Source organism: Nocardia sp. NPDC127606, from assembly GCF_042671725.1.
In the GTDB taxonomy this organism is placed as follows: domain Bacteria; phylum Actinomycetota; class Actinomycetes; order Mycobacteriales; family Mycobacteriaceae; genus Nocardia.
The window spans coordinates 1023641-1073829 of the sequence record NZ_JBHXWQ010000002.1 but is presented as its reverse complement, the minus strand read 5'-3'; the positions used below and the strand labels follow the sequence as shown (position 1 = coordinate 1073829).

Annotated in this window: 46 protein-coding genes, 2 tRNA genes and 1 rRNA gene (1 of these 49 cut by a window edge); 19 read left to right on the top strand and 30 right to left on the bottom strand. The window is 67.3% G+C overall.

Annotated features, from left to right (window positions below; genetic code table 11):
- From ACFVJ5_RS15620 to argS, 24 genes are all read right to left on the bottom strand, one after another.
- A 16S ribosomal RNA gene (locus ACFVJ5_RS15620) occupies positions 1 to 716 on the bottom strand; the annotation flags it as partial.
- A gap of 444 nt (positions 717 to 1160) precedes the next feature.
- Positions 1161 to 2441, bottom strand: a complete 1281-nt coding sequence (gene murA, locus ACFVJ5_RS15615; protein ID WP_056819138.1) for a UDP-N-acetylglucosamine 1-carboxyvinyltransferase — start codon at positions 2439 to 2441, stop codon at positions 1161 to 1163.
- A gap of 91 nt (positions 2442 to 2532) precedes the next feature.
- Complete coding sequence (locus ACFVJ5_RS15610) at positions 2533 to 3111, bottom strand: cob(I)yrinic acid a,c-diamide adenosyltransferase (protein ID WP_379220599.1); 579 nt, start codon at positions 3109 to 3111, stop codon at positions 2533 to 2535.
- Entirely contained in the window at positions 3108 to 3536 is a 429-nt protein-coding gene (locus tag ACFVJ5_RS15605; RefSeq protein WP_211300329.1) for a DUF2550 domain-containing protein, read from the bottom strand. The genes ACFVJ5_RS15610 and ACFVJ5_RS15605 overlap by 4 nt, the downstream gene beginning before the upstream one ends.
- 186 nt (positions 3537 to 3722) lie before the next feature.
- Positions 3723 to 4100, bottom strand: coding sequence for a F0F1 ATP synthase subunit epsilon (locus ACFVJ5_RS15600; RefSeq protein ID WP_379220597.1), 378 nt, complete (start codon positions 4098 to 4100; stop codon positions 3723 to 3725).
- Positions 4101 to 4106: 6 nt separating this feature from the next.
- Complete coding sequence (atpD, locus tag ACFVJ5_RS15595; RefSeq protein WP_056817894.1) at positions 4107 to 5555, bottom strand: F0F1 ATP synthase subunit beta; 1449 nt, start codon at positions 5553 to 5555, stop codon at positions 4107 to 4109.
- A gap of 25 nt (positions 5556 to 5580) precedes the next feature.
- Entirely contained in the window at positions 5581 to 6552 is a 972-nt protein-coding gene (locus tag ACFVJ5_RS15590) for a F0F1 ATP synthase subunit gamma (RefSeq protein ID WP_379220595.1), read from the bottom strand.
- Positions 6553 to 6610: 58 nt separating this feature from the next.
- Positions 6611 to 8251 carry a F0F1 ATP synthase subunit alpha gene (atpA, locus tag ACFVJ5_RS15585; protein ID WP_379220593.1) on the bottom strand — a complete coding sequence of 547 codons (1641 nt, stop codon included), beginning with the start codon at positions 8249 to 8251 and terminating at the stop codon, positions 6611 to 6613.
- Positions 8252 to 8310: 59 nt separating this feature from the next.
- Complete coding sequence (locus ACFVJ5_RS15580) at positions 8311 to 9123, bottom strand: F0F1 ATP synthase subunit delta (RefSeq protein ID WP_379220591.1); 813 nt, start codon at positions 9121 to 9123, stop codon at positions 8311 to 8313.
- A gap of 19 nt (positions 9124 to 9142) precedes the next feature.
- Entirely contained in the window at positions 9143 to 9700 is a 558-nt protein-coding gene (locus tag ACFVJ5_RS15575; RefSeq protein WP_379220589.1) for a F0F1 ATP synthase subunit B, read from the bottom strand.
- A gap of 5 nt (positions 9701 to 9705) precedes the next feature.
- A complete protein-coding gene (locus ACFVJ5_RS15570) occupies positions 9706 to 9954 on the bottom strand; it encodes an ATP synthase F0 subunit C (RefSeq protein WP_056817903.1) in 249 nt (82 codons plus the stop codon).
- 72 nt (positions 9955 to 10026) lie between these two features.
- A complete protein-coding gene (atpB, locus tag ACFVJ5_RS15565) occupies positions 10027 to 10881 on the bottom strand; it encodes a F0F1 ATP synthase subunit A (protein ID WP_379220587.1) in 855 nt (284 codons plus the stop codon).
- A gap of 286 nt (positions 10882 to 11167) precedes the next feature.
- Positions 11168 to 11626: a hypothetical protein gene (locus ACFVJ5_RS15560; protein ID WP_378996170.1), complete on the bottom strand. Its 459-nt coding sequence runs from the start codon at positions 11624 to 11626 to the stop codon at positions 11168 to 11170.
- 28 nt (positions 11627 to 11654) lie between these two features.
- Complete coding sequence (locus ACFVJ5_RS15555) at positions 11655 to 12785, bottom strand: MraY family glycosyltransferase (RefSeq protein WP_379220585.1); 1131 nt, start codon at positions 12783 to 12785, stop codon at positions 11655 to 11657.
- 13 nt (positions 12786 to 12798) lie between these two features.
- Positions 12799 to 13464 (bottom strand): L-threonylcarbamoyladenylate synthase, encoded by a 666-nt coding sequence (locus tag ACFVJ5_RS15550; protein WP_379220583.1) that lies wholly within the window; start codon positions 13462 to 13464, stop codon positions 12799 to 12801.
- A 267-nt stretch (positions 13465 to 13731) separates the two neighbouring features.
- Positions 13732 to 14610: a peptide chain release factor N(5)-glutamine methyltransferase gene (gene prmC, locus ACFVJ5_RS15545; protein ID WP_379220581.1), complete on the bottom strand. Its 879-nt coding sequence runs from the start codon at positions 14608 to 14610 to the stop codon at positions 13732 to 13734.
- A gap of 70 nt (positions 14611 to 14680) precedes the next feature.
- Positions 14681 to 15751 (bottom strand): peptide chain release factor 1, encoded by a 1071-nt coding sequence (prfA, locus tag ACFVJ5_RS15540; RefSeq protein ID WP_062984459.1) that lies wholly within the window; start codon positions 15749 to 15751, stop codon positions 14681 to 14683.
- Between the two features lie 95 nt (positions 15752 to 15846).
- Entirely contained in the window at positions 15847 to 16083 is a 237-nt protein-coding gene (gene rpmE, locus ACFVJ5_RS15535) for a 50S ribosomal protein L31 (protein WP_101464201.1), read from the bottom strand.
- Positions 16084 to 16344: 261 nt separating this feature from the next.
- Entirely contained in the window at positions 16345 to 18486 is a 2142-nt protein-coding gene (gene rho, locus ACFVJ5_RS15530) for a transcription termination factor Rho (RefSeq protein ID WP_379220579.1), read from the bottom strand.
- Positions 18487 to 18754: 268 nt separating this feature from the next.
- Positions 18755 to 19681, bottom strand: coding sequence for a homoserine kinase (gene thrB / locus ACFVJ5_RS15525; protein WP_379220577.1), 927 nt, complete (start codon positions 19679 to 19681; stop codon positions 18755 to 18757).
- A gap of 25 nt (positions 19682 to 19706) precedes the next feature.
- Positions 19707 to 20798, bottom strand: a complete 1092-nt coding sequence (gene thrC / locus ACFVJ5_RS15520; RefSeq protein ID WP_378635756.1) for a threonine synthase — start codon at positions 20796 to 20798, stop codon at positions 19707 to 19709.
- Positions 20795 to 22135, bottom strand: coding sequence for a homoserine dehydrogenase (locus ACFVJ5_RS15515; protein ID WP_379220575.1), 1341 nt, complete (start codon positions 22133 to 22135; stop codon positions 20795 to 20797). Before ACFVJ5_RS15515 ends, thrC begins: the two co-directional genes overlap by 4 nt.
- A complete protein-coding gene (gene lysA / locus ACFVJ5_RS15510) occupies positions 22132 to 23553 on the bottom strand; it encodes a diaminopimelate decarboxylase (protein ID WP_379220573.1) in 1422 nt (473 codons plus the stop codon). Before lysA ends, ACFVJ5_RS15515 begins: the two co-directional genes overlap by 4 nt.
- Positions 23554 to 23587: 34 nt before the next feature.
- Positions 23588 to 25249: an arginine--tRNA ligase gene (argS, locus tag ACFVJ5_RS15505; protein WP_379220571.1), complete on the bottom strand. Its 1662-nt coding sequence runs from the start codon at positions 25247 to 25249 to the stop codon at positions 23588 to 23590.
- 89 nt (positions 25250 to 25338) lie between these two features.
- On the opposite strand from argS, the gene ACFVJ5_RS15500 reads away from it, so the two are divergent.
- From ACFVJ5_RS15500 to ACFVJ5_RS15450, 11 genes are all read left to right on the top strand, one after another.
- Positions 25339 to 26226: a DUF3105 domain-containing protein gene (locus tag ACFVJ5_RS15500; protein WP_379220569.1), complete on the top strand. Its 888-nt coding sequence runs from the start codon at positions 25339 to 25341 to the stop codon at positions 26224 to 26226.
- Entirely contained in the window at positions 26226 to 26948 is a 723-nt protein-coding gene (locus tag ACFVJ5_RS15495; RefSeq protein WP_379220567.1) for a DUF305 domain-containing protein, read from the top strand. Before ACFVJ5_RS15500 ends, ACFVJ5_RS15495 begins: the two co-directional genes overlap by 1 nt.
- 113 nt (positions 26949 to 27061) lie before the next feature.
- A tRNA-Arg gene (locus tag ACFVJ5_RS15490) sits at positions 27062 to 27134 on the top strand.
- A gap of 118 nt (positions 27135 to 27252) precedes the next feature.
- A complete protein-coding gene (locus ACFVJ5_RS15485) occupies positions 27253 to 27879 on the top strand; it encodes a hypothetical protein (protein ID WP_379220565.1) in 627 nt (208 codons plus the stop codon).
- A gap of 57 nt (positions 27880 to 27936) precedes the next feature.
- Entirely contained in the window at positions 27937 to 29292 is a 1356-nt protein-coding gene (locus ACFVJ5_RS15480; RefSeq protein ID WP_379220564.1) for a metallophosphoesterase, read from the top strand.
- 93 nt (positions 29293 to 29385) lie between these two features.
- The gene (locus ACFVJ5_RS15475; RefSeq protein WP_379220562.1) at positions 29386 to 30408 is read left to right on the top strand and encodes an iron ABC transporter substrate-binding protein; all 1023 of its coding nucleotides are present in this window, start codon (positions 29386 to 29388) and stop codon (positions 30406 to 30408) included.
- Positions 30409 to 30423: 15 nt separating this feature from the next.
- A complete protein-coding gene (locus ACFVJ5_RS15470) occupies positions 30424 to 31962 on the top strand; it encodes an ABC transporter permease (protein ID WP_379220560.1) in 1539 nt (512 codons plus the stop codon).
- The gene (locus ACFVJ5_RS15465; RefSeq protein WP_379220558.1) at positions 31959 to 33017 is read left to right on the top strand and encodes an ABC transporter ATP-binding protein; all 1059 of its coding nucleotides are present in this window, start codon (positions 31959 to 31961) and stop codon (positions 33015 to 33017) included. Before ACFVJ5_RS15470 ends, ACFVJ5_RS15465 begins: the two co-directional genes overlap by 4 nt.
- A gap of 65 nt (positions 33018 to 33082) precedes the next feature.
- A tRNA-Cys gene (locus tag ACFVJ5_RS15460) sits at positions 33083 to 33154 on the top strand.
- Between the two features lie 38 nt (positions 33155 to 33192).
- The gene (locus tag ACFVJ5_RS15455) at positions 33193 to 33780 is read left to right on the top strand and encodes a MarR family winged helix-turn-helix transcriptional regulator (RefSeq protein ID WP_379220556.1); all 588 of its coding nucleotides are present in this window, start codon (positions 33193 to 33195) and stop codon (positions 33778 to 33780) included.
- A 25-nt stretch (positions 33781 to 33805) separates the two neighbouring features.
- Positions 33806 to 34858, top strand: coding sequence for a hypothetical protein (locus ACFVJ5_RS15450; RefSeq protein ID WP_379220554.1), 1053 nt, complete (start codon positions 33806 to 33808; stop codon positions 34856 to 34858).
- Here ACFVJ5_RS15450 and ACFVJ5_RS15445 read toward each other — a convergent pair.
- Positions 34855 to 35649 (bottom strand): enoyl-CoA hydratase, encoded by a 795-nt coding sequence (locus ACFVJ5_RS15445; protein ID WP_378663168.1) that lies wholly within the window; start codon positions 35647 to 35649, stop codon positions 34855 to 34857. The two genes, ACFVJ5_RS15450 and ACFVJ5_RS15445, sit on opposite strands and share 4 nt — an antisense overlap.
- Positions 35650 to 35789: 140 nt before the next feature.
- Between ACFVJ5_RS15445 and ACFVJ5_RS15440 the strand changes: the two genes are divergently transcribed.
- A complete protein-coding gene (locus ACFVJ5_RS15440) occupies positions 35790 to 36341 on the top strand; it encodes a hypothetical protein (RefSeq protein ID WP_379220552.1) in 552 nt (183 codons plus the stop codon).
- A 52-nt stretch (positions 36342 to 36393) separates the two neighbouring features.
- Here the strand turns inward: ACFVJ5_RS15440 and ACFVJ5_RS15435 are convergent, their stop codons facing one another.
- The gene (locus tag ACFVJ5_RS15435) at positions 36394 to 37353 is read right to left on the bottom strand and encodes a DUF2157 domain-containing protein (RefSeq protein WP_379220550.1); all 960 of its coding nucleotides are present in this window, start codon (positions 37351 to 37353) and stop codon (positions 36394 to 36396) included.
- Positions 37354 to 37488: 135 nt separating this feature from the next.
- Here ACFVJ5_RS15435 and icmF point away from each other — a divergent pair, with 135 nt between their 5' ends.
- The 3 genes from icmF to ACFVJ5_RS15420 are packed head-to-tail and all read left to right on the top strand — an operon-like array spanning position 37489 to position 42308.
- Positions 37489 to 40698 carry a fused isobutyryl-CoA mutase/GTPase IcmF gene (gene icmF / locus ACFVJ5_RS15430; protein ID WP_379220549.1) on the top strand — a complete coding sequence of 1070 codons (3210 nt, stop codon included), beginning with the start codon at positions 37489 to 37491 and terminating at the stop codon, positions 40696 to 40698.
- Positions 40699 to 40743: 45 nt separating this feature from the next.
- Positions 40744 to 41847 carry an amidohydrolase family protein gene (locus tag ACFVJ5_RS15425; RefSeq protein WP_379220547.1) on the top strand — a complete coding sequence of 368 codons (1104 nt, stop codon included), beginning with the start codon at positions 40744 to 40746 and terminating at the stop codon, positions 41845 to 41847.
- Between the two features lie 53 nt (positions 41848 to 41900).
- Positions 41901 to 42308 carry a DUF3224 domain-containing protein gene (locus ACFVJ5_RS15420; protein ID WP_378663154.1) on the top strand — a complete coding sequence of 136 codons (408 nt, stop codon included), beginning with the start codon at positions 41901 to 41903 and terminating at the stop codon, positions 42306 to 42308.
- Positions 42309 to 42329: 21 nt separating this feature from the next.
- Here ACFVJ5_RS15420 and ACFVJ5_RS15415 read toward each other — a convergent pair whose 3' ends face one another.
- A complete protein-coding gene (locus ACFVJ5_RS15415) occupies positions 42330 to 43079 on the bottom strand; it encodes an SWIM zinc finger family protein (protein WP_379220545.1) in 750 nt (249 codons plus the stop codon).
- A complete protein-coding gene (locus ACFVJ5_RS15410) occupies positions 43080 to 45965 on the bottom strand; it encodes an SNF2-related protein (protein WP_379220543.1) in 2886 nt (961 codons plus the stop codon).
- A 199-nt stretch (positions 45966 to 46164) separates the two neighbouring features.
- Here ACFVJ5_RS15410 and ACFVJ5_RS15405 point away from each other — a divergent pair, with 199 nt between their 5' ends.
- The gene (locus ACFVJ5_RS15405) at positions 46165 to 46527 is read left to right on the top strand and encodes a hypothetical protein (RefSeq protein WP_379220541.1); all 363 of its coding nucleotides are present in this window, start codon (positions 46165 to 46167) and stop codon (positions 46525 to 46527) included.
- An 89-nt stretch (positions 46528 to 46616) separates the two neighbouring features.
- Positions 46617 to 47303 (top strand): HNH endonuclease family protein, encoded by a 687-nt coding sequence (locus ACFVJ5_RS15400; RefSeq protein ID WP_379220539.1) that lies wholly within the window; start codon positions 46617 to 46619, stop codon positions 47301 to 47303.
- 17 nt (positions 47304 to 47320) lie between these two features.
- Here ACFVJ5_RS15400 and ACFVJ5_RS15395 read toward each other — a convergent pair whose 3' ends face one another.
- Positions 47321 to 48040, bottom strand: coding sequence for a helix-turn-helix domain-containing protein (locus tag ACFVJ5_RS15395; RefSeq protein WP_379220537.1), 720 nt, complete (start codon positions 48038 to 48040; stop codon positions 47321 to 47323).
- Between the two features lie 133 nt (positions 48041 to 48173).
- Between ACFVJ5_RS15395 and ACFVJ5_RS15390 the strand changes: the two genes are divergently transcribed.
- A complete protein-coding gene (locus ACFVJ5_RS15390) occupies positions 48174 to 48323 on the top strand; it encodes a hypothetical protein (RefSeq protein ID WP_379220536.1) in 150 nt (49 codons plus the stop codon).
- A gap of 215 nt (positions 48324 to 48538) precedes the next feature.
- Here the strand turns inward: ACFVJ5_RS15390 and ACFVJ5_RS15385 are convergent, their stop codons facing one another.
- The gene (locus ACFVJ5_RS15385; RefSeq protein ID WP_379220662.1) at positions 48539 to 49345 is read right to left on the bottom strand and encodes a sulfurtransferase; all 807 of its coding nucleotides are present in this window, start codon (positions 49343 to 49345) and stop codon (positions 48539 to 48541) included.
- A gap of 203 nt (positions 49346 to 49548) precedes the next feature.
- Here ACFVJ5_RS15385 and ACFVJ5_RS15380 point away from each other — a divergent pair, with 203 nt between their 5' ends.
- On the top strand, positions 49549 to 50189 hold the 5' portion of the coding sequence (locus ACFVJ5_RS15380) for a benzoate/H(+) symporter BenE family transporter (RefSeq protein ID WP_379220534.1). The gene runs 562 nt beyond the window's last position; only the first 641 of its 1203 coding nucleotides appear in the window; the start codon lies at positions 49549 to 49551; its stop codon lies off the right edge, out of view.

Sequence of the window (50189 nt, the reverse complement as noted above, 5' to 3'; positions counted from 1 at the left end):
TCCCAGAGACCCGCCTTCGCCACCGGTGTTCCTCCTGATATCTGCGCATTTCACCGCTACACCAGGAATTCCAGTCTCCCCTGAAGTACTCTAGTCTGCCCGTATCCCCTGCAAGCTTAAGGTTGAGCCCCAAGTTTTCACAGAAGACGCGACGAACCGCCTACAAGCTCTTTACGCCCAGTAATTCCGGACAACGCTCGCACCCTACGTATTACCGCGGCTGCTGGCACGTAGTTGGCCGGTGCTTCTTCTACAGGTACCGTCACTTGCGCTTCGTCCCTGTCGAAAGGGGTTTACAACCCGAAGGCCGTCATCCCCCACGCGGCGTCGCTGCATCAGGCTTTCGCCCATTGTGCAATATTCCCCACTGCTGCCTCCCGTAGGAGTCTGGGCCGTGTCTCAGTCCCAGTGTGGCCGGTCACCCTCTCAGGTCGGCTACCCGTCGTCGCCTTGGTAGGCCGTTACCCCACCAACAAGCTGATAGGCCGCGGGCCCATCCTGTACCGATAAATCTTTCCACCCGAGAACATGCATTCTCGGGTCATATCCGGTATTAGACCCAGTTTCCCAGGCTTATCCCGAAGTACAGGGCAGATCACCCACGTGTTACTCACCCGTTCGCCGCTCGTGTACCCCGAAGGGCCTTACCGCTCGACTTGCATGTGTTAAGCACGCCGCCAGCGTTCGTCCTGAGCCAGGATCAAACTCTCCGTTGAAGACTCTTAACTCATGCCCGAAGACACAAATCAGAAATATCTAAACTAGAGTCCGAAAACCTAGCAAAGCCAAACACCAGCAAAAAGATTCGCTGTTGTTTTTCAATGTCCAACCTTCCACGACCGGGGGGTACGCGAAGGCTGGAACCAATATAAATATTGGCACTGACATTCATCGACACACTATTGAGTTCTCAAAGAACACACGCACACACTTCTACCCACAACTTCTCGTAGGGGTTTCGGTGAGGCAAGAGTTCAAACTTAGCTCATGGCCAACCCCGGAAGCAAGTTCCGAAGTATGTAACCCTGAACACATGATCAGTCAGGCGCTCAACATCCTACCTCGTGTCCCAGCCAGTGGCTGAGTCGGTGTCCGTGTCGCTCTGACTCGAATAAAGTTACGTGCCGACCAACGCGAAGTCAAATCGGCTGGTCAGCGGCCTATTTTGGCGCATCTACCCGTTCGACCTGTCCCCCGAGCGCCTGCATCTGCTCGACGAACCTCGGGTAGCCGCGATCGATGTGATAGACGTCGTGCACTTCGGTGACACCGTCGGCGACGAGGCCGGCGAGCACCAGACCCGCACCCGCGCGGATGTCGGAGGACCAGACCGGCGCACTCGACAGCCGCGGGATCCCACGCACCACCGCGTGGTGACCGTCGGTGCGGGCATCGGAGCCGAGCCGGATCATCTCCTCCACGAAACGGAACCGCGCCTCGAAGACGTTCTCGGTGATCATCGAAGTGCCGTCGGCGATGGCGGCCAGGCCGATCGCCATCGGCTGCAGGTCGGTCGGGAAACCGGGGAACGGAAGCGTCGCGAAGTTCACCGCACGCGGACGTTCGGCCTGCACCACCCGGAAGCCGTTGGGCTCGTAGGAGATTCGCGCACCGGCCGAGCGCAGCTTGTCCAGCACCAGGGCGAGGTGCTTGGGGTTGACCCCCGTGACACGGACGTCGCCCGTGGTCATCGCGGCGGCGATACCCCAGGTGGCGGCGACGATACGGTCACCGATCACCCGGTGCGTGGTGGGCGAGAGGCTCTTGACGCCCTGCACGGTGAGCACGGAGGAACCGGCACCGTCGATCTGCGCACCCATCTGGACGAGCATGGTGCACAGGTCGACGATGTCGGGCTCACGCGCCGCGTTGTCGATGACCGTCTCCCCCTCGGCCAGGACCGCGGCCATCAGGATGTTCTCGGTCGCGCCCACCGACGGGAAGTCGAGGCGGATCCGCGCGCCCTGCAGCTGTTCGGCCGACGCCACGACGCAACCGTGCTCGATCGCACTGGTCGCGCCGAGCAGACGTAGCCCCGCCTGGTGCATGTCGAGGGGGCGCGAACCGATCGCGTCACCACCGGGTAGCGCCACCACGGCACGTTTGCAGCGCGCCATCAGCGGACCGAGCACACACACCGAAGCGCGGAACTGGGTCACCGCGGGGAAATCCGCGTGGTACTTGGGTTCGGCGGGGGTATCGATGGTCACCACCGAGTTGTCACCGCCGACATCGTCGGAGATCGTCACGTCGCAACCGAGGCCGCGCAGCACCTCCGCCATCAAGGGGACATCGAGGATGTCCGGGCAGTTGGTGATGGTGGTCGTGCCCTCGGCCAGCAACGAGGCAGCCATCAGCTTCAGCACGCTGTTCTTCGCGCCGCCGACCGCGACCTCGCCGACGAGTCGATTGCCGCCGGAGACCAGAAACCGTTCGCTCACCACGCCAGCTTATCGACCGTCATGCGACGACACGCCCCCCTGCCACGAAAGAACAAGAAACCGACCGATTCTCCGCGCCGGAGAGTCGCTTTCAGCGTGGCAGCCCGCCGCCGGGCTGCCACAGGACATCGCCGGCGGGATTGGTCGCCCGGCTGAGGATGAACAGCAGGTCCGAGAGTCGGTTCAGGTATTTCGCGGGCAGCACACCGGTGTCGTCAGGGTGCGCTTCCACGGCCGCCCACGCCGATCGCTCGGCGCGGCGCACCACGGTGCGGGCTGTGTGCAACAACGCAGCCAACGGCGTGCCGCCGGGCAGGATGAACGAATTCAGCGGTGCCAGACCGTCGTTGAACTCGTCGCACCACTTCTCCAGCCGGTCGATATAGGGCTGGGTGATGCGCAGCGGCGGGTACTTCGGGTCGGCGACAACCGGGGTGGACAGATCGGCGCCCGCGTCGAACAGATCGTTCTGGATCTGGCGCAGCACCGCCAGCACAGCCGGCTCGGGCGCACCGAGCGCGACAGCGACACCGAGGGCCGCGTTCGCCTCGTCACAGTCGGCGTAGGCGATCAGCCGGGGATCGTTCTTGGCGACGCGGGAGAAATCGCTGAGACCGGTCGTACCGTCGTCACCCGTGCGGGTATAGATCCGGGTCAGGTGCACACTCACGACGGGCCTCCACGAGTACGGCGGGCGCGATCGGACGGTCGCGACTCCACCCAGGACAGAAAAGCCGCCATCGAACCGCGGTCGAGCGCGAGCTCGAAACTGCTGTGCGGATCGGTGACGGCTACCACCACGATGTCATCGCTCATGATGTCGAATTCGTCGCCCTGCGGCGCTCGGCGCTCGACGATCTCGAGGCCCTGCCGATGCACCGTGGAATCAGGTCCGAATTTCAGGCTGGTCAATTTGAAGAAGACGAGGCGATCCTCGTCGTAGCGAATGAGCCCGTGCCGCCAGCCTTGGCCGCCGCGCGCGGGCAGTGAACGTAGGAGTGCGGCCGTGCCCCCGCGGCGCAGCATCACCAGGCGATAGGTCGACGCACCGGCTACGAACACGAGCGTCAGCACCAGAATGATCAGGAGAACCATCCCGGTTTGCAATGCCGTACGCCCTTTCGCTCTAGCCGGTGTCAAAGACACCCCCGCCCAGACATTCAATCACGCCCACTACGCGGCGCTCCGGCCGGATCGTCTATCCCCACGAAAAGGCGGTGCAAACAACTCTGCCGGCGAGGAACCGAAGTTCCTCGCCGGCAGAGAGTCGTACTACTGCGATCAGTCGGTCACGGTCGCTTCGACCGCACGCACCTGGCCCTTGGCCGCGCGCAGCTCCACCTCGGTGGCGCTCGCGTCGGCCAGCACCTTGCGTGCCGCGTCGACGTCGACCTCGCCCGCGAGTTCCGCGGACTCGGCCAGCACACGCACGGTGTCGGCGGTGACCGAGAAGAAGCCGCCGTGCACCGCGGCGACGATCCGCTCGCCGTCGGTCGACACGATGGAAACCGTGCCGCCCTCGACGAGCTGACCGAGCAGCGGCTCGTGGCCTGCCATGATGCCGATCTGACCTTCGGTGGTCTGCGCGCTGACGAACGAAGCCTGGCCGGACCAGAGCTTGCGTTCGACAGCTACGAGATCAACTGTCATCTCCGCCATAGTGGACTACTTCCCGAGGATCTTCTTCGCGGCTGCCTCGACGTCGTCGAGACCACCGCAGGAGTTGAACGCCTGCTCCGGGTAGTGGTCGAACTCGCCCTTGCAGACACGGTCGAAGTCGTCGATGGTCTGTTCCAGCGGAACGACCGAGCCGACCTGGCCGGTGAACTTCTCCGCGACGATGAAGTTCTGACCGAGGAACTTCTCCAGGCGACGGGCGCGACCGACGAGGACCTTGTCCTCTTCGGAGAGCTCGTCCATGCCGAGGATGGCGATGATGTCCTGCAGTTCCTTGTACTTCTGCAGGATCCGCTTGACCTCGTTGGCAACCCGGAAGTGGCGCTCGCCGACGATCGAAGCCTCGAGGATACGAGAGGTCGAGGTCAGCGGGTCGACGGCCGGGTAGATGCCCTTCTGCGAGATCGGGCGCGAAAGCTCGGTCGTCGCATCCAGGTGGGCGAAGGTGGTCGCCGGCGCCGGGTCGGTGTAGTCGTCGGCGGGGACGTAGATCGCCTGCAGCGAGGTGATCGAGCGACCCTTGGTCGAGGTGATGCGCTCCTGGAGCTGACCCATCTCGTCCGCCAGCGTCGGCTGGTAACCCACGGCCGAAGGCATGCGACCCAGCAGGGTCGAGACCTCGGAACCGGCCTGGGTGAAACGGAAGATGTTGTCGATGAAGAGCAGCACGTCCTGGTGCTGGACATCGCGGAAGTACTCCGCCATGGTCAGCGCCGACAGGGCGACGCGCATACGCGTGCCCGGCGGCTCGTCCATCTGGCCGAAGACGAGGGCGGTGTCCGGAAGGACGCCCATCTCTTCCATTTCCAGACGGAGGTCGGTGCCCTCACGAGTACGCTCACCGACGCCCGCGAACACCGAGGTGCCCGAGAACTCGCGAGCGATACGGGTGATCATCTCCTGGATCAGCACGGTCTTGCCGACACCGGCACCACCGAACAGACCGATCTTGCCGCCCTTGACGTACGGGGTCAGCAGGTCGATGACCTTGACGCCGGTCTCGAGGATCTCGGTCTTGCCCTCGAGCTGGTCGAAGCTCGGCGGCTGACGGTGGATCCCCCACTGCTCGCCGTCCCGGCCGAGGCCGGGGGTGTCGAGGCAGTCACCGAGGGCGTTGAACACGTGGCCCTTGACGATGTCGCCGACGGGCACCGAGATCGGCTTGCCGGTGTCGGTGACAGTCGCGCCACGGACCAGGCCGTCGGTCGGCTGCATCGAGATGGTGCGCACGATGTTGTCGCCGAGGTGCTGAGCGACCTCGAGGGTGAGGGTCTTGGCCACCGACGGGAGTTCGATGTCGGAGTTCAGAGCATTGAAGAGCTCGGGGATGGCGCCACGCGGGAACTCGACGTCCACGACGGGGCCGATGACACGGACGACGCGACCAGCGGTTTCGCCCGCCTTCTTCGCGTTGTCCTGAGTGACAGCTGCGGTCATTAGATTGGTTCTCTTCCTGCGCTTCTTAGTCGCGGTCCGAGCTCGACGCCAGCGCATTGACGCCGCCGACGATTTCGCTGATTTCCTGCGTGATCTGGGCCTGACGCACCGAGTTCGCCTCGCGCTGGAGCACATTGGCCAGCTCGTTGGCGTTATCGGTCGCCGCCTTCATTGCGGTGCGCCGAGCCGCGGACTCGGATGCCGCTGCCTCGAGCAACGATGCGTAGATACGCGTGTTGATGTACTTGGGCAGCAGAGCCCCGAGCAGCACATCGGCGTCCGGCTCGAACTCGTACTGTGCCGTGGCCACCACGTTCGGCGAGTCCGACATGATGTCGTCGCCGAGCTCGTAGTTCTCGTCGACGTAGCTGACCTGGATCGGCGCCAGGCGGCGCACCTCCGGGTTCTGGGTCAGCATCGACACGAACTTGGTGTACACGATGTGCAGCTCGTCGACACCCTCGATGGTTCCGGTTTCGTCCAGCGAGGGGACCTCGCCGTCGGAGCCGGCCATGAAGGCCTCGACCAGGTGCTTGCACGCGGCCGACGCGTCGGTGTACTTGGGCTGCTGAGAGAAGCCGAACCACGACGCCTGGAACGGACGGTTGCGGAACTTGTAGTACGTGATGCCCTTGCTGCCCATCACGTACAGAACGGGTTCCTTGCCGTCGCCACGCAACGAGGTCATGAGCTCCTCGGCACGCTTGAGCACGTTCGAGTTGTAGCCACCACACATACCGCTGTCACTGGTGATCACCAGGACAGCAGCCCGACGAGCGTTGGGACGCTCGGTCAGCAGCGGGTGCGACAGGTTCTTCGAAGCGCTCGCCAGTTCGCCGAGGACCTTGGTGATCTCCTCGGCGTACGGCTTGGCAGCCGCAACCCTGGCCTGGGCCTTGGAAATTCGCGAGGTCGCGATCAGTTCCTGAGCCTTGGTGATCTTCTTGATCGAATTCACACCACGAATGCGGGAGCGCAATTCGCGCAAACTTGCCACTAGCGGTTCACACTCCCTTCATTCGCCAGATCGGAAATTGCCGACATCATGACCCGGCTTACTTGTCGACGTGCTTGCGGGTGACCGACAGCGACTCGACCTCTTCGTGGTCCAGCTCGCCCGCGGCAGCCTCGTTCACGATGCGATTGCCGTTCGAATCGAGGAAGCCCTGCTTGAACTTGTCGGTCTCGGCCTTGATCGCGTCGGCGGCCTCGCCGGCGAGCGGCTTCTTGCCACCCTCGAGCGCGTCGAACGAGCTCTGGGTCGCACCGTGCAGGTACTCGAGCAGCTCGGCGGTGAAGCGACGCACGTCTTCGACGGGCACCGACTCGTAGTAACCGGCGTCGACCAGGAAGATCGAGACGACCTGATCCTCGACCGAGACCGGGGAGTACTGGTCCTGCTTGAGCAGCTCCACCCAGCGGGCACCACGCTCGAGCTGCGCCAGCGACGCGGCGTCGAGGTCGGAGGCGAAGGCGGAGAACGCCTCCAGCTCGCGGTACTGCGCCATTTCCAGACGCAGCGAACCGGCGACCTTCTTCATGGCCTTGGTCTGGGCGGCGCCACCGACACGGGAGACCGAGGTACCGACGTTGATCGCCGGGCGGACGCCCTTGTTGAACAGGTCGGACTCGAGGAAGACCTGGCCGTCGGTGATGGAGATGACGTTGGTCGGGATGAACGCCGAGACGTCGTTGGCCTTGGTCTCGATGATCGGCAGACCGGTCATCGAGCCCGCGCCCATCTCGTCGGACAGCTTCGCGCAACGCTCCAGCAGACGGGAGTGCAGGTAGAAGACGTCACCGGGGTACGCCTCGCGGCCCGGCGGACGACGCAGCAGCAGCGAGATGGCGCGGTACGCCTCGGCCTGCTTGGTCAGGTCGTCGAACACGATGAGGACGTGCTTGCCCTGGTACATCCAGTGCTGGCCGATGGCCGAACCGGTGTACGGAGCCAGCCACTTGAAGCCGGCGGAATCGGAGGCCGGGGCCGCGACGATGGTGGTGTATTCCATCGCGCCGTGCTCCTCGAGCGCGGTCTTGACGCCCGCGATGGTGGAGCCCTTCTGGCCGATCGCGACGTAGATGCAGCGAACCTGCTTGTCGACGTCGCCGGTCTCCCAGTTCGCCTTCTGGTTCAGGATCGCGTCGATCGCGACGGCGGTCTTGCCCGTCTTGCGGTCGCCGATGATCAGCTGACGCTGGCCGCGGCCGATAGCGGTCAGCGCGTCGATCGCGGTGATACCGGTGGCGAGGGGCTCTTCGACCGGCTGACGTTCCAGCACGGACGCGGCCTGCAGCTCCAGCACGCGGCGCTCGTCGGACTCGATCTCGCCCAGGCCGTCGATCGGCTGGCCGAGCGGGTTGACGACGCGACCGAGGAACTTGTCACCCACGGGAACGGAGAGTACGTCGCCGGTGCGACGGACCTGCTGGCCCTCTTCCAGCGAGGCGTACTCGCCGAGGATGACGGCACCGATGTTGGTGTCCTCGAGGTTCAGCGCGACGCCGAGAACCCCGCCGGGGAACTCGAGCAGCTCGTTGGCCATCGCCGAAGGCAGGCCACTGACGTGCGCGATACCGTCGCCGGTATCGGTCACGACGCCGACTTCTTCGATGGAGGTTTCCGGGGTGTAGCTCTGGGTGTAGCTCTCGATCGCGCTACGGATCTCGTCGGAGGAGATCGTCAGCTCCGCCATGTTGTTCCTGCTCTCGCTGTGGTCTCGAATGTCGGGGGTTGGAGTCTGCGTGGTGTCCGTCAGGACAGTGCCCGACGCAGCTTCTCCAGTCGGCCGGTGGCGCTGCCGTCGATCACGTCGTCTCCGACGCGGACGACGACGCCGCTCAGCAGCGTCGGGTCGACCTGCACGTGCACGGTGACCGCCTTGCCGTAGATCCGCCGCAGGGAAGCCGACAGCTTCTCCTTCTGCTGATCGTTCAGCTCGACCGCCGAGTTCACGTGGGCGACGATCTGGTCACGACGGGCCGCCGCCAGATCGGACAGGGCGTCGAAGGCGACGCCGATGTTGTTGGTCCGCAGGCGGGTCACCGCCTGCTCGGCCAGCGCCAGGGTGACCGGCTCGACCTTGCCGTTGAGCAGCCGCTCGACCAGTTCGCGCCGCGCCGAGGCGGGCTTTCCCTGATCGGAGAGTGCCTGCTCCAGCTTCGGGTTGTCGGCGACGATGCGTCCGAGCCGGAACAGCTCGTCCTCCACCGCGTCCTGCCGACCGCCGACGGCGGCAGACTCCAGCAGAGCCTCCTGCCCGAGCAGCACCAGGGTGTCGACCAGGTCGCGGGTGCGTGACCAGTCCTGCGCCACCGCGGTGGTCAGCACTGCCTGCGTAGCAGCGCTGACCTTGCCGCCGAAGACCCGCTCACTGAGTTCAGCGCGCGCCGAACCCGGCACCGAGGCGTCCGCGAGCGCCACACGCAGCGAACGCTGGTCGTCCAGCACGGCGACAACGGCGAACAGTTCCGACCCCGTTGTGGCCGCAACAGTTTCGCTTCCGGTCAGAGCGACCCGAAGCGCCTCGCGAGACCGGGTACTGGCCTCGCGGCTCGCTGCGTACATGCTTCTCACTTTCGCGTCGCTACCTTCCGACCCCGATGGCGTCGGTGTCGTCGAGTTCGCTGAGGAACTTGTCGATCGACGCCGCCTGCTTTGCTTCGTCCGAAACAGACTGACCGATGATCTTCTCGGCCAGGTCGACGGCCGTACGGCCGACCTCGGAACGCAGCTCCGTCAGGATCTGCTGGCGCTGGGCTTCCAGCTGGGAGTGACCGGCGGCGACGATACGGTCGCTTTCGGCCTGGGCATCCGTGCGCATCTGCGCGAGGATCTGCTGACCCTGGGTGCGTGCTTCCTCACGGATGCGCGCGGCCTCGAGCCGGGCGTCGGCCAGCTGCTGCTGATACTGCTGCAGCGTCTGCTGGGCTTCGGCCTGGGCTGCTTCGGCCCTGGCGATACCGCCTTCGATCTTGTCCGTGCGCTCTTCGAGTGTCTTGGTCACACGTGGGATCACGTATTTCCAGAAGAGCACGCCGATGATGACGACGCAGACGATCGACCAGACGATGTCGTACGTTGCGGGAACGAGAGGATTCACATCCTCTCCACCCTCAGCTGCGAGCGTGATGAGTTCGCGCATCGGAATCAGAAGATGAAGCCGGCGACGAGGCCGATCAGCGCCAGGGCCTCGGTGAACGCGATACCGAGGAACATGGTGGTGCGGATCTGGCCGGACAGCTCGGGCTGACGAGCGATGCCCTCGATGGCCTTACCGACGACGATACCCACGCCGATGCCGGGGCCGATCGCGGCCAGACCGTAGCCGATGGCGCCGAAGCCCTTGAAGGTGCTCTCGGTGGTCGCGGCTTCCTGGGCCAGGTAAGCGAGGCTCATGAATCTTTCCCTTTCTGTTGCTCACCCGCCGGTCGGCGTGTGTAGCAGGTTTCCGGTCGTTGGTCAGTCAGGTCAGTGGTCGGCAGCGTGCTGCGACTGGCCGATGTACACGGCCGTCAGCAGCGCGAAAACGTAGGCCTGCAGGAAGATCACCAGCAGCTCGAAGAGCGTGAAGCCGATGCCGGCCAGCAGCGAGAACGGCGAGAAGATCTTCATCCACGCGGCGGCGTCGAACAGGAAGAACCAGGTCGCGCTGAAGAACAGCACCAGCATGATGTGGCCGGCCAGCATGTTGGCCAACAAACGCACGGTGAGCGTGAACGGACGCAGGATGAAGGTCGAGATGAACTCGATCGGGATCAGCAGCACGTGCAGCGCGATCGGCACGTCGGGCACGATGATGCTGTGGCGGATGTAGGAGAAGAACCCGTACTTCCGGATGCCGACGTAGTTGTAGGCGATGTAGACGATCGCGGCCAGGACCAGCGGCATGCCGATGCGCGCATTGGACGAGATGTTCAACCCGGGAATCACGCCGGAGAAGTTCAGGAACAGAACCGTGAAGAAGATCGTCGCGATCAGCGGGAGGAACTTCTTGCCGGTTTCCTTACCGAGCACCTCGTCGGCGATCTGCTCCTTGACGAAAACCACACCGGCTTCCATCACGTTCTGCAGGCCGCGGGGCACGATCTTCGGTGACCGGAAAGCCAGCACGAAGACGGCCACCAGAACGGCGGTCATCAATAGGCGGACCAGCATCAGGCGATCGAGTTCGAACGGCGTCCCCGCGAACAGCACTGCTGGAGGGTAGAAGTCGGACAGCGATGGCGCGTGAAACTCGCCCGCCGCCAAAGTGATGACGCTCAGCGTTCTCTCCCGTGTTCGGGCCGCGGGTACGACGGTCATTCCCGCGGTTCGATCGGACATTGACGATCAATGGGGGTCGACTCTGGTCGGCTCGAAATTCGACAGCCGCTTGTACGGTGTAACCCGTACAGCTACTGATCGGGCGTCGGCGACATCGTCGACATGCTTCAACCGGATACATTTCACCCGGATCGGCAGTAAGCATAGCGGCACCGGGTGGGATCTCGATGATCCCCCCTGGTAACTCGAGGCAATGCCCCGAGTTTGTCGGGCCTAGCCTCTAGCTTGGGTGCTTGCTTACCAACACTTTACCAAGCTATCTACGACAGTGTGTAGCTGGGTGGGATTATTCCTGCTCGGAAGCCGTTTCGCTGTCTCCCGCGCGTGTCGTGACGTACGGAACCTTCTGGCTCACAACGCCGTACGTCTCGGCACCGAGGACGATCAGCAGGGCTCCTACCACCGTAAAGAACAGTGCGGGCCCGCTGTAGAAGTCGAACTGCTTGAGCACCACGATCACCAGCAGCGCCACCAGCAACTTGCCGACCCAGCTGACCAGCATCACCGCACCTGCCATGGTCGGCGGCAGCTTCGCGCCGAGCAGCACCGCGACGACCGTGGTGAGGATGAACCCACCACCGATCGCGGCACCGAGCAGCGCGCCCCACAGACCGGGCATCCCGGCCACCGCGGAGGCGATCGCCACCGAGACGACGACGAGCACGCCGAGGCCGATCAGGCCGTAGCGCAGCGCGGCGCGCAGAGGGGCGTCAGGGCCTGGCACGGTTTCGGGTGTAAAGCTCACGGCCCGAACTTTACCTTGCGGGCCGAACTCAGTGCTGCGTCGACTCCGACCTGCGCACGGATGGGATCGCGGTCACTACCAGCGCGAACACCAATCCGCCTGCCACCAGCAGGACAACAAGACGCCTATCCATCAGCGAAGTTCCCACCGCGCCGAACGCGAGTACGCCGACCCATAAATAGATCAGCAAGACCACGCGCCGGTGCGAATGCCCGATCTGGAGCAATCGGTGGTGCAGATGCATTTTGTCCGGTGTGGAGAAACTCACGCCGGCGCGCACCCGGCGCACGATCGCCAGCAACAGGTCGAGCACCGGAATGAACATCACCGCGCCGACCAGCAACAGCGGCGACAGCAAACCGACAATGTCGCGCGGACCGTAACCCTGCAGCGGAATTCGGCCGGAGGCGCCGGTGGATACCGCGGCCAAGATCAAACCGATCATCATCGAGCCGGTATCGCCCATGAATATTCGGGCGGGCGAGAAATTGTGCGGCAGAAATCCGAGGCAGGCGCCGGCCAGCGCGGCGGCCAGCAACGCGGGCGGATAGGTGTCGACCGAACCGCCCTGGTCGTAGAGCAAACCGATGGAGAACACGAAAACCGCGCTGGCGCAGATCAAACCGAGACCGGCGGCGAGGCCGTCCAAACCGTCGACGAAGTTCATCGCATTCACCAGGGTGACGGTGATGCCCACGGTGACCAGGCCGCCCTGCAACGCGTCGAGCACAACAGTGGTGTCGTTGAAGGGGTTGTAGATCACGTACCAGCTCAGGCCCATCACGGCCATCACGCCCGCCGCGGTGATCTGACCGACGAATTTGGTGAGCGCGTCCAAGCCCCACCGGTCGTCGACGATGCCGACCAGCACGATGATCGTCGCGGCGACCAGCACTGCCGGGATATCCGGGGCGTAGTCGAAACCTCTTCGCAGCGCGGGCAATTGGTGCGCGAACAACACCGCGGCCACGACGCCGACATACATGCCGACACCACCCATCCGCGGCACCGGCTTCACGTGCACATCACGCTCACGTGGCACCGCCACCGCGCCGAACGCGATGGCGAGCACCCGCACACCTCCGGTGGCCAGGAAAGTCACCGTGGCGGAGACGAGCAGCACGAGCAGTAGCTCGCGCAGGGGAACGACTGAACTCATCAGCGGCGTGCGATCACCGCTGTGCGGAACTGATCAGGGCTTCCGGCACCATCCCGAGCACCTCCGCGATATCGGCCACCGACACAGCACCCTCCCGCAACACCCGCGGCTGATCCGCGGTGAGATCGACGATCGTCGAGGCCACGGCATGTTCGGCCGGACCGCCGTCGAGATACACGCTCGCCAGCGACCCCAGCTGCTCGCGCGCCTGCTCGGCAGTGGTCGCGGGCGGCTGCCCCGACACATTGGCGCTCGACACCGCCAGCGGCCCGACCTCACGCAACAACTCCAGCGCCACCGGATGCAACGGCATCCGCAGCATCACGGTGCCACGGGTATCGCCGAGATCCCACGCGAGCGAAGGCGCGGCCTGCACAACAAGACTCAGCGCACCGGGCCAGAACGCGCGGATCAGCTCCCGCGCCTGCGGCCGCACCGAGAAAACCAGCCCGTCGATCGTGTGCCACGACCCGACGAGTACCGGCACCGGCATATCGCGCCCACGCCGCTTGGCGGCCAGCAGATCACTCACCGCGGCGGAATCGAACGCGTCGGCGGCGAGGCCGTAGAGCGTGTCGGTCGGCATCACGACAAGACGACCGGACTTCAACGCGCTGGTAGCCGCCGTAATACCCGCGGCCCGCGAGTCGCTCTCGGCACAGTCATAGACGGTACTCACGCTGTTCCGCCTCTCCGAATATTTAGCCGGTCTTAGGTGCGGCAAGAGTGTAGCTCTCGAGCCGACGGCCGGATGTAGGGGGACTTTTTGGCCGTACCCGGCGAGCTACCCCTGCGCGTGTGAGATCGGCCGTCGTCTCCGATGCTCGGAGTGTGCTGGGTCGTACGGGTGCTCGTTCGACCATGCGATTCGACGGCGTTCGGTGTTTGCCGGTCACCACCGGCAGCCGCGACGGACAGCAGGCGCCACCGTCGCACTCGGTCGCGGTCAGGGGGTGGCGGTGCGGGCGACGACGAAGCGGGGCTTGTCGGCGAGATCGGCGTGTTCGACGATGTCGGTGAAGTCGGCTGCCGCGAGCAGAGCCGCCACTCCCCCGCCGTTGGTGTCGTCGTGCTCGATGGCGGTCGCACCACCGGGGCGTAGCAGGCGGGCGATGGAGGGGACCATCCCTCGAATGACGTCGAGGCCGTCCCGACCGCCGAAGAGGGCGCGGTGGGGGTCGTGGTCGGCGACCTCGGGATCGAGGATCGCGGCTTCGGGGATGTAGGGCGGGTTGGCGACCACCAGGTCGACACGGCCCGTCAGCGACGCGAGCAGGGCCGGGTCGGTGACGTCGTCGGCATAGAGGGTGATCGGGGTGTCACCCTCGGCGATGCGGGCATCGGCGTTGCGGCGGGCCCAGACGAGGGCGTCGGGGTCGAGCTCGACGGCGTGGACGTCGGCGTCGGGGCGGGCGTGGGCGATGGCCAAGGCCAGTGCGCCCGAGCCTGTGCACAGGTCGACGACGATCGGCGCGTGGTCGTGCGGCAGGGTCGCGAGGTAGGCCAGCGCCCACGCGAACAGCAGCTCCGTCTCCGGGCGCGGAACGAACACACCGGGGCCGACGGCGAGGTCGATCTCGCCCATCGCCGCCGTTCCGGTCAAGTGCTGCAAGGGAATTCGCGCTGCCCGCTGCTCGATCAGCGCGCGGTACCGGTCGGCGACGTCGGGCTCGACCATCGGGATCAGCGCCAGCCGCATGCGCTCGGTGCCGAGCACATAGGCGGCCAGGTTCTCCGCGTCGGGCATCGGCGAACCGACACCCGCCTCGGCCAGCCGGGCGGCGGCTTCGACGATCAGCGGACGCAATCGGAGCCGCTCGGTCACCGTGTCGGCCCTCGGCTGCCCCGCGTGGTCACGCGAGCCGCGTCGTCAGCGCGCTGACGGCTCATGCCGATTACTCGGCAGCCATTCGCGCGTCGCGGTCGGCCTTGCCGAGCGCGTCGAGCAGCGGGTCGAGGTCACCGTCGAGAACGGCGTCCAGATTGTGTGACTTGAACCCGATGCGATGGTCGGCGATCCGGTTCTCCGGGAAGTTGTAGGTGCGGATCCGCTCGGAGCGGTCGACCGTACGGATCTGGCTGGCGCGACCGGCCGCGGCTTCCTGGTCGGCCTGCTCCTCGGCGAGTGCTTGCAGCCGGGCGGCGAGCACCTGCATGGCGCGCGCCTTGTTCTGCAGCTGGGAGCGTTCGTTCTGGCAGGTCACCACGATGCCCGAGGGCAGGTGGGTGATGCGGACCGCGGAGTCGGTGGTGTTGACGCCCTGGCCGCCCTTGCCGGAGGACCGGTAGACGTCGATGCGCAGGTCGGTCTCGTCGATCTGCACCTGCTCGACCTCGTCGGGCTCGGGGTAGATCAGTACGCCCGCGGCCGAGGTGTGAATGCGGCCCTGCGATTCGGTCACCGGCACACGCTGCACCCGGTGCACCCCGCCCTCGAACTTGAATCGCGACCACACTCCGTCGCGCGCGGCGTCCTTGCTCTTGATCGACAGCGTCGCGTCCTTGTATCCGCCCAGGTCGGAATAGGTGACGTCGAGCGTCTCCACCTTCCAGCCGTGCCGCTCGGCGTACCGGATGTACATGCGCGCCAGATCGGCGGCGAACAGCGCGGATTCCTCGCCGCCCTCGCCGGACTTCACCTCGAGCACCACGTCGTCCCCGTCGTGCGGGTCGCGAGGGGCGAGCAGGTCGGCAAGAGCCTGCTCCAGCTCCACCAGCTGGGTCTCCAGCCCGGGCACCTCCGCGGCGAACGAGGCGTCGTCGGAGGCCAGCTCGCGGGCGGCTTCGAGGTCGTCACGCACGGTCTCGAGCTTGCGATAGGTGCTCATCACCGGCGCCAGCTCGGCGAACCGCTTGCCCACCCGTCGCGCCGCACCCGCGTCGTTGTGCAACGACGGATCGGCGAGCTGCATCTCCAGGCCCGCGTACTCGGCCAGGATGTCGTCGATAGCGGACGGCTGCGTCACAGAGAGTTCCTTATGGTGTGGAAAGCGATTACCTCGGGCAGAGAAACCACCGACGCCCGGCCTGCGTGAGCAGTACCGGGCGTCGGGAGAGGTAACTAGGAGGCGTCTTCGGCCTGCTTGGCACCTGCGCGCTTGCCGTAGCGAGCCTCGAAGCGAGCCACCCGGCCGCCGGTGTCGAGGATCTTCTGCTTGCCCGTGTAGAACGGGTGGCACTGCGAGCAGACCTCGACCGAGATCTGGCCGGACTCCTTGGTGGAGCGAGTCTGGAAGGTGTTGCCGCAACCACACACAACGGTGGTCTCGACATACGTGGGGTGGATTCCTGCCTTCATGGGCGTCCTCTCGATAATGGTCGCCGGGTCGTAGCCCCATGGAGTGGAGTACGTGAACCGGAACCGACTAGGCGGGATGTCTGCGAACTCGCAGACACACAGTTGTCCAGTATGCCAGAGCAGACCGCACCCTCCCAGAACACCCCCCACCTCCGCTTTGTTCCCTGTGATATTGCGGCTGGCGCCGCGCGTTCTCGGCCTGTTCCCGAGAACGAACAAGGGCCCCGCCGAAGCGAGGCCCTTGCCGGTGGTTCTAGACGATCACTCGTCGAGAGCGCTCGGTGCGGTCTTGGAGACCGTCATCAAGAACTCGAGGTTGTTCTTGGACTTGCGCAGACGATCCATCAGCAGATCGATCGCCTGGTGCGAGTCCAGACCCGACAGCACGCGCCGCAGCTTGTGCACCACAGCCATCTCGTCGGGCGAGAGCAGCAGCTCGTCGTGGCGGGTGCTCGACGGGTTGATGTCCACCGCGGGGAACACGCGCCGCTCGGCGATCTTGCGGTCGAGCTTGAGCTCGGCGTTGCCGGTGCCCTTGAACTCTTCGAAGATCACCGTGTCGCCGGTGGAACCGGTCTCCACCATCGCCGTGGCGATGATGGTGAGCGAGCCACCGTTCTCGATGTTGCGGGCCGCGCCGAGGAAACGCTTCGGCGGGTACAGCGCGGTCGAGTCGACACCACCGGAGAGGATACGGCCCGAGGCAGGCGAGGAGTTGTTGTACGCGCGACCCAATCGGGTGATCGAATCGAGCAGCACCACAACGTCTTTGCCCATTTCCACCAGACGCTTGGCACGCTCGATGGCGAGCTCGGCGACGGAGGTGTGGTCACCCGGCGGGCGGTCGAAGGTGGAGGCGATGACCTCACCCTTCACCGAACGCTGCATATCGGTGACCTCTTCGGGACGTTCGTCGACCAGGACAACCATGAGGTAGCACTCGGGGTTGTTGATCGCGATCGCGTTCGCGATGTCCTGCATGATCGTGGTCTTACCCGCCTTGGGCGGGGACACGATCAGCGCACGCTGGCCCTTACCGATCGGCATGATCAGGTCGATCACACGCGTGGTGAGCTTGTTCTGCGCGGTTTCCAGGCGCAGGCGCTCGTTCGGGTACAGCGGGGTGAGCTTCTGGAAGTCCGGCCGACGACGCGCCGCTTCGAGCTCGCCACCGTTCACGGTGTCCAGGCGAACCAGCGGGTCGAACTTCTGTCGCTGGTTGTTCTGCTCGCCGTCGCGCGGAGCGCGCACCGCACCGGTGATCGCGTCACCGCGGCGCAGGCCGTTCTTGCGCACCAGGTTCATCGACACGTACACGTCGTTGGGGCCGGCGAGGTAGCCGGAGGTCCGCACGAACGCGTAGTTGTCGAGGACATCGAGGATGCCCGCGACCGGCTGGAGCACATCGTCTTCGCGAATGTCGTAATCGCGGGCCTCGGACTGGCCGCCGCCGGCGGGACCACCATCGCGGTCACGACCACGACGACGCTCGCGGAATCGACGACCCCGGCGGCCGCGGCCGCCTTCCTCGTCGTCACCACCGCGGTCGTCGCGGGGTCCGCGATTGCCGCCGCTGTTGCCGTTCTGGCTCTGGTTCTGGTTGCGCTCGTTCTGATTACGGTCGCCACCGGTGCGCTCGCCACGGTCGTTGCCGTTGCGGTCGTTGCCGGTGCGCTCGCCGCGCTCAGCGCCGTTGCGGTCGCCACGCTCGCGGCGACGCTCGCCCTGGTCGCCACCCTCGGCCTTGTCGGCCTGCTTGGGCTCCTCGGCGCGGTTCTCGGCCGGGGCGCGGTTCTCGGCGGGGGCATTGTCGCCACCACCGGAACGGGCCTGGTCACGGCCACGACGCTGCCGACCACGACCACGCTGACCGCCGTCGCGACCGGAATCCTCGCCTGCGTCGGCGGGGGCGTCGGTCTTCACCTGCTCGGTCGCGGCCTGCTCGGCCGGAGCCTCGACGGTCTTGGCCTCGGGGGCCTTGACCTCGACGGGAGCCTGCTTCTCGGCGGGCGCGGCCTGCTTGTCGGCCCTGGCGGACTTCTCCACCTTCGCGGGCGCTTCGTTCTTGACGGGCGCGTCGTTCTTGGCAGGCGCTTCGTTCTTCGCGGGCGCGTCGTTCGCGACGGGCGCGGCGGCGGGCTTGTCACCCTTGGCGGGCGCTCCGGATTGATTTTCCTTGATAGCGGCGATGAGATCGCCCTTACGCATTCCGGAGGTACCTCGGATACCGAGCTCCCCCGCCAGTGCGCGCAACTGCGGCAACAGCATTCCAGTCAGCCCCGATCGTGCGACGTCGGTTTGTTCGCTCATTTTCGAAATCTGTCCGGATTCACTTTCGCGGCTGCCCGAGTTCGTAGGGTTGGAATCCACCCCGGGTGTCGCGAGCAGGTCCGTTTCTGTCACGGAAGTCCTTTCCTTCCCTCGAATGCCGTGTGCTGATTCGAGGGTTCCGTTCCGTAGACCCGGCAACATATGCCGAGCTCGGATTATGCGTCCATGTTCGACGCCTGTGCCGTACTACCCGCCGCGGGAGGACCGGAGGCCTTCGCCACCAGAAGACAGTGGTGAGGGGAGCGATTGCCCTGATGAAGCACCGGCGTCTGATGCGCACGATGTACGGACTTGCTCAGAATAGCTGCCTATTGCGAACAACGGCAAGGCAGGCACGCCGTCAGTCGATCGATACCCCGTCGGCAATGCCGGGCTCGACCACGCGCAGACCGTCCGATTCGGCCTGTTTGCGCAGGTCATCGGGGAATTCTTCGGTGGTCAAGGCAAGAACGGTCGGGCCGGCGCCCGAGACGGTCGCCGCGATACCCGCGGCGCGCAACAGCTCGATCCACTTCGTGGTGAGCGGTAGCGCGGGGGCACGCTGGGTCTGGTGCAACCGGTCGGCGGTGGCCGACATCAGCAGATCGGGGCGTTCGGTCAGCGCGACGACGGCCAGCGCCGCCCGGCTGACGTTGAACGCCGCGTCACCGTGGGGCACCTGCTCGGGCAGCAGCCCCCGGGTGTGCGCCGTGGACGAGCGTTCCTGGGGGATCAGCACCACCGGGCGCAGCGCCGACGCCGGGGTGAGTCGCACCGCCCGGTAGGCGCGCGACTGCGCGGCATCGGTTTCGGTCCACGACACCACGATTGCACCGAGCACGCTGGCCGCGGCGTTGTCGGGATGGCCTTCGAACTCCGAGGCGAGCTGCACCAGCCGGTCGTCGTCCATGCGCAGCTCGGGGTCGAACTTCGCGGCCAGCCCGGCGCCGGCGGCGAGCCCGCCGACCACGGCCGACGCGCTGGAGCCAAGGCCACGCGAGTGCGGAATCACATTGCGGCACACCACGTCGAGACCGTCGGCCCACACACCCAGCGATTCCAGTCCACGCTCGATCGCGCGAACCACCAGATGTGTTGGGCCCCAAGGCACGTCATCGGCGCCTTCACCCTCGACACGGATGTCGAGACCCGATTCGGTGGTGCGCACCACGATTTCGTCGTAGATGCCCAATGCCATTCCCAGACAATCGAATCCGGGACCGAGATTGGCCGTGGAGGCGGGAACGCGCACGGTCACTTCGAGACCGGCGGGCAGCGTCGCTGTCATCAGTGTGGGCTCGGGTGCGGCCAACTCAGGCCAGCTCGAGTTCACGGGCGATGGCGACCGGGTCGACGGCGATCGGCTTCACCTCGGGCATTCCGGCCAGCGCGTTGTCGGGGTCCTTGAGACCGTTGCCGGTCACGGTGCACACGACGGTCAGGCCCGAATCCAGCCAGCCTTCCTTGCGCGCGGCCAGCAGACCGGCCACGCTCGCGGCCGACGCGGGCTCCACGAAGACGCCCTCTTTCGCGGCGACGAGGCGGTACGCGGCCAGGATCTCGTCGTCGGTGGCCGCGCGGAACGCGCCACCGGACTGCTCCTTGGCCTCCATCGCACCGTTCCACGACGCCGGGGCGCCGATCCGGATGGCGGTCGCGATGGTTTCCGGGTCCTTCACCGGCGCGCCGTTGACCAGCGGCGCGGCACCGGCGGCCTGCACGCCGAGCATGCGCGGCAGCACCGAGGTGATGCCGTCGGCGTAGTACTCGCGGTAACCACGCCAGTAGGCGGTGATGTTGCCCGCATTACCGACCGGAAGCACGTGGACATCGGGCGCCTTGCCCAGCACGTCGCAGATCTCGAACGAGGCGGTCTTCTGGCCTTCGATACGCGCCGGGTTCACCGAGTTCACGAGGCCGACCTGCGGGAACTCCGCGGTGACCTTGCGCGCCAGCTCGAGACAGTCGTCGAAGTTGCCCTCGACCTGGATGATCTTGGCGCCGAGCATCACGGCCTGGGCCAGCTTGCCCATCGCGATCTTGCCCTGCGGGATCAGCACCGCGCATTCCATGCCGGCGCGGGTGGCGTACGCCGCGGCCGAGGCCGAGGTGTTGCCGGTCGACGCGCACAGCACGGCCTTCTGGCCGCGGTACTTGGCGTCGGTCATCGCCATGGTCATGCCGCGGTCCTTGAACGAACCGGTCGGGTTGGCACCCTCGACCTTGAGATATACCTCGCACCCGGTGAGCGCGGACAGGTGCGGCGCGGGGACCAGCGGGGTACCGCCCTCGAACAGGGTCACCGGCTCCCAATCGGCCGCACCGGCCAGGCGGTCGCGGTAGGCAGCGATCAGACCGGGCCAGCGCGAGTGCACGCCGGTCTGGGGGGCGATGCCGTTCGTCATTCTTCGGTGCCTTCCAATCTGAGAACGCTGGTCACAGCGGTGACGGATTCCATGTCCGCCAATACGGCGACAGTATCTGCCAGCGACGACTCCACCGCATGGTGGGTGACGACCACGAGCCGGGCGCCGTCGCCATGGCCCTGCTGACGCACGGTCGAGATGCTCACCCCGTGCTGGGCGAAGGTGTCGGCGACCGCGGCGAGCACGCCGGGACGGTCCTCCACCTGCAGGTTCACGTGGTAGCGGGTGGGGGTGTCACCGATCGGCGCGATCGGCAGCTCAGCATAAACCGATTCGCCGGGCGCGCGACCACCGTAGAACTTGTTACGCGCGGCCATCACCAGGTCACCGAGCACGGCCGACGCGGTGGGGGCGCCACCGGCGCCCTGCCCGTAGAACATCAGGCGACCGGCGTTGTCGGCTTCCACGACGACCGCGTTGAACGCGCCGTTCACCGAGGCCAGCGGGTGCTTGCGCGGGATGAGCGCCGGGTAGACGCGCACCGAGACGCGATCCTTGCCGCCCTCCTCCAGCGTCGGCTCGCCCGGACCGGCCGAGACGCGCTCACAGATGGCGAGCAGCTTGACCGTGCAGCCGACCGCCGACGCGGTCTCCAGGTCTTCGGCGGTGATCTTGGAGATCCCCTCGCGATAGACATCGGCCGCGGTCACGCGGGTGTGGAACGCCAGCGAGGCCAGGATCGCGGCCTTGGCGGCGGCGTCGTAGCCCTCGACGTCGGCGGTGGGATCGGCTTCGGCGTAGCCGAGCGCGGTGGCTTCGGCGAGCACGTCGTCGTAGGCGGCGCCGGTCTCGTCCATCGCGGAGAGGATGAAGTTGGTGGTGCCGTTGACGATGCCGACGACCTTGTTCACCCGGTCACCCGAGAGCGACTGGATCAACGGCCGGACCACGGGGATCGCACCGGCGACGGCGGCCTCGAAGTACAGGTCGGCCCGGCTGCCCTCGGCGGCGGCGGCGAGTTCGCCGGTGTAGTCGGCCAGCAGCGCCTTGTTGGCGGTGACGACGGACTTGCCCGCGTTGAGCGCGTCGCCGATCAGCTTGCGGGCGGGGTCGATGCCGCCCATGACCTCGACGACCAGGTCGACATCGTCGCGGGCGACGAGCGCGGCGGCGTCGGTGGTGAGCAGCTCGGCGGGCAGACCGCGGTCCTTGCTGATGTCGCGCACCGCGACACCGCGCAGCACGAGCGGCGCTCCGACCCGCGAACGCAGGTCATCGGCGTGATCGCGGAGCACGCGAACCACCTCGGTGCCGACAGTGCCCATCCCGAGCACGGCTACGCCGAGCGGACGTCCCGCGTCATTGGTGCCGTTCATTCTTCCACCTCCAGGCTGAGCAGGTCCGCCACCGTTTCCCGGCGCAGAATCAGTCGCGCCGCACCGTCACGCACCGCGACCACGGCGGGCCGGGTGAGCAGGTTGTAGCGGCTCGACATCGAGTAGCAGTACGCACCGGTCGCCGCCACGGCCACCAGGTCACCGGGGGCCGCGTCGGCGGGCATCCATGTGTCACGAATGACGATATCGCCACTCTCGCAATGCTTTCCGACCACGCGCGCGACGACCGCATGGGCGTCCGAGGAGCGCGAGACCAGACGGCAATCGTAGTCGGCCTGATACAGCGCGGGGCGGATATTGTCGCTCATCCCGCCGTCCACGCTGACGTAGCGACGGCGCGCGCCACCGTCGAGTTCGACATCCTTGATGGTGCCGACCTCGTACAGGGTGACGGTGCCGGGACCCGCGATGGCGCGACCCGGTTCCACGGCGATGGTCGGCTCGGGCAGCCCGGCACGGGCGGCCTCGGCCGCGACCAGAGCGCGCAGATTGGTGGCGAATTCGCCCAGCGGCGGCGGGTTGTCGCTCGGCAGGTACGAAATGCCGAGGCCACCACCGAGATCCAGGGTCGAGATCTGCGCGGTGCGGTCGATGCCGAACTTGTCGATGGCCTCGCGCAGCAGGCCGAGCATGCGGCGCGCGGCGATCTCGAAGCCGTCGAGTTCGAAGATCTGCGAGCCGATGTGGCTGTGCAGACCGACCAGGCGCAGGTTGTCGGCCTCGAAGACACGCGCGAGAGCTTCCATGGCGTCGCCGCCCGCGATCGAGAAGCCGAACTTCTGGTCCTCGTGCGCGGTGGAGATGTACTCGTGGGTGTGCGCCTCGACGCCGACGGTCACGCGGACCAGTACGTCCTGCACCACGCCCGCCGCACCGGCGACGGCTTCGAGCCGCTCGATCTCGTAGAGCGAGTCGACGACCACGTGACCGACACCGGCCGTGACGGCCGCTTCGAGCTCGGGCACCGACTTGTTGTTGCCGTGCAGCGCGATGCGCTCGGCCGGGAAACCGGCGTTCAGCGCGACCGCGAGCTCGCCGCCGGAGCACACGTCGAGGGAAAGGCCCTCGTCACGGATCCAGCGCGCGATCTCGCCGCACAGGAACGCCTTGGACGCGTAGTGCACGCGGGCGTTCGGCCCGAACGCGGCGACCATGTCGCGGCAGCGCGAGCGGAAGTCGTCCTCGTCGATCACGAACAGCGGCGTGCCGTACTGCTCGGCGAGCTCGGTGACGGGCACGCCCGCCAGCCGGACCACACCGTCGTCACCGCGCGCGGCGTTGCGCGGCCAGACGTTCTCGGGGAGGTCGATCATCTCCCTCGGGTCGGTCGGGCGCTCGGCCAGACTCGGCGCGTGCGGGATCTCTGCGTGCCGGGGGCCGGCCGGGTGTGCACTCATTGCGGTGCGTCCTTCCTGAAAAGCTTGCCGGTGTTCACATGCGCTCCGGTGCGCTCACGCCGAGCAGGGCAAGGCCGTTGGCCAGTACCTGACGGGTCGCCTTGACCAGTTCGAGCCGGGCCGCGTTGAGCGGAGTGACGGCGTCGTCACCCTTGGGGAGTACGCGCATGTCGTCGTCGGACTGGAACGGGTGGTACACACCGGCCAGTTCTTCGAGGTAGCGGGCGATGCGATGGGGTTCCCGGGTATCGGCGGCGGTGGCGACCACGCGCGGGAAATCGCCGAGGGTACGGATCAGATCACCTTCGCGACCGGACGTCATCAGCGCGAAATCCGGTTCGACAGAAGCGAATTCGGGGTACTTCGCGGCATTGCCGATGATGCTGTTGGTCCGCGAGTGCGCGTACTGGACGTAGTAGACCGGGTTCTCGCTGCTCGCCTTGGTCCACAGGTCCAGGTCGATGTCGATGCTCGAGTTCACCGAGGACCGCACCAGCGAGTAGCGGGAGGCGTCGACGCCGATCTGCTCGACCAGGTCGTTGAGGGTCACCACGGTGCCCGCGCGCTTGCTCATCTTCACGGCGACGCCGTCGCGCACCAGGTTCACCATCTGCCCGATCAGCACCTCGACGGTGTCGGGGTTGTCGCCGAACGCGGCCGCGGCGGCCTTCAACCGGCCGATGTAGCCGTGGTGGTCGGCGCCGAGCATGTAGATGGCCAGGTCGAAGCCGCGGCCACGCTTGTTCTGGAAGTAGGCGATGTCACCGGCGATATAGGCGGCGTTGCCGTCGCTCTTGAGGACCACGCGGTCCTTGTCGTCGCCGTATTCGGTGCTGGCGATCCACCATGCACCGTCCTTCTCGTACAGGTTGCCCGAGTTCTTGAGCTGCTCGACGGCCTGTTCGACGGCGCCGGAGGCGAACAGTTCGCTCTCGTTGAAGTACACGTCGAAATCGGTGCCGAACTCGTGCAGGTCCGCGCGGATCTGGGCGAACATCTGCTGCACGCCCTCGCTGCGGAACACCTCGTGCCGCTCGTCGGCGGACAGGGTGAGCACGTCGGGATGCGCGGCGACGATGCTCGCGCTGATCTCGGCGATGTACTCGCCCGCGTACCCGTCCTCCGGGGTCGGTTCGCCCAGCGCGGAGGCGACCAGCGACTTCGCGAAGCGGTCGATCTGCGCGCCGTGGTCGTTGAAGTAGTACTCCCGGGTCACGTCGGCGCCCTGAGCGGCCAGGATGCGACCGAGTGCGTCACCGACGGCGGCCCAGCGGGTACCGCCCAGGTGCACCGGACCGGTCGGGTTCGCGGAGACGAATTCGAGGTTGATCTTGGTGCCCGCCAGCGCGAACCCGGTGCCGTAGATCTCCCCCGCGGCCAGGATCTGGCTGACGATGACGCCCTGCGCCGAAGCGGCGAGACGGATGTTCAGGAAGCCGGGCCCGGCGATCTCGGCCACATCGATACCCTCGGTCGCCGACAGCGCCTCGGCCAGCCACCCGGCCAGCTCACGAGGGTTGGTTCCGACCCGCTTGGCCACCTGCATCGCTACATTCGTGGCATAGTCGCCGTGTTCGGGGTTGCGCGGACGCTCCACTGTGACCTGCTCGGGCAGGACCGACGAGTCCAGTCCGCGTTCGACAAGCACCTTCGCCGCGGTGGTACGAAGGAGATCTGCAAGGTCAGCTGGAGTCACGAGTCTCTATCCTATTGGCTGGGCCCCTTGCAACCACGACCGCCCGCCACGAACCCACCGATCCACACGTCGAAAGAGCACAACGAGCGATGCCTAGCAGGACCAGCGCCACATCAGCCAAGGCCGTGCGGGCCGCGGGGAAGTCGTCTCCGTCCCGCAAGACCCGCAAGGGCAACCTTCCGGGCAAGAAGCGCGACACCCCATGGGTGCTGCTCGGTGCGGGCGTCGCCATCGTCGCGCTGATCGGCCTGCTGGCCTACAGCCTGGTGCCCAAGTACATGGACCAGGCCGCGATCCGCGAAGCCCAGACCGACCTCAAGGAATGGGTTCCCTCCAAGGAGAACCAGGACCCGTCGGCGAAGATCGACGGCGTCGTGAAGTCGGAGTACCCGGCCGGTCTGCACGTGACCGCCAGCCAGCGCGTGGCCTACGACAAGGCCCCCGCCTTCGGTGGCCCGCACGACGGCGCGTGGGCGAACTGCACGGGCACCGTGTACGCCAAGCCGATCCGCATGGAGAACGCGGTGCACTCGCTCGAGCACGGCGCGGTCTGGATCGCCTACAACCCCGACAAGGTCGACGCGGCCGGTGTCGAGACGCTGTCGAACTTCGTCAAGGGCCGTCAGTACTCGCTGATGTCGCCGTACCCGGGTCTGGACTCGGCGATCTCGCTGCAGTCGTGGGGCCACCAGCTAAAGCTGGACAACGCCGACGACGCGCGGATCAAGCAGTTCATCTCCGCCCTGCGCGAGAACCCCTACGCCTACCCCGAGGTCGGCGCGAGCTGCTCGAACCCGATCTTCGACGCGAACAACCCGCCGCCGTTCGACTCCTCGCCCTACGGTCCCGAAGCGGTCCCGATGGACGGTAAGGGCCTGACTCAGGACCAGACCGAACTCGGTGGCGGCGGCATCGGCTCGGGCATCCCCGGCCTGCCGAACATCCCGATGCCGGGCGGCCTGCCCGCGGGTCAGTAGTGAGCGCGGAAGAAAGCGCGGTCGAACCCGACGACACCGCGCCCGAGTCGAGCGCGCGTCGCCCGGCCGGGGCGGTGCTCGTCCTCGGCGCGATCGGTCTGCTGCTGCTCGGCGCGGTGGCGGGCGTGCTGTTGCGGATGCCGCTGGAGAAGAACGCCGAACCGGAGCCGAGCGCGGTCGACATCGGTTTCAGCCAGGACATGTCGGCGCATCACGCTCAGGCCGTCGACATGGCCGGGGTGGCGCTGATCGCCTCGACCGACAACGACGTGCGTCGCCTCGCCTACGACATCCTGACCACCCAGCAGAACCAGATCGGCCGCATGCAGGCGTGGTTGCAGCTGTGGGGCGAGTCCAACCAGAACGTCGACGGCTACATGGGCTGGATGACCGACGACCACGGCAACACCGGCCACCACGGCGGTTCCACCGCCGAGCCGGCGATGTCGGGCCCGATGCAGTCCATGCCCGGTATGGCGAGCCAGGAAGAGATGACCGCGCTGCGCCAGTCCACCGGCCCCGCGCTGGACACGATGTTCCTGCAACTGATGCTGCGCCATCACCAGGGCGGCGTCCCGATGCTCGACTACGCCGCCGAGCACGCCGACACCACCGCGGTCCGCACCTTGGCCGCCACGATGTCGAAAACCCAAGAGGGCGAATCGCAGCTGATGACCACCATGCTCGCCGCCCGCAACGCCACCCCCCTCCCCCTCAGCTGACAACTGCGGCCGGACCGGCCCCAACCCCCGGTCCGGCACAGTTTTTGGCGCACCGCACTCGATGCGATACGCTGTCGCTGCCCGATCGCCTCACCGCGACCGGCATCTATCCCGCCCTCGTAGCTCAGGGGATAGAGCGTCTGCCTCCGGAGCAGAAGGCCGCAGGTTCGATTCCTGCCGAGGGCACAAAAACGAGGTCCCGTCCGATCGGTCGGGGCCTCGTTTTTTCGATAGCCAGGTTTGATCTCGCACGGTTCCACAGGTTGTGGGGGCAGGCGCCCCCGATGACATCAGGAGCGTTGCCATGACGAATCCGCCCGAGGGACAACAGCCTCCCTTCGGTCAGCAGCCGCCCGGCGATCCGGGTATGCCGTCCGGGCCGCCGGGGTATCCGCACGCGGGGTTCGGGGCCGGGGGGCCGCCGGGGCCCGAGTATCCGGGTGGACCCGATGTGTTCGTGCCGCCGCCCGCGCCGAAGAAGAAGCGGACCGGGTTGTTCGTCGCGCTGGGGATTGTCGCACTGGTGGTGATCGGTGTGCTGGTGACGGGCGTGGTACTCACGTTGCAGGGGCGTACGCCGTTGTCGTCGGACGAGAAGCAGATCGATGTCGCGGTGCGCGACTTCTACGACACGCTCGATTCCGACGGTTTCATCGCCGCCGCGCAGCTGGCCTGCCAGGCGGATCGCACGGAGATCGACAATCTCACCCCCGAGCAGCGGGCACAGTTCGAGCGGGCGACGGTGCAGGTGACGATCGACGAGGTGAAGGACATCGTCATCACCGGCGACGATGCGAAAGCGACGGTCACCGGTCAGCTGACGCTGTCGGTGGAGGGCGAGGAGCCCGATACCGAGTCGAGCACCGAGGAGCACCTCACCAAGGAAGACGGCACCTGGAAGATCTGCTCGGCACCGGCGAACAAACACTGACCGAACACCCGGTGACGCCTCCCGGTATCGCCTGGAACCGCCGATACGCTCGGAAACATGGGCTGCTGCGGAGCGTCGCGCCGAACGGTACTGGCCGCCGCGGCGGGCGCGGCGCTCGCCGCGGCGATACCGGGTTCCGGTGCGGCGCACGTCGATCCGCTGCTCGCGCTCGACCTGGAAATCGTCACCGTGACCGATCGTGGCGTGGTGCTGACCTGGACCACGTTCGGTCTCGATCCGGGAGGCCGACCGTTCCCGGTCCCCGCCGATACCGAAGTGCGCCTGGCCCCGGCGGATTCGCCCCGCGAGCCGGTCACCGTCTACCGCGACGACTCCAGAACCCCGTTCCACTACGCCGAGATCGACGACCTCGAACCCGGCCGCCCGTACCGATTCCAGGCCCTGTCCAACGGAATTCGCGCGCTCCCCGCCCCGACGCTCACCACGGCGGCACCCGGCGCTCCCGAAGCGCGCGGCGAATTCACCACGCTCACACCACCTCCCGGCCGCCTGCTACACACCATCGCCCTGGCCAACGACGTGCACTACGGCGAAACGGTGAGCGGCATCGTGATCGCCGGTTTCCCACCCGGTTACCAGAGCGACCCGCCATATCCGCGGTTCATGCTCGATGCTCTCCTCGCTGATATCAGCGCCCGCGACGCCTCGCTCCTGCTCTTGGCCGGCGACCTCACGAACGAGGCCACCGCCGACGAATCGCGTGCTGTCCGAGCACATCTGGACACCTGGGGCACTCTCGGCACCGACTACCTGGTCGCCCGAGGCAACCACGACCGCCCGCACGACTATCCGGACTGCGCCGACTGCTGGGGCGATCACTTCGTCCCCCGTCAGCAATTGACCGAACACCACCTCGGCGACCTGCGCATCCTCGGCCTCGACACCAGCGCCCCGGACGCCGCGGGCGGCACGATGGACCGCCCGCAACTCGACGCGCTCACCGAGACCCTGCGCGCCGACCCGGACCGGCCGACCATCGTGTTCGGCCACCACCCCGTCACCGCGGAGGCGGGCTTCAGCAATATCGGCGGCCCCGGCTTCATCCTCGACCGCGCGGCCGCCCTCGAACTACAGAGCCTCTACCAGCGGGCACCGGGCGTGTTCCTGCACCACAGCGGTCACACCCACCGAACCAGACGCACCCGGCCCGACCTGCCCTGCGCGGTGGAATTCCTGGAAGTCGGTGCGGTGAAGGAGTATCCGGGCGGCTACTGCCTGCTCCGCGTCTACGAGGGCGGCTATCGGGTGAACTTCTACAAGACCCGATCCGAGGATGCTCGCCGCTGGAGCAGCCTGACTCGCGGCCAGTATTTCGGCACCGCACCGGACTATCTCCTCGGCACGATCGAGGACCGCAATCACGTCGTCACCCGGGATCTCTCGGGACTCTGATTCGCCGGTCGTCCGCATCCGCGCATGTCATGCGGGGTATCTTCCTTAGGCAAGCCTCATCATAGGATGGGGACCCTTGGTGGAAGGACGCGAATGAGCTCGCGCAGTTGGAAACCTCTGGCCGGACTGATGGCGGTCGCCGTGGCGACACTCGGCCTGAGCGCCTGCTCCTCCTCCTCGGGCAGCGCCGACGAGATCACCGTCTACAACGCCCAGCACGAGTCGCTCACCAAGGAGTGGGTCGCGGCGTTCACCGAGGAGACCGGCATCAAGGTCACCCTGCGGCAGGGTGGTGACACCGCGCTGGGCAATCAGCTCGTCGCCGAGGGCGCAAACTCCCCCGCCGACGCCTTCCTCACCGAGAACTCCCCGGCCATGGCACTGGTGGAGAACGCGGGCCTGTTCGCCGATGTCGACAAGGCCACCCTCGACCAGGTGCCGGAACGGTACCGTCCGTCGACCGGTAAGTGGACCGGAGTCGCCGCTCGCGCAACGGTTTTCGTCTACAACAAGGACAAGCTCCAGACCGCCGGGCTGCCCGCCTCGCTGCTGGATCTCGCGCAGCCGCAGTGGCAGGGCCGCTGGGCGGCGGGCACGTCCGGCGCCGACTTCCAGGCGATCGTGGCAGGTTTGCTCGCCCTGAAGGGCGAGGACGTCACCCGCGCCTGGCTGCGCGGCATGAAGGCCAACGCGACCAGCCTGCAGAACAACGTCGCGACCATGAAGGCGGTCAACGCGGGCAATCCCGACGGCGGCGTGATCTACCACTACTACTGGTACCGCGACCAGGCCAAGACCAAGGAGGGCAGCGCGAACACCGCGCTGCACTACTTCAAGAACCAGGACCCCGGCGCCTTCGTCAGCGTGTCGGGTGGCGGCGTGCTGAAGTCGAGCAAGAAGCAGGAGTCCGCGCAGAAGTTCCTGGCCTTCATCACCGCGAAGAGGGGCCAGGAGGTGCTGCGCGACGGCGATTCGATGGAGTACCCGGTGGCGAGCGATGTCGCCGCGAACCCCGCACTGCCCCCGCTGGCCGACCTGCAGGCGCCCGCGATCGACCCGAGCAAGCTCGACGCGAAGAAGGTCACCCAGCTGATGACCGAGGCCGGGTTGCTCTAGGTGCCCACCACCCTCGTGAGGTCGACACCTCGGGTCGGTCGGCCCGGGGTGTTCATCACGCTCGTCGCACTGGTGCTCACGGCGGCGACGTTCGTGCCGCTGGGCTATATCGTCTCGGTGCTGTTCGACACCGGGCTGAGTGAGGCCGCCGCGCTGGTGTTCCGGCCGCGGGTAGGTGAGCTGCTGACGAACACCGCACTGCTGATGGTGTGCACGGTGCCGGTCTGCGTGGTGCTCGGGATCGGACTGGCCTGGTTGGTCGAACGCACCGATGTGCCGGGACGGGCGTGGTGGGGGCCGGTGCTGGTCGCCCCGCTCGCGGTGCCCGCGTTCGTCAACAGTTATGGGTGGGTGAGCGTTTTCCCCTCGATGCACGGGCTGTCAGCCGCGGTGATCGTGGCGACGATGTCGTATTTTCCGCTGGTGTACCTGCCGGTCGCGGCCACGCTGCGCCGACTCGATCCGGCGATCGAGGAATCGGCGCGTGCGCTCGGCTCGGGGCCGGTGGCGGTGTTCTGGCGAATCACGCTGCCGCAGTTGCGATTAGCGATTCTGGGCGGCGGCCTGCTGATCGGCCTGCATCTGCTCGCCGAATACGGCGCGTTCGTGATGTTGCGCTTCGACACGTTCACCACGGCGATCTTCGAGCAGTACCAGAGCAGTTTCGCCGGTCCGGCGGGCAGCATGCTCGCGGGGGTGCTGGTGCTGTGCTGCCTGGCGCTGCTCGGTGGCGAGTCGCTGCTGCGCGGCGACGAGCGCTACGCCCGGCTGGGCGGTGGCGCGGCGCGGGCGGCGCGGCCGATCGCGTTGGGTGGGCTGCGGGTGCCGCTGTGCGGCGTGCTCGTGGCGGTGGTCGTCGGGGCGCTCGGCGTGCCGCTGTGGACGATCGGGCGCTGGCTGTGGCTGGGCGGATCGGCGGTGTGGGATTCCGCGGAAATCGGTGCGGCACTGGGCCAGACGATCGCCCTGGCGGCCGCGGCCGCGCTGGTCACCACGCTGTGCGCGTTTCCCGTCGCCTGGATCGCGGTGCGTTCGACGAGCGCGTTCGCCCGGCTGATCGAGGGCGCCAACTACATCACCAGTTCACTGCCCGGCATCGTGATCGCGCTCGCCCTGGTGACCGTCACCATTCGCTGGACACCGCCGCTGTACCAGACGGTGTCGCTGGTGGTGATCGCCTACGCGCTGATGTTCCTGCCCCGTGCGCTGGTGAGCGTGCGAGCCGGGCTGGCGCAGGTCCCGGTCGGCCTCGAAGAGGTGTCGCGGTCGCTGGGCGAATCGGCCTCGACCACCTTCTTCCGGGTCACCCTGCGGATGACGGCGCCCGCCGCCGCGTCGGCCGCCGCGCTCGTCTTCGTCGCGGTGTCAACGGAACTCACCGCGACATTGCTGCTGGCGCCCACCGGCACGCGCACCTTGGCCATGCAGTTCTGGGCGAAGTCGGGCGAACTCGATTACGCGGCCGCGGCGCCGTACGCGTTGATCATGATCATCGCCGCCGTCCCGGTGACCTATCTGCTGTTCACCCAGTCACGAAAGGCGGCCGGGATATGAGTCGGCTTGTTGTCGAAGGGGTTTCGAAGAGTTTCGGCGGCACCACGGTGCTCGATCACATCGACCTCGACGTACCGAACGGCACGGCCACGGCGGTGGTCGGCGCGTCGGGCTGCGGCAAGACCACCTTGCTGCGGGTGATCGCCGGATTCGAGGGGCCGGATACAGGTTCAGTGCGACTAGGCTCGGAAACTGTTGTCCACCAAGGTATTTGCGTACCGCCGCAGCGCAGGAGAATCGGTTACGTCGCCCAGGACGGCGCCCTGTTCCCGCATCTGAGCGTCGCCGACAATATCGCCTACGGCCTGCACACCGGGCTGCGCGGCGCCGTCGACCGTCTGCGCCCACACCGCGACCGCCCCCGGGTCATCGAACTCCTGGCCATGGTCTCCCTCGACCCGGACTACGCCGACCGCAAACCCCATCAGCTCTCCGGCGGCCAGCAACAGCGTGTGGCCCTGGCCCGCGCACTCGCCCGCAAACCGGATCTCATGCTGCTCGACGAGCCGTTCAGCGCCCTCGACACGGGCCTGCGCGCCACCACCCGCCAGGCGGTGGCCGACACGCTGCGCGCCGCGGGCATGACCAGCATCCTGGTCACCCACGATCAGGAGGAAGCGCTCAGCTTCGCCGAACAGGTCGCGGTCATGCGCGCGGGGCGGTTCACCCAGGTCGGGCCGCCGCAGCAGGTCTACCACCGGCCCGCCGACCTGTTCACCGCCCGCTTCCTCGGGGACTGTGTGCTCCTCGACGCCCTCTGCGAAGCCGACACCGCCAAGTCCGTCCTGGGGCCCGTCCCGGTCCAGCCGGGCGCCCCCACCGGCGAAGTGACCCTGATGATCCGCCCCGAACAGCTCGCCGCCCAGGTGATCGCCGACGACGAACCGCACTCCGGTCACGTCACCGCCGTCGACTTCCGCGGCCCCGACGTCATCGTCACCATCGACCTCGCCGAGGGCGCGGGCACCGTCCGCGTCCGCCGCACCGGCATCGACGCCCCCGCCGCCGGCAACCGCGTCCGCCTCACCGTCCACGGTCCCGCCGTCGCCTACTGATGTTGCGATCACGCTGATCACAACCCTCGCCGCGAGCGCCGGAGCACGGCACTATCAATGGCGAGGCGGGCGTGGCTGAGTGGTTTAGGCAACGGTCTGCAAAGCCGTTAACGCGGGTTCAATTCCCGCCGCTCGCTCTGTGGGAAAGCGGCTGGGTCGTGGAATGATCGTTTTCATGTCACGGCCCAGACCGCTTTCCCAGGACCCTATCGCCGAGGCTTACCGGCAGTGGGTCGCCCACGGCTGGGAGTCGGTCGCCGACGGGATGGCCCTGGTGACCTCGCTGGTTCGGGCGCAGCAGATCGTGATGGCGCGTGTCGACGAGGCGCTCAAACCGTCCGGGCTGACGTTCTCCCGCTACGAACTCCTGCAGCTGCTCAGCTTCAGCCGCACCGGCGCGCTGCCGATGGCCAAGGCGAGTGCGCGTCTGCAGGTGCATCCGACGAGCGTGACCAATACCGTCGATCGGCTCGAAGCCGCCGGGCTGGTGGTCCGGGTGCCGCACCCCAGTGACCGACGGGCAACTCTCATCGAAATCACCAGCGCGGGAAGGAAATCGGTGGCCGAAGCCACGGCGGCGCTGAACGCCGAGGTGTTCGCCGAACCCGGCCTGCCCGCCGACCAGGGCCGCGACCTGTTACGACTGCTGGCACAATTCCGTCACGACGCGGGCGATTTCGAGGTCGACGATCCGGAAAACCTCGCATTCCACGCGACCTGGCAATCGACCGGAGAATCTTCGGCCGATTCCCTTGGCAGCTAGCCCGAAAGGGTCCACGATGTAGCCCATGGTGCTGATCCTCGGGGTGTCAACAGGCGCGGGTGGAGCCCGTGCGTTGCTGACCCATTCCGATCAGCCCCACATGCCGCCCATCGACCGGATCCACGTACCGCGCCGGGCGGGCGGATCGGTGGAGGAATCGGTACTCACCGCGATCCATCGCATGCGTGCCGCGGCCGCCGCACGCGACGAGTACATTTCCGGCACCGCGGTCACCTGCCGCAGCGAGTTACAGGCCGATGCGATCAGAGCGGCAGCGGGTCAGACCGACTTCGCGATCGTCGACGAGCCACTGGCCCAGCTGCGGTATCTGCGTTTCAGCGGCCTGCTGCCCGCCACCGACTCGGTGATGCTCTACGACCTCGGCAGTTCCGGTTTGACCATCACCCACGCCGATTGCCGCACCGAAACCATCCTCGCGGGCAAACGCAGCACCGTCCTCAGCGGCAACGGCTACGACGCGCTCCTGCGCTGGCAACTCGCGCGCAGTGGCGTCTCGGCCGACGCGCACGCCAGCCGTGAACACCGAGAGTCGTTGAGCCGCATCAGAGTTGTCACCGCCGCCGATGCCGACACCGGCGGCCGCACCGTGCTCACCCGCAGCGATCTGGCCGCCCTCTGCGAAGCGGGACTGCATCATTCGGCGTCGTTCGTGCGCCTGCTGATCGAGGAGACAGGGGTGCAGCCGGGAGCGCTGGCGCTGCTGGGCGGCTGCACCCGCAACCCGAGTCTGCGCGCGGATCTGGCCCAGCTGATCGGCCTGCCGATCGTGTACGACCCTGAGCCGGAATATGTTTCGGCGCGCGGCGCGGTGCTGCTGTGCGCCCGCCGTCCCTCGGCGCGGTTACGGATGCCGCGTCGAGGCGCGGCGGTCATCGGAGTGCCGCCGCGCCAGGGCCGCCGAAAACTTCTCGCCGCGGTCGCGGTGACGGCCACCCTCGGTGGCACGGTCGCCGGCCTGCTCAGCAACGACAACCCCTCGGCGCGGTCCCCGGAACAGGGCACCGCGCCGAGTACCGCGCACTTCATCGACGGTGCGCCGCACTGGAAACCGAACTAGCGGTTGGTGAAGTTCGGCGGCCGCTTCTCGACGAAGGCGGCCATGCCTTCCTTCTGATCCTCGGTCGCGAACAGCGAATGGAACACCCGGCGTTCGAACAGCAGCCCCTCGGCGAGCGTGCTCTCGAACGAGCGGTTCACCGCCTCCTTGGCGATCATCGCGACCGGCAGCGACATCGACGCGATGGTCTGCGCGGCCTCCAGCGCGGTGTCGAGCAGTTCGTCGGCGGGCACGACCCGCGAGACGAGCCCGGAACGCTCGGCTTCCTCGGCACCGATCATCCGGCCGGTCAGGATCAGATCCATCGCCTTGGCCTTGCCGATCGCGCGGGTGAGACGCTGCGAGCCGCCGATGCCGGGGATGACGCCGAGGGTGATCTCGGGCTGGCCGAACTTGGCGTTGTCGGCGGCGATCAGGATGTCGCACAGCATCGCCAGCTCACAACCGCCACCGAGCGCGTAGCCGGAGACGGCGGCGATGGTGGGCTTGCGGAAGTTGGCCAGGCGGTCCCAGCGGGCGAAGTAGTCGGCCAGGAACATGTCCATGTACGACTTGGGCGCCATCTCCTTGATGTCGGCGCCCGCCGCGAAGGCCTTCGCCGAGCCGGTGATCACGACGGCGCCGATGGAATCGTCGCGGTCGAGCTCGTCGAGCGCGGCGATGACGTCGTCGAGGACCTGGGCGTTGAGAGCATTGAGTGCCTTGGGCCGGTTCAGGGTGATCCAGCCGACCCCGCCCTTACCGTCGGTGCCGCCCTTGCGCTCCAGCAGAATCGTCTCGAATTCGGTCACAGCCACCCTCTTGTCAATCAACGGTCACGGATGGTGCAGACCATACCGATCCGCACCGCCCCGCGGTGACGTGGATCTGAACTGTGGCACGCCGTCTGTGACGCATTCCACCGCGCCCGATTTGCGGCACAATCGTCGGCATGGGCAGCGACCACTTCGTGCGGATCACCCGCCTGCGCGCACTGATCGACCACGAGAACACCGGCGCGGGCGAGCGCGCCACCGCGGAACGCATGCTCGACCGATTGCTCCGAAAATCCGAAGGCCACATCGCTTCGAACGCCGCTCCGGACCGCGTCTACGGGTCGCGGCACCATCGTGCGGGCAGGCACGCGAGTACCGCGTCGATCGTGGAATCGGTCCGTGAGGACATCGCCTTCGCCCGCACTTTCGTCGCCGCGGGCGCGCCCGGCGAGGTCACCGTCCACAGCCCGCTCGCCGCGGCACCCGCCGAGCTCACCGTGGCCGTGACCACTCCGTTCGCCGACCAGATCGTCGTCACCATCACCGACATCCCACCCGCGTGGGGCTGGGAACCCGACGAATTCGACCGCATCACCGCTACCGAGGACCTGCGCCGACTCGCCGACGAGCTCGCCGAGATCATCGACAGCTACAACCACGACGGCGCCGATGTGGGCCCACGCTTCTTCCGGACGATCCGCGCGCAGGAAACCACCCTGATCCGCTGATCCGAACCGATCCTCCCGAGGCCCACAGCCCGCTATCAGGTGCGACGCCAGGTCATCCCTGCCTGCCGACCACGACCACCACCCCGGCGGTGAGCACCAGCGCGCCGATCCCCAGCACCACACTCGCGACGACCGGCCCGCCGGCGGTGTAGTCGGCCACCACCTGCACGACCGCGACCGCGATCCCCGCCGCCCCACCGAGCACCAGCACGGCGTCGCGACGCAGCACGTACAGCACGAAGCAGAGCACCCCGATCAGCGCGGTCAGGCCGGGTCGCCACAGCGATTCGCCGAACGTCACCGATTGCGCCCCGATCACCGCGATCACCCCGCCGAGGAGATATCCGGCCCATTCGGCCACCAGCAGGCGAGCCGACGCGAGTCCGAACCACAGCGCACCGAACGCCATCAGCGCGATCCCCTGCCACGGCGACCGGACATCGAACAGCTCCGAGGTGACGTTCAGAATGCTCGCGACACCGAAGCAAGCCACGGCGACCATTCCGAGCACGCTCGGCACCAGCAGATATCCGAGAATCGCGACGACCAGTCCCGCGACCGAGGCCGCGACGGCCGTCGCGTCGCCATGATGCCCGTCGAAGGCCGTCGCCACCGCACCGGTCACCGCCACCGCCGCCAGCACGAGCAGCACCGCGGCCAGCCGCACCCGCCCCGCCGACGCGATCGGCACCCGGCGGAACACGCCCACGCAGCCTTCGGCCAATACCACCGCTCCCCACATCGCGCACCCGGCCACCACCACCAGCAACACCACCCGCCCCGACTGCGCCACCTGCGCCCACGCCTCGTCGATGAACAGCCCCAAGCCCGCGGCCACCAGCGCGGCCCCCACGTACGCCACGATCTCGGCGGCCACCCGTCCCCCGCTCGCGCGCCCGGCCCGCTCCTGCTCGTCGACCGCCCGCAGCACCGCTGCGCGCTGCTCCCCGCTGATCACCGCGGACGCCACCAGTCGCTCCAACGCCACATCCACCCGGTGCTCGCGAACCATCCGTCGAGTATGTCGACCTGCGGCGACGATTCCGCCGCAAGCCGGGCGGGGCGTTTCGCGGCCAAGTGACGCGGTTCACAGTAGAATTACTTTGATGTCCTAGTATCGGGCGATCTATCAATGGCGGAGGCAGTCATGAGCCTGCATGTTCCGGTGAATCCCGTGCGATTCGTGACCTCGGCGGCGCTGTTCGACGGGCACGACGCGGCGATCAACATCATGCGGCGAATTCTGCAGGCCCAGGGCGCCGAGGTGATCCACCTCGGGCACAACCGGTCGGTGCGCGAGATCGTCGACGCGGTGATCGAGGAAGACGTGCAGGGCGTCGCGGTGAGCTCGTATCAGGGTGGGCACATCGAGTTCTTCGAATACCTGGCGCAGGCACTGCGCGAGGCGGGCGCCGGCGAGGTGCGGATCTTCGGCGGTGGCGGCGGGGTGATCGTCGCCGAGGAGATCGAGCGGCTCGCGGCGAGCGGCGTGCGGATCTTCTCCCCCCAGGACGGCCAGCGACTCGGTTTGCCCGGCATGATCAACGAACTGATCCAGCTCTGCGATGTCGACCCCGCGCGCACCGCCCCCGATCTCGACGCGCTCTATACCGGCGATCGAAATGCCTTGGCGCGCACCATCACCTGCCTGCAGCAGGGCTCGCTGCCCGAATCCGATCGCGCCGCGCTCCTCGCGGCCGCGACCACACGGCGTGTTCCCGTTCTCGGCATCACCGGCACCGGCGGGTCCGGAAAGTCCTCCCTCACCGATGAATTGGTGCGCAGGCTCCGCACCGACCAGCAGGACAAGCTGCGCATCGCCGTGCTCGCGGTGGACCCGACCCGCAGGCGTGCCGGCGGCGCCCTGCTCGGTGACCGGATCCGGATGAACGCCCTCGACGGCGATCACGTGTACTTCCGGTCGCTGGCCACCCGAGGCAATCACGAACTGCCCGACGATATCGACGCGATGATCGCCGCCTGCCGGGCCGCCGGTCACGACCTGGTCATCCTCGAGACCCCCGGCATCGGCCAGGGCGACGCGGGCATCGTCGACCACGTGGATGTGGCGCTGTATGTGATGACGCCGGAGTTCGGCGCCGCGTCGCAGCTGGAGAAGATCGACATGCTCGACTACGCCGATGTCGTCGCGATCAACAAGTACGAGCGCCGTGGCGCGGCCGACGCGGTCCGCGATGTGGCGCGCCAATTGATCCGCAACCGTGCGGAATTCGGAGCGAGCCCCGCGGACATGCCCGTCTTCGGCACCAGCGCGGCGACGTTCGACGACGACGGCGTCACCGCCCTGTACCAGCACCTCACCGGCCTGCTCACCGAACACGGCCTGACGCTCGAGCCCGGCGCGCTGCCCCGCGTCGACACCTCGGTCTCCACACGCTTCGCCCAGCTCGTGCCCCCGTCGCGGGTCCGGTACCTGGCCGACATCGCCGACACGATCCGCGGCTACCACGCCGACACCCAGCGTGAAGCCGCTGCCGCCCAACGGATTCAACGGCTGGCGCTGGTACACGACGAGCTCCCCGACGACGCGGCGGTCACCGACCTGCTCACACAGGCTCGTCCAGCCCTCTCCCCGGCCTCGACCGCCGCACTGGCCGAATGGCCCACGGTCGCCGAGAGTTATCGCGGCGACGAACAAGTGGTCCGAATCCGCGACCGCGAATTGCGCACACCCCTGCGCCGCGAATCTCTGTCCGGCACCAGCATTCCGCGCGTCGCCCTCCCCCGCTGCACCGACGACGGCGACCTCCTGCGCTTCCTGCGCGCCGAGAACCTGCCCGGCCGATTCCCGTTCACCGCAGGCGTTTTCCCCTTCAAGCGCGAGAACGAGGATCCCGCCAGAATGTTCGCAGGCGAGGGTGATCCCGCCCGCACCAACCGCCGCTTCAAGGTCCTCAGCGCCCATGCCGAAGCCACCCGCCTGTCCACCGCGTTCGACTCCGTCACCCTCTACGGCCACGATCCGGCCGAGCGCCCCGACATCTACGGCAAGGTCGGCACCTCGGGTGTCTCGGTGGCCACCGTCGAGGACATGCGCACCCTGTTCGACGGTTTCGATCTCGGCGCCCCGACCACCTCGGTCTCGATGACCATCAACGGCCCCGCCCCGACCATCCTCGCGTTCTTCCTCAACACCGCGATCGATCAAGCGCTGCGACGCTTCTCCGATGCCGAAGGCCGCGAGCCGACAGTGGCGGAAGCCGCCGATATCCGGGCACACACGCTGTCGACCGTGCGCGGCACCGTGCAGGCCGACATCCTCAAGGAGGACCAGGGCCAGAACACCTGCCTGTTCTCCACCGAATTCAGCCTGCGCATGATGGCCGACGTCCAGGAATGGTTCGTGCGCAACGACGTCCGGAACTTCTATTCGGTCTCGATTTCGGGATATCACATCGCCGAGGCCGGCGCGAACCCCATCAGCCAACTCGCCTTCACCCTCGCCAACGGATTCACCTATGTGGAGACCTACCTCGCGCGCGGGCTGGCGATCGACGACTTCGCCCCGAATCTGTCGTTCTTCTTCTCCAATGGCATGGATCCCGAATACACGGTGATCGGCCGGGTGGCCCGCCGGATCTGGGCGATCGCGATGCGTGACCGGTACGGTGCGGGCGAACGCGCCCAGAAACTCAAGTACCACGTGCAGACCTCGGGACGTTCGCTGCACGCGCAGGAAATGCAGTTCAACGACATTCGCACCACCCTGCAGGCACTGATCGCCGTCTACGACAATTGCAACAGCCTGCACACCAATGCCTTCGACGAGGCGGTGACCACCCCGACCGAGGACTCGGTGCGCCGCGCGCTGGCGATTCAGCTCATCATCGCCAAAGAATGGGGACTGGCCGTCAACGAGAATCCGCTCCAGGGCAGTTTCATCGTCGACGAACTCACCGATCTCGTCGAAGAGGCCGTGCTGCTCGAATTCGAGCGGATCAGCGAACGCGGCGGGGTACTCGGCGCGATGGAGACCGGCTACCAACGTGGTCGCATCCAGGACGAGTCCATGCGCTACGAACAGCGCAAACATGACGGATCGCTGCCGATCGTCGGGGTGAACACCTTCCGCGGCCGCGACGACGACACCGCGCACGCACCGCTGGAACTCGCTCGCGGCACCGAAACCGAACGCCGCTCCCAACTGGACCGGCTGCACAGTTTCCAGGCTGATCACGCCGAGGAATCCCATCGCGCGCTGGCCCGGCTCACCGAGGTAGCGCATACCGACGGCAATATCTTCGATGTCCTCATGGACGCGGCGCGGGTGTGCACATTGCAGCAGGTCACCGATGCCTTCTTCGCAGTGGGCGGACAGTATCGACGCACTGTGTGAGCCGCGTAATCCGTCGCTGCGCGGCGTCGGCGTGTGACAATCGCCGTGAGCTCTGCCAGCGGCGGCGATGGGACGCACAGCATGGATCTGACCGACTTCGACATCATCGATGCCCATATTCACCAGTGGGATCCGCATGCCACGCCACGCGAGTTCAGCAAGCTCGCGAAATTGATGCGCTATCTGCCGTTACCGGTCGATATCGCGGCAAAGCTGGCCCCGCTGCGTGACCGCCAATTCGTCGGCGAGCCCAGCGCCTACCTGCAGCCCTATCTGCCCGCCGACTACCGCGCGGACCGGGGAAATACGCCGGTCGCATCGGTGGTGGAAATCGAGGTGCAGTGGACGGGCTGGAAGCCCGACGAGACGCGCTGGGTGGCGAGCCTGCCCTTCGGCGTCGACACCCCCGCTTTGTCCACGATCATCGGCTCGGCCGACCCCGCCGCCGCGGACTTCGGCGCGGTGCTCGATGCGCATCAATCCGCGTCGCCGCTGTTCCGTGGCATCCGGACGATGGTCGCCTACCACCCCGATCCCGCCGTGAAATCCTTCGCCGCCCACGACGGCGCACTCACCGCCCCGGCGTTCCTGAACGGCTTCGGGCAGCTCGCCGAGCGCGGGCTCTCGTTCGACGCGTGGGTGTACTCGGGGCAGCTACCCGAGGTGACGGCGCTGGCCGAACGGTTCCCCGAGGTACCGATCGTGCTCGATCACCTCGGCACGCCCGCGGGCATCTTCGGGCCGGTCGGCAAGGACACCGGGCACACCGCCGGGCAGCGGGCGGCCCTGTTCGATCGGTGGCGCGAGGATCTCACCGATCTGGCCGCGCAGCCGAACGTGGTGGCCAAGGTGAGCGGGCTGATGATGCCGGTGCTCGGGCATCCGGTGCCACGACGCGGTACTCCGACGCCGGTCCCGACGCTGCTGGGACGGGTGGGGCCGCTGCTGGCGCACGCACTGGCGGTGTTCGGCGCCGACCGGCTGATCTGGGGATCGAACTTTCCGGTCGACAAGCCGATCACCAGCCTCGGCGGCGCGGTCGAGACCGTGGCCACCGCGCTGAGCGACGCGGGCGCGAGCACCGACGACCTGCGGAAGGTGTTCGGCGGCAATGCCGTCCGGTTCTACCGGATCGAGCCGACCGGATGAATCGCCGTCTCCGCGAGCCGGTTTCTGTCGGTGGACGGGTTTAGCATCGGCGCATGAAAGCCATCGGCACCTTCGAGGTCACCGCGTTCGATCCCACCGAGCTGACACCGCAGCCCCCCATCGTCACCGGGATGCCGGTCGGCATCTCGACCATGACCAAGGCCTACGCGGGCGAGATCGAAGGGCTCTCGGCCACGCTGTTCACCGCCGCCTTCGACATGAGCACCGGCGCGGGCACCTATCTCGCGATGGAGTCGTTCGAAGGTGCGCTCAACGGCAAGGCCGGTGCGTTCAACTTCGTCCACTCCGCCACCACCGGCGGTACCGATCGCACCGACGAGTTCTTCCACATCGTCCCCCGCAGCGGCACCGGGGAATTGACCGGCATCACCGGTACCGGCGCTCTGTACGTGGATGCCGAAGGCGGACATCACATCTGGTTCGAGTACGAGCTGGGCTGAACCGCGGACCTCTCGCGAGACTCAGGTGTCGAATTCGGTATAGAGCGTGCGCAATTCGCGTAAGCCGGTTGCCGCGGTCGGTTCGTCCTCGGCGGACATCCGTAGCGCGCGACGCAGTGGAATCGCGTCGAGATCGTCGATGACGGCGTGGAATTCGACGCGGGGCAGCTCGGGCAGGACCAGCTCGTCGCCGTAGGGGTCGTCGGAATCGGCGGTGCGCGCGGACTTCTCGACACCACCTATGAGGGTGTCGAGGTCGAGACCGCGCAGGGTGAGGATCTCGCTGGGCTGCTCGTCGAGGCGCTCGGCGAGCAGATAGCAGACCGCCGCGACGTGCTTGCACGGCCAGCCCATGTCCGGGCAGCTGCAGGTGAAGTCCAGTTCGGAGGCCGTGGTCGGCAGCAGGTGTGGGCCGAGCGCGGGCGGGAGCGCGCCCGAGGCGATCTCGGCGAGCATGCCGGGCGCCTCCCTGATCTCGGCCAGCAGCAGTTCCACCTCGTCCTCGCGCAGCGGCCGGATCGACAGCACCGAGGTGAACGGGCTCGGTTGGCTGCCCTGCACCTCCGCGGTCACCGCGCCGCGTTCGATCCGGTAGTTCACCACCTGCCCGACCCTGGCGTAGGTGCGTCCGCGCGAGAGCCTGCCCGCGTCGGCGACTTTCTCCACCGCGTCGAGCAGCGACTTGCCCCACCAGGTCCGGCCGAAACCGCCGCGAGCCTGGGCGCCGCCGCGCACCGGTTTGCGCGGACCGAACTGGCTGAAGTCGGCCATCTACTCACCCACCGCCTCGGCGCCGAGGGTGAACAGCTCGCGCAGTTCGTCGGTGCTCATCTCGGTGATCCAGTTCTCCCCCGCGCCGACGGCCAGATCGGCCAATTGCTTCTTCCCGTTGATCATTTCGTCGATCCGCTCTTCGATGGTGTCGACGCACACCAGTTTGCGGACCTGCACCGCGCGCTGCTGGCCGATCCGGAACGCGCGGTCGGTGGCCTGGTTCTCGACGGCCGGATTCCACCAGCGGTCCAGGTGGATCACGTGATTGGCGGCGGTGAGGTTCAGGCCCGTGCCGCCCGCCTTGAGCGAGAGCAACATCAGCGGCGGGCCGTTCTCACCCTGGAAGCCGGTCACCATATCGTCGCGGCGCTGCTTGGCCACGCCGCCGTGCAGGAACGGGATCGGGGTGCCGAACCGTTCGGTGAGGTAGGGCAGGATCAGGTCGCCGAACTCACGGAACTGGGTGAACAGCAGGGCTTTCTCGCCGTCGGCGAGCACCGCGTCGAGCACGTCCTCGACCAGCGCCAACTTGCCGGAGCGGTGGCCGCCGCGTCGCAGGATCGGCGAACCGTCACCCAGGTAGTGCGCGGGGTGGTTGCAGACCTGTTTGAGCCGGGTCAGCGCGCCGAGCACAGCGCCCTTGCGCGCCATGCCTTTCGCGTCTTTGAGCTTGTCCAGCATGTCGTCGACGACGGCCTGGTAGAGGGCGGCCTGTTCGACGGTGAGGTTGGCCCGCACCGTCATTTCCAGCTTCTCCGGCAGGTCGCTGATCACCGCCGGATCGGTTTTGAGTCTGCGCAGCACGAACGGATCGGTGATCAGGCGCAGCCGGTCGATGGCCTGCTGGTCGCGTTCGCGTTCGATCGGGACCGCGAACCTGGCGCGGAACGATTGCGGGCTGCCGAGCAGCTTCGGCATGGCGAAGTCGAACAGCGCGCGCAGTTCTTCCAGGCGGTTCTCCACCGGAGTTCCGGTGAGCGCCAGCCGATGTCGCGCGGTGAGCGCCCTGGCCGCCCGCGCCTGCCTGGTCACCGCGTTCTTGATGTGCTGGGCTTCGTCGAGCACGATCCGCTCCCACTGCTGCTCGTTCAGCAGGGTGATATCGCGGGCGAGCAGTGCGTAGGTGGTGATCACCAAGTCCGAATCAGCCACCGCCGCGGCGAATTCCGCACCCTGGCGCCGACCCGGACCGTGGTGCACGAGCACCCGCAGGTCGGGGGCGAAGCGTTGCGTTTCGCGTTGCCAGTTGCCGACCACCGACATCGGGCACACCAGCAGCGTCGGTCCGACCCGCGACCACGCGTCGCCGGTCGCGGTGGCGGCGAGCACGTCGACCGCCGCGGGCTGCGTCGACTCACCCGCCGTGGTCGGCCGCGCGGCAGCCGTGCCGACCTCGCGCTCGTGCACGAGCAGCGCCAACACCTGCACTGTCTTGCCCAGACCCATGTCGTCGGCCAGGATCGCCCCGCAGTTCAGCCGGCTCATCGTGGCCAGCCAGCTCAGACCACGTTCCTGGTAGGGCCGCAGCTGGGCTTTCAGGCCGACCGGAACCGGAACCGGCTCGGGTTCGCTCTCCCTGGCGAACAATTCGGCCGCCCAGCCGTCGGCGGTGACCTCGGTGACCGGCACATTGTCGACCCGCTCGGCGGCGAGTTCACCGATCATGTCGGCCAGGGTGATCGGGCTGTCGTCGGCGTGCTGCGCGACGTAGCGGGCGGCGGCGGCCAGCGCTCGGTGGTCGGCCTGCACCCACTCACCACGCAACTGGACCAGGTCGGACTTGCTGCTGATCAGCCGTTCCATCTCGGCCTGGGTGAGCACCAGATCGCCGAGCGCCAACTCCCAGCGGTAGGAGATCAGCCCACTGAGGCCGACAGTGGATTCGGCGGCCGCGGGGCTGCTCACGCGCAATCGCATGCTCGGTTCGGCGATGTTCCAGGCGCGTGGCAGGAGCAGACGAATACCGGCTTCCTGCAAGGCATGTGCGCCGTGAGCCACCAGGTCGGCGACCACCTCGGTGGGGAGCAGCAAGTCGAGGCCGCGCGGATCGGTCGGTAGGTCGCGCAGGCGCGGGTAGGCCTTGCGCGCCTGGCCGAGCTTCTCCGCCGCCGTGCGCACGAGCACCGGATCATCTTCGAAGACAACGGGTTTGGGTGCGTCGTCGACCGGGCGCAGGCACACCTGTAGTCGCCACAGCGCCACCGATTCGTCGGCCGTGCCGAATTCGCCGTCGGGTTCGCACAGGCGCAACACCAGTTCCGGCTCGTCGGCGGCATAGCCCTCCCGCCACTGCGTCAGCGTTTCCGACAGGCGGTAGGAGCCGACGTCCAACGGGGTATCGGCGACCAGCGCGGCCAGCAGCGGGTGCGTCATCGTGCGGTGTGCGAGGTATTCGCGGGCGATCGGATCGGTGAGGTGCGTGCACAGGTCGTCGAGCACGGCGGCGGGCGGGCCTGCCACCCGCAGCGCCGGCGGCATCGCGGCGGCCAGCTCCGCCAGCCACGCGCGTTGACGTTGTCCGCCGACGAGCCGCCAGCGCACCCACCACTGACCGTCGGCCCGCTCGATCTGCGGCACCACGCGCCCGGCCCGCACCCACCGTTCGATACCGCGCGCGACGTGCGCGAGGAACCGCAGATCGCCGGAGATGTTCTCGCGCGGCAACCGGCTGCGCAGTACAACGGCCGCCGTCGGTGGCGCGAGCGCGTGCGCGCGAACCTCGGCGGTCTCGGACTGCCCCTCGGCATCGACGACGAGCACCTGGGCCCGGTGCCGGAACCTGGCGCGATCCAAGATGTCGCCGAGCACCGACCCCACGGCGACCGGCTCCGCGTCGTGCCACAGCAGTAGGCCCGATTCGGGGGACCACAGACCGTGCAGCATGGGCTCCATCCAAGCAGGCGGCACCGACACCGATCACGGCCGCCATACCCCTGGATTTCTCGCCGCAACGAGAACATACTGAAATAACCCCAGGTCACGGGCCGGAACACCCACCGGCGACAACTCCATACGGACCCAGGCGGACCGGACGGATCCGGTTCGACCGATGACCCCCTTGTAATTCGTGCGGAGGGCAGCGATGACGATTCTGCTCCAGGTTCTCGAGCAGAGCTACACCCCCAACACCCCTTGGGAACGGCGCAAATTCACCTTCATCGACACCACGAAGATCCTCGGCATGCGGCTGGACGGCCAGGCAGGCGTCTGGCTCGATCTGTCGCGGCCAGGCGAATCCCAGCGCCTGGCGCACACCATCGACCCCAGGGAATCCATCACCTTCCTGCTCACCGTCTTCGCCAAGATCGCCGAATGCGAAGACCGTGGCGGCTCCTGGCTGGTCGGCCATGACGGCGCCCATGTCTCCTCGATCGCCGCGACGCGCTTCCCGCCCAACCCGGCCGAGCAGGCCGCCGACGACCTACTGGCGCGAGCCTGGTTATAGGCCGCATCGTCGACTGACGCGGTTCTCCCCTCGCCCAGCGCTGCTCGAAGCGCGATTGTTGTCGGTGCCACCGGCTACAACATGCGGGTATGGGGAAACCGGCGTGGTTGCTCGTCACAGTGCTCGCAGTTGCCGGGTGCGCGGTGATCGGACCGGATGAGCCGGTCACGCCCGCACCCGGCAGTCCGACGCGCGCCGAGCTCACCGCCTTGCTCGACACGGTGCGCGTGATCGCCGCGCGTCCTCGGCCCGGCGGCTACGAGCGAGGGTGCAAGGCGGGTCAGGCCTGCGTCTTCGGCCCGGCCTGGACCGACGATTCCGACGCACCGGGCAGCCACGACGGCTGCGACACCCGCAACAACGTGCTGGCGATGCAGTTGCGCGAAGTGGTGCATCGCGGCCGTTGCGTGGTGGTGGAAGGCATCCTCACCGACCCCTACACCGCCACCGATATCCGCTTCAGCAAGTCCGATGGCGGCCGGATCCAGATCGACCATGTGTATCCACTGGCCGCCGCCTGGGACATGGGCGCTGCCACCTGGACCCCCGACAAACGGCGCCGCTTCGCCAACGACCTCGCGGTGAACCTCCTCGCGACCGGCGCCGCCACCAACCAGTCCAAGGGCGACGACACCCCCGCCGCATGGCTGCCGCCCGCGCGCCCCAACCACTGCTTCTACGCCGCCAAGTACCTCACCGTGGCGCTCGACTACGACCTGCCCATCACCGCCGCCGACAACGCGACTCTGCACGACATCGCCCGCGGCTGCCCGTGAGGACCGAGAGAAGGCGTTCAGTCCAGGACGTTGATCCGCGCGCCGGCGCTGAGCAGATCAGTCGCGGAGAGACCGCACATGGCGTGGAAAGTGTCGCTGAAGTGTGAGGGGCTGGCGAATCCGGCGTCGGCCGCGGCGGTGGTGAAGTCGGCACCTTTGGCGACAGCACGGCCGACGGCGAGCATGCGCGCCCAGACACGATAGCGGCGGAAGGTGGTGCCCGCGTGCTCGGTGAACAGGTGCAGCAGCCGGGATTTCGACAGCTGCACTTCGGCCGCGAGTTCATCCGCGGTGATCGATCGAGTCGGGTGCGCGCGCACGATCGCGGTCGCGGCGGCAATCCTCGGATCGAGTCGGATCCGCGCGGGACCGCACACGATGTCCATCACCTCGGCCGGGTCCATGCCGTCTCGGTCGGCGAGGCGGATCAGAGCGGTTTCGTGGTGGTGGTGGATGCCGAATTCGTGCACGCGCTCGGTCATCTGCTCCCAGCACGCGTGGGCGCGGGGCGATCCGGGGTCGATGTAGCAGAACAGCATTCGGGTCTGATGCGCGACTACCCGGTGCAGCGTGCGTGGGGGTATCAACGCGCTGCGAACTGTGCGCCGATCGAACGAATCGGCGTGCAGGGCGAACGGGCCGTCGACGCCGACAGCGAGGCAGTGCACCGACCCCGAGTGGCGGTCGAGCCGCAGCGAGGGCCCACGGTAGACGGCGTGGCCTATCCACAACCACACGTCCGCGCTCGCTGCAGACGGGTAGCCCGTTTCTGGAAGCGGCCGCTGACCCATACCCGCCATGCTTGCACGAGATCAACCGGGATGAACGAGCACAGCAGTGCGCTCGCGCCGCGATCGAACAGGAAACGTGATGAGTGTTGTCTCCGAACTCGGCGAGTCTCGCCTTGTGCACCTGCTCCAGGGCACTATCCGGATCTACGAACGCGGACAGGGTGAGCCGGTGCTGTTCGTGCACGACTTGTTCGCCAATGCGGCGGCATGCTCTCCCAGCTCGTGGTGACCCACCGGCCCGAACGAATCGCCCGGCTGGTGCTGACACCGTGCGGCGCCTACGAGAACTTCCCGCCACCGCTGTTCGACGATATGTGCTGGATGGCCCGCATACCGGGCGCCGGATCACTCACGGTTCTCGTCGCATGGGCTGAGCAGGACCGGTTCTTCCCGTTCGATCACGCGCGACAACTCGCCGCGGATTTTCCGAACGCCCGCCGGTGCTCACTCTCCTGTTGCCACGGACCGTTTCGGATCGTTCGACCACTGCGAGTACGAGCCGGGGTAGAGGGCGGCGTCGATGCCGGCGACGGCGAGGGCGGCGATCTGGTGGGCGGCGGTGACGCCGGATCCGCAGTACACCGCGACCGCGCCTTCGCCGAATCCGGCGAAGCGGGCGCGCAGCTCTTCGGCGCTCCGGAAATGCCCTGTGCCGTCCAGGTTTTCGGCCGTCGGCGCACTGATCGCGCCCGGTATGTGTCCGGGGCGCGGATCGATCGGTTCGACCTCGCCGCGATACCGCTCGCCCGCGCGAGCGTCGAGCAGCACTCCCGACCATTTCGCGGCGGCGTCGGCGTCGATCACCGGCAGACCGCCTGGCCGTACCACCAGGTCACCGTCGAGGGGCTCGGCTTCGGCGCCGGTCGCGATCTCGCCACCGGCCGCGATCCACGCGGGCAGCCCGCCGTCGAGGATGCGCACGTTGTCCACACCGGCCCAGCGCAGCAGCCACCATGCCCTCGCGGCCGCCGTTCCCCCGGTCGCGTCATAGACCACCACCGGATCCCCCGCGCTCAATCCCCAACTGCGCGCGCATTTCTCGAAGGTGCCCGGGTCGGGTAGCGGATGCCTGCCACGGGCGGGCGATGGCGCGGCGGCCAGCTCGGTCTCCAGATCGACGAAGACCGCGCCCGGAATATGCCCGTCGAGATAGTGCTGCGGACCGTCGGGATCACCCAGCGCCCACCGCACATCGAGCAGGTGAATCGCTTTGTCCGCCAACTGTTCCCGAAGCTCGTCCGAGGAAATCAACACCGCGCCCAATTCCACTCCTACTCCAAGCCCCCGCCTGCGAAACCGTTCCCGACACCCTACGCATCGAACCGACTTCGCGGCACCTATCGGCACACGAAGGCCGATTGCCCAACTGGACCTGCCCACGCCCCGCACGAATCAGTCCACTTTCGCGAGACTGGCAGGCGACGACCCCCGCGTCGTCGGGCAGTATCGGCACAATGTCGCAGGTCTCCACCACTTCGCCCGATATCGCCGACAAACCGGCGGGCATCGCACAGCCGCTCGGTGCGGGCGCTATCACCGCACTGGTCGGCTTCACGAGCTCGTTCGCGGTGGTGCTGAGTGGTCTGCGCGCGGTGGGGGCGAGTCCGGCGCAGGCGGCCTCGGGCCTGCTGATCCTGTGTTTCACCCAGGGCATCGGCATTCTGCTGCTGAGTTTCCGGTACCGGATCCCGATCACGCTGGCCTGGTCCACGCCGGGTGCCGCCCTGCTCGCGAGCACCGGACTGGTCGCGGGCGGCTGGCCCGGCGCGGTCGCGGCCTTCGCGGTGACCGGCGTGCTGATCGTCATCACCGGGCTGTGGCAACGGCTCGGCTCGCTGGTCGCCGCGATCCCCGTGCCGATCGCGCAGGCGATGCTGGCCGGTGTCCTCGTTCCACTGTGCCTGGCCCCGGTGCAGGCGCTGCGCACCTCGCCCGCCGTGGTCGTCCCGGTCATCGTGGTGTGGCTGGTTCTGCAACGGTTCGCCCCCAAGTGGGCCGTGCTCGTCGCCTTCGCCACGGCGGCCGTCGGTACCGGCATCGATATCGTTGTGAACAACCGGCACCTGGAATTGTCCGCCATGGTTCCGACGGTGGA

What these genes read in the sequence shown, in the direction of transcription:
- ACFVJ5_RS15605 (WP_211300329.1), bottom strand. Translation starts at nt 3,536, where the DNA reads ATGGTTCTCCTGATCATTCTGGTGCTGACGCTCGTGTTCGTAGCCGGT.
- ACFVJ5_RS15600 (WP_379220597.1), bottom strand. Translation starts at nt 4,100, where the DNA reads ATGGCGGAGATGACAGTTGATCTCGTAGCTGTCGAACGCAAGCTCTGG.
- atpD (WP_056817894.1), bottom strand. Translation starts at nt 5,555, where the DNA reads ATGACCGCAGCTGTCACTCAGGACAACGCGAAGAAGGCGGGCGAAACC.
- atpA (WP_379220593.1), bottom strand. Translation starts at nt 8,251, where the DNA reads ATGGCGGAGCTGACGATCTCCTCCGACGAGATCCGTAGCGCGATCGAG.
- ACFVJ5_RS15580 (WP_379220591.1), bottom strand. Translation starts at nt 9,123, where the DNA reads ATGTACGCAGCGAGCCGCGAGGCCAGTACCCGGTCTCGCGAGGCGCTT.
- ACFVJ5_RS15575 (WP_379220589.1), bottom strand. Translation starts at nt 9,700, where the DNA reads ATGCGCGAACTCATCACGCTCGCAGCTGAGGGTGGAGAGGATGTGAAT.
- ACFVJ5_RS15570 (WP_056817903.1), bottom strand. Translation starts at nt 9,954, where the DNA reads ATGAGCCTCGCTTACCTGGCCCAGGAAGCCGCGACCACCGAGAGCACC.
- atpB (WP_379220587.1), bottom strand. Translation starts at nt 10,881, where the DNA reads ATGTCCGATCGAACCGCGGGAATGACCGTCGTACCCGCGGCCCGAACA.
- ACFVJ5_RS15555 (WP_379220585.1), bottom strand. Translation starts at nt 12,785, where the DNA reads ATGAGTTCAGTCGTTCCCCTGCGCGAGCTACTGCTCGTGCTGCTCGTC.
- rpmE (WP_101464201.1), bottom strand. Translation starts at nt 16,083, where the DNA reads ATGAAGGCAGGAATCCACCCCACGTATGTCGAGACCACCGTTGTGTGT.
- thrB (WP_379220577.1), bottom strand. Translation starts at nt 19,681, where the DNA reads ATGACAGCGACGCTGCCCGCCGGTCTCGAAGTGACCGTGCGCGTTCCC.
- thrC (WP_378635756.1), bottom strand. Translation starts at nt 20,798, where the DNA reads ATGACGAACGGCATCGCCCCCCAGACCGGCGTGCACTCGCGCTGGCCC.
- ACFVJ5_RS15515 (WP_379220575.1), bottom strand. Translation starts at nt 22,135, where the DNA reads ATGAACGGCACCAATGACGCGGGACGTCCGCTCGGCGTAGCCGTGCTC.
- lysA (WP_379220573.1), bottom strand. Translation starts at nt 23,553, where the DNA reads ATGAGTGCACACCCGGCCGGCCCCCGGCACGCAGAGATCCCGCACGCG.
- ACFVJ5_RS15500 (WP_379220569.1), top strand. Translation starts at nt 25,339, where the DNA reads ATGCCTAGCAGGACCAGCGCCACATCAGCCAAGGCCGTGCGGGCCGCG.
- ACFVJ5_RS15485 (WP_379220565.1), top strand. Translation starts at nt 27,253, where the DNA reads ATGACGAATCCGCCCGAGGGACAACAGCCTCCCTTCGGTCAGCAGCCG.
- ACFVJ5_RS15480 (WP_379220564.1), top strand. Translation starts at nt 27,937, where the DNA reads ATGGGCTGCTGCGGAGCGTCGCGCCGAACGGTACTGGCCGCCGCGGCG.
- ACFVJ5_RS15475 (WP_379220562.1), top strand. Translation starts at nt 29,386, where the DNA reads ATGAGCTCGCGCAGTTGGAAACCTCTGGCCGGACTGATGGCGGTCGCC.
- ACFVJ5_RS15465 (WP_379220558.1), top strand. Translation starts at nt 31,959, where the DNA reads ATGAGTCGGCTTGTTGTCGAAGGGGTTTCGAAGAGTTTCGGCGGCACC.
- ACFVJ5_RS15455 (WP_379220556.1), top strand. Translation starts at nt 33,193, where the DNA reads ATGTCACGGCCCAGACCGCTTTCCCAGGACCCTATCGCCGAGGCTTAC.
- ACFVJ5_RS15450 (WP_379220554.1), top strand. Translation starts at nt 33,806, where the DNA reads ATGGTGCTGATCCTCGGGGTGTCAACAGGCGCGGGTGGAGCCCGTGCG.
- ACFVJ5_RS15440 (WP_379220552.1), top strand. Translation starts at nt 35,790, where the DNA reads ATGGGCAGCGACCACTTCGTGCGGATCACCCGCCTGCGCGCACTGATC.
- ACFVJ5_RS15435 (WP_379220550.1), bottom strand. Translation starts at nt 37,353, where the DNA reads ATGGTTCGCGAGCACCGGGTGGATGTGGCGTTGGAGCGACTGGTGGCG.
- icmF (WP_379220549.1), top strand. Translation starts at nt 37,489, where the DNA reads ATGAGCCTGCATGTTCCGGTGAATCCCGTGCGATTCGTGACCTCGGCG.
- ACFVJ5_RS15420 (WP_378663154.1), top strand. Translation starts at nt 41,901, where the DNA reads ATGAAAGCCATCGGCACCTTCGAGGTCACCGCGTTCGATCCCACCGAG.
- ACFVJ5_RS15415 (WP_379220545.1), bottom strand. Translation starts at nt 43,079, where the DNA reads ATGGCCGACTTCAGCCAGTTCGGTCCGCGCAAACCGGTGCGCGGCGGC.
- ACFVJ5_RS15410 (WP_379220543.1), bottom strand. Translation starts at nt 45,965, where the DNA reads ATGCTGCACGGTCTGTGGTCCCCCGAATCGGGCCTACTGCTGTGGCAC.
- ACFVJ5_RS15405 (WP_379220541.1), top strand. Translation starts at nt 46,165, where the DNA reads ATGACGATTCTGCTCCAGGTTCTCGAGCAGAGCTACACCCCCAACACC.
- ACFVJ5_RS15400 (WP_379220539.1), top strand. Translation starts at nt 46,617, where the DNA reads ATGGGGAAACCGGCGTGGTTGCTCGTCACAGTGCTCGCAGTTGCCGGG.
- ACFVJ5_RS15390 (WP_379220536.1), top strand. Translation starts at nt 48,174, where the DNA reads ATGAGTGTTGTCTCCGAACTCGGCGAGTCTCGCCTTGTGCACCTGCTC.